This window comes from Paraburkholderia sp. SARCC-3016 (genome assembly GCF_031119615.1).
GTDB lineage: Bacteria > Pseudomonadota > Gammaproteobacteria > Burkholderiales > Burkholderiaceae > Paraburkholderia.
This window is the reverse complement of the sequence record NZ_JAVHZD010000041.1, coordinates 1-54855: the sequence shown is the minus strand read 5'-3', so window position 1 is coordinate 54855 and position 54855 is coordinate 1. Positions and strand designations below refer to the sequence as shown.

58 protein-coding genes are annotated in these 54855 nt (G+C 61.5%); 28 read left to right on the top strand and 30 right to left on the bottom strand.

Translation table 11 applies throughout. The annotated features are described in order from the left end of the window. The 4 genes from QYH69_RS31275 to QYH69_RS31260 form a co-directional block, all read left to right on the top strand. Positions 1–682 (top strand): porin (locus QYH69_RS31275; protein WP_308835544.1); only part of this gene is annotated, 682 nt, incomplete at its 5' end. 28 nt (positions 683–710) lie between these two features. After that, positions 711–851 (top strand): hypothetical protein, encoded by a 141-nt coding sequence (locus QYH69_RS31270; protein WP_308835543.1) that lies wholly within the window; start codon positions 711–713, stop codon positions 849–851. After that, the gene (locus QYH69_RS31265; protein ID WP_308835542.1) at positions 841–1545 is read left to right on the top strand and encodes a substrate-binding domain-containing protein; all 705 of its coding nucleotides are present in this window, start codon (positions 841–843) and stop codon (positions 1543–1545) included. Before QYH69_RS31270 ends, QYH69_RS31265 begins: the two co-directional genes overlap by 11 nt. Before the next feature lie 141 nt (positions 1546–1686). After that, positions 1687–2265, top strand: a complete 579-nt coding sequence (locus QYH69_RS31260; RefSeq protein ID WP_308835547.1) for a TetR/AcrR family transcriptional regulator — start codon at positions 1687–1689, stop codon at positions 2263–2265. 171 nt (positions 2266–2436) lie between these two features. Here the strand turns inward: QYH69_RS31260 and QYH69_RS31255 are convergent, their stop codons facing one another. After that, positions 2437–2916, bottom strand: a complete 480-nt coding sequence (locus QYH69_RS31255; protein ID WP_308835541.1) for a VOC family protein — start codon at positions 2914–2916, stop codon at positions 2437–2439. A 307-nt stretch (positions 2917–3223) separates the two neighbouring features. On the opposite strand from QYH69_RS31255, the gene QYH69_RS31250 reads away from it, so the two are divergent. The 4 genes from QYH69_RS31250 (at position 3224) to QYH69_RS31235 (ending at position 8224) form a co-directional block, all read left to right on the top strand. Then, complete coding sequence (locus tag QYH69_RS31250) at positions 3224–4771, top strand: Rieske 2Fe-2S domain-containing protein (RefSeq protein ID WP_308835540.1); 1548 nt, start codon at positions 3224–3226, stop codon at positions 4769–4771. A gap of 11 nt (positions 4772–4782) precedes the next feature. After that, a complete protein-coding gene (locus tag QYH69_RS31245; protein ID WP_308835539.1) occupies positions 4783–5793 on the top strand; it encodes a PDR/VanB family oxidoreductase in 1011 nt (336 codons plus the stop codon). Positions 5794–5911: 118 nt separating this feature from the next. Further along, positions 5912–6757 carry a class II aldolase/adducin family protein gene (locus QYH69_RS31240; RefSeq protein WP_308835538.1) on the top strand — a complete coding sequence of 282 codons (846 nt, stop codon included), beginning with the start codon at positions 5912–5914 and terminating at the stop codon, positions 6755–6757. A 162-nt stretch (positions 6758–6919) separates the two neighbouring features. After that, positions 6920–8224, top strand: a complete 1305-nt coding sequence (locus tag QYH69_RS31235; protein WP_308835537.1) for an MFS transporter — start codon at positions 6920–6922, stop codon at positions 8222–8224. A 78-nt stretch (positions 8225–8302) separates the two neighbouring features. On the opposite strand, the gene QYH69_RS31230 is transcribed toward QYH69_RS31235, so the two are convergent. Both QYH69_RS31230 and QYH69_RS31225 read right to left on the bottom strand, forming a co-directional pair. Continuing rightward, entirely contained in the window at positions 8303–8995 is a 693-nt protein-coding gene (locus tag QYH69_RS31230; protein ID WP_308835536.1) for a GntR family transcriptional regulator, read from the bottom strand. A 91-nt stretch (positions 8996–9086) separates the two neighbouring features. Beyond that, on the bottom strand, positions 9087–9632 hold the full coding sequence (locus tag QYH69_RS31225; protein ID WP_308835535.1) for a hypothetical protein: 546 nt from the start codon (positions 9630–9632) through the stop codon (positions 9087–9089). Between the two features lie 442 nt (positions 9633–10074). Between QYH69_RS31225 and QYH69_RS31220 the strand changes: the two genes are divergently transcribed. Continuing rightward, positions 10075–10995: an AEC family transporter gene (locus tag QYH69_RS31220; RefSeq protein WP_308835534.1), complete on the top strand. Its 921-nt coding sequence runs from the start codon at positions 10075–10077 to the stop codon at positions 10993–10995. Between the two features lie 103 nt (positions 10996–11098). Here the strand turns inward: QYH69_RS31220 and QYH69_RS31215 are convergent, their stop codons facing one another. The 3 genes from QYH69_RS31215 to QYH69_RS31205 form a co-directional block, all read right to left on the bottom strand. Next, on the bottom strand, positions 11099–11497 hold the full coding sequence (locus QYH69_RS31215; RefSeq protein WP_308835546.1) for a DNA-binding protein: 399 nt from the start codon (positions 11495–11497) through the stop codon (positions 11099–11101). A 154-nt stretch (positions 11498–11651) separates the two neighbouring features. Continuing rightward, on the bottom strand, positions 11652–11951 hold the full coding sequence (locus QYH69_RS31210; RefSeq protein WP_308835533.1) for a hypothetical protein: 300 nt from the start codon (positions 11949–11951) through the stop codon (positions 11652–11654). Between the two features lie 446 nt (positions 11952–12397). Continuing rightward, positions 12398–13282, bottom strand: coding sequence for a LysR family transcriptional regulator (locus tag QYH69_RS31205; protein WP_308835532.1), 885 nt, complete (start codon positions 13280–13282; stop codon positions 12398–12400). A gap of 129 nt (positions 13283–13411) precedes the next feature. On the opposite strand from QYH69_RS31205, the gene argC reads away from it, so the two are divergent. Next, positions 13412–14341, top strand: a complete 930-nt coding sequence (gene argC / locus QYH69_RS31200) for an N-acetyl-gamma-glutamyl-phosphate reductase (protein WP_308835531.1) — start codon at positions 13412–13414, stop codon at positions 14339–14341. Between the two features lie 79 nt (positions 14342–14420). Here the strand turns inward: argC and QYH69_RS31195 are convergent, their stop codons facing one another. Then, positions 14421–15218, bottom strand: a complete 798-nt coding sequence (locus tag QYH69_RS31195; RefSeq protein ID WP_308835530.1) for a hypothetical protein — start codon at positions 15216–15218, stop codon at positions 14421–14423. A gap of 601 nt (positions 15219–15819) precedes the next feature. Beyond that, positions 15820–16491, bottom strand: coding sequence for a TetR/AcrR family transcriptional regulator C-terminal domain-containing protein (locus tag QYH69_RS31190; protein WP_308835529.1), 672 nt, complete (start codon positions 16489–16491; stop codon positions 15820–15822). Positions 16492–16516: 25 nt separating this feature from the next. Here QYH69_RS31190 and QYH69_RS31185 point away from each other — a divergent pair, with 25 nt between their 5' ends. Together QYH69_RS31185 and QYH69_RS31180 are read left to right on the top strand one after the other, a co-directional pair. Then, on the top strand, positions 16517–17131 hold the full coding sequence (locus QYH69_RS31185; protein ID WP_308835528.1) for a peroxiredoxin-like family protein: 615 nt from the start codon (positions 16517–16519) through the stop codon (positions 17129–17131). A 140-nt stretch (positions 17132–17271) separates the two neighbouring features. After that, a complete protein-coding gene (locus tag QYH69_RS31180) occupies positions 17272–17466 on the top strand; it encodes a hypothetical protein (protein WP_308835527.1) in 195 nt (64 codons plus the stop codon). Here QYH69_RS31180 and QYH69_RS31175 read toward each other — a convergent pair. The 4 genes from QYH69_RS31175 to QYH69_RS31160 all read right to left on the bottom strand — a co-directional run bounded on the left by QYH69_RS31175 (position 17463) and on the right by QYH69_RS31160 (position 20151). Next, positions 17463–17726: a hypothetical protein gene (locus tag QYH69_RS31175; RefSeq protein ID WP_308835526.1), complete on the bottom strand. Its 264-nt coding sequence runs from the start codon at positions 17724–17726 to the stop codon at positions 17463–17465. The genes QYH69_RS31180 and QYH69_RS31175 overlap by 4 nt on opposite strands. Before the next feature lie 178 nt (positions 17727–17904). After that, complete coding sequence (locus QYH69_RS31170) at positions 17905–18312, bottom strand: VOC family protein (protein WP_308835525.1); 408 nt, start codon at positions 18310–18312, stop codon at positions 17905–17907. Positions 18313–18507: 195 nt separating this feature from the next. Beyond that, complete coding sequence (locus tag QYH69_RS31165) at positions 18508–19122, bottom strand: TetR/AcrR family transcriptional regulator (protein WP_308835524.1); 615 nt, start codon at positions 19120–19122, stop codon at positions 18508–18510. Between the two features lie 159 nt (positions 19123–19281). Beyond that, positions 19282–20151, bottom strand: coding sequence for a LysR substrate-binding domain-containing protein (locus QYH69_RS31160; RefSeq protein ID WP_308835523.1), 870 nt, complete (start codon positions 20149–20151; stop codon positions 19282–19284). Between the two features lie 106 nt (positions 20152–20257). Here QYH69_RS31160 and QYH69_RS31155 point away from each other — a divergent pair, with 106 nt between their 5' ends. The 3 genes from QYH69_RS31155 to QYH69_RS31145 all read left to right on the top strand — a co-directional run bounded on the left by QYH69_RS31155 (position 20258) and on the right by QYH69_RS31145 (position 23051). Continuing rightward, positions 20258–20587, top strand: a complete 330-nt coding sequence (locus QYH69_RS31155; RefSeq protein WP_308835522.1) for a cupin — start codon at positions 20258–20260, stop codon at positions 20585–20587. 137 nt (positions 20588–20724) lie between these two features. Further along, positions 20725–21405 (top strand): HXXEE domain-containing protein, encoded by a 681-nt coding sequence (locus tag QYH69_RS31150; RefSeq protein ID WP_308835521.1) that lies wholly within the window; start codon positions 20725–20727, stop codon positions 21403–21405. Positions 21406–21584: 179 nt separating this feature from the next. Beyond that, complete coding sequence (locus QYH69_RS31145) at positions 21585–23051, top strand: amidohydrolase family protein (RefSeq protein ID WP_308835520.1); 1467 nt, start codon at positions 21585–21587, stop codon at positions 23049–23051. Between the two features lie 63 nt (positions 23052–23114). On the opposite strand, the gene QYH69_RS31140 is transcribed toward QYH69_RS31145, so the two are convergent. After that, positions 23115–23525, bottom strand: a complete 411-nt coding sequence (locus QYH69_RS31140; protein ID WP_308835545.1) for a MarR family winged helix-turn-helix transcriptional regulator — start codon at positions 23523–23525, stop codon at positions 23115–23117. Positions 23526–24020: 495 nt separating this feature from the next. Here QYH69_RS31140 and QYH69_RS31135 point away from each other — a divergent pair, with 495 nt between their 5' ends. Continuing rightward, positions 24021–25379, top strand: a complete 1359-nt coding sequence (locus QYH69_RS31135; protein WP_308835519.1) for a chloride channel protein — start codon at positions 24021–24023, stop codon at positions 25377–25379. Between the two features lie 203 nt (positions 25380–25582). Here QYH69_RS31135 and QYH69_RS31130 read toward each other — a convergent pair whose 3' ends face one another. The 4 genes from QYH69_RS31130 to QYH69_RS31115 form a co-directional block, all read right to left on the bottom strand. Further along, positions 25583–25873, bottom strand: a complete 291-nt coding sequence (locus QYH69_RS31130) for a hypothetical protein (protein ID WP_308835518.1) — start codon at positions 25871–25873, stop codon at positions 25583–25585. A gap of 316 nt (positions 25874–26189) precedes the next feature. Beyond that, positions 26190–26333, bottom strand: coding sequence for a hypothetical protein (locus QYH69_RS31125; protein ID WP_308835517.1), 144 nt, complete (start codon positions 26331–26333; stop codon positions 26190–26192). 61 nt (positions 26334–26394) lie between these two features. Next, on the bottom strand, positions 26395–27273 hold the full coding sequence (locus tag QYH69_RS31120) for an aldo/keto reductase (RefSeq protein WP_308835516.1): 879 nt from the start codon (positions 27271–27273) through the stop codon (positions 26395–26397). 226 nt (positions 27274–27499) lie between these two features. Further along, on the bottom strand, positions 27500–28030 hold the full coding sequence (locus tag QYH69_RS31115) for a DUF417 family protein (protein WP_308835515.1): 531 nt from the start codon (positions 28028–28030) through the stop codon (positions 27500–27502). A 437-nt stretch (positions 28031–28467) separates the two neighbouring features. Between QYH69_RS31115 and QYH69_RS31110 the strand changes: the two genes are divergently transcribed. Then, entirely contained in the window at positions 28468–29151 is a 684-nt protein-coding gene (locus QYH69_RS31110) for a response regulator (protein WP_308835514.1), read from the top strand. A 40-nt stretch (positions 29152–29191) separates the two neighbouring features. Here the strand turns inward: QYH69_RS31110 and QYH69_RS31105 are convergent, their stop codons facing one another. The 5 genes from QYH69_RS31105 to QYH69_RS31085 all read right to left on the bottom strand — a co-directional run bounded on the left by QYH69_RS31105 (position 29192) and on the right by QYH69_RS31085 (position 35838). After that, positions 29192–30781, bottom strand: a complete 1590-nt coding sequence (locus QYH69_RS31105) for an ATP-binding protein (protein ID WP_308835513.1) — start codon at positions 30779–30781, stop codon at positions 29192–29194. A gap of 541 nt (positions 30782–31322) precedes the next feature. Beyond that, positions 31323–32483, bottom strand: a complete 1161-nt coding sequence (locus QYH69_RS31100; RefSeq protein ID WP_308835512.1) for a porin — start codon at positions 32481–32483, stop codon at positions 31323–31325. A gap of 682 nt (positions 32484–33165) precedes the next feature. Further along, the gene (locus QYH69_RS31095) at positions 33166–33855 is read right to left on the bottom strand and encodes a haloacid dehalogenase type II (protein ID WP_308835511.1); all 690 of its coding nucleotides are present in this window, start codon (positions 33853–33855) and stop codon (positions 33166–33168) included. 58 nt (positions 33856–33913) lie between these two features. Further along, on the bottom strand, positions 33914–35473 hold the full coding sequence (locus tag QYH69_RS31090; protein WP_308835510.1) for a cation acetate symporter: 1560 nt from the start codon (positions 35471–35473) through the stop codon (positions 33914–33916). Beyond that, positions 35470–35838 (bottom strand): DUF485 domain-containing protein, encoded by a 369-nt coding sequence (locus QYH69_RS31085; protein WP_308835509.1) that lies wholly within the window; start codon positions 35836–35838, stop codon positions 35470–35472. Before QYH69_RS31085 ends, QYH69_RS31090 begins: the two co-directional genes overlap by 4 nt. Positions 35839–36183: 345 nt before the next feature. Between QYH69_RS31085 and QYH69_RS31080 the strand changes: the two genes are divergently transcribed. Further along, a complete protein-coding gene (locus QYH69_RS31080) occupies positions 36184–37836 on the top strand; it encodes a sigma 54-interacting transcriptional regulator (protein ID WP_308835508.1) in 1653 nt (550 codons plus the stop codon). A gap of 124 nt (positions 37837–37960) precedes the next feature. Here QYH69_RS31080 and QYH69_RS31075 read toward each other — a convergent pair whose 3' ends face one another. Then, positions 37961–38821: an MBL fold metallo-hydrolase gene (locus QYH69_RS31075; protein ID WP_308835507.1), complete on the bottom strand. Its 861-nt coding sequence runs from the start codon at positions 38819–38821 to the stop codon at positions 37961–37963. Positions 38822–38904: 83 nt separating this feature from the next. Between QYH69_RS31075 and QYH69_RS31070 the strand changes: the two genes are divergently transcribed. Genes QYH69_RS31070 through QYH69_RS31060 form a run of 3 tightly spaced genes read left to right on the top strand, consistent with a single transcriptional unit; the run spans position 38905 to position 40113 of the window. Beyond that, a complete protein-coding gene (locus tag QYH69_RS31070; protein ID WP_308835506.1) occupies positions 38905–39225 on the top strand; it encodes a metalloregulator ArsR/SmtB family transcription factor in 321 nt (106 codons plus the stop codon). Between the two features lie 11 nt (positions 39226–39236). Continuing rightward, entirely contained in the window at positions 39237–39671 is a 435-nt protein-coding gene (locus tag QYH69_RS31065) for a YeeE/YedE family protein (RefSeq protein ID WP_075156196.1), read from the top strand. 1 nt (position 39672) lies between these two features. Next, a complete protein-coding gene (locus QYH69_RS31060; RefSeq protein WP_308835505.1) occupies positions 39673–40113 on the top strand; it encodes a YeeE/YedE family protein in 441 nt (146 codons plus the stop codon). A 43-nt stretch (positions 40114–40156) separates the two neighbouring features. Here the strand turns inward: QYH69_RS31060 and arsB are convergent, their stop codons facing one another. Next, positions 40157–41230, bottom strand: a complete 1074-nt coding sequence (gene arsB / locus QYH69_RS31055) for an ACR3 family arsenite efflux transporter (protein ID WP_308835504.1) — start codon at positions 41228–41230, stop codon at positions 40157–40159. 2 nt (positions 41231–41232) lie between these two features. After that, a complete protein-coding gene (locus QYH69_RS31050; protein WP_308835503.1) occupies positions 41233–41748 on the bottom strand; it encodes an arsenate reductase ArsC in 516 nt (171 codons plus the stop codon). A 55-nt stretch (positions 41749–41803) separates the two neighbouring features. Here QYH69_RS31050 and QYH69_RS31045 point away from each other — a divergent pair, with 55 nt between their 5' ends. After that, positions 41804–42268: a metalloregulator ArsR/SmtB family transcription factor gene (locus tag QYH69_RS31045; RefSeq protein WP_308835502.1), complete on the top strand. Its 465-nt coding sequence runs from the start codon at positions 41804–41806 to the stop codon at positions 42266–42268. Positions 42269–42296: 28 nt separating this feature from the next. On the opposite strand, the gene QYH69_RS31040 is transcribed toward QYH69_RS31045, so the two are convergent. The 3 genes from QYH69_RS31040 to arsH are packed head-to-tail and all read right to left on the bottom strand — an operon-like array spanning position 42297 to position 43890. Beyond that, on the bottom strand, positions 42297–42773 hold the full coding sequence (locus tag QYH69_RS31040; RefSeq protein ID WP_308835501.1) for an ArsI/CadI family heavy metal resistance metalloenzyme: 477 nt from the start codon (positions 42771–42773) through the stop codon (positions 42297–42299). A 1-nt stretch (position 42774) separates the two neighbouring features. Further along, positions 42775–43095, bottom strand: coding sequence for an ArsR/SmtB family transcription factor (locus tag QYH69_RS31035; RefSeq protein ID WP_374992535.1), 321 nt, complete (start codon positions 43093–43095; stop codon positions 42775–42777). 18 nt (positions 43096–43113) lie between these two features. After that, positions 43114–43890, bottom strand: coding sequence for an arsenical resistance protein ArsH (gene arsH, locus QYH69_RS31030; RefSeq protein ID WP_308835499.1), 777 nt, complete (start codon positions 43888–43890; stop codon positions 43114–43116). Between the two features lie 173 nt (positions 43891–44063). Here arsH and QYH69_RS31025 point away from each other — a divergent pair, with 173 nt between their 5' ends. Further along, positions 44064–45311 (top strand): MFS transporter, encoded by a 1248-nt coding sequence (locus QYH69_RS31025; RefSeq protein WP_308835498.1) that lies wholly within the window; start codon positions 44064–44066, stop codon positions 45309–45311. A gap of 283 nt (positions 45312–45594) precedes the next feature. On the opposite strand, the gene QYH69_RS31020 is transcribed toward QYH69_RS31025, so the two are convergent. Beyond that, positions 45595–47898: an NADP-dependent malic enzyme gene (locus QYH69_RS31020; protein ID WP_308835497.1), complete on the bottom strand. Its 2304-nt coding sequence runs from the start codon at positions 47896–47898 to the stop codon at positions 45595–45597. Positions 47899–48033: 135 nt separating this feature from the next. Between QYH69_RS31020 and QYH69_RS31015 the strand changes: the two genes are divergently transcribed. Then, positions 48034–49005 carry a LysR substrate-binding domain-containing protein gene (locus QYH69_RS31015; protein WP_308835496.1) on the top strand — a complete coding sequence of 324 codons (972 nt, stop codon included), beginning with the start codon at positions 48034–48036 and terminating at the stop codon, positions 49003–49005. Positions 49006–49038: 33 nt separating this feature from the next. Here QYH69_RS31015 and QYH69_RS31010 read toward each other — a convergent pair whose 3' ends face one another. Then, the gene (locus QYH69_RS31010) at positions 49039–49740 is read right to left on the bottom strand and encodes a FadR/GntR family transcriptional regulator (RefSeq protein WP_308835495.1); all 702 of its coding nucleotides are present in this window, start codon (positions 49738–49740) and stop codon (positions 49039–49041) included. A gap of 243 nt (positions 49741–49983) precedes the next feature. Here QYH69_RS31010 and QYH69_RS31005 point away from each other — a divergent pair, with 243 nt between their 5' ends. The 4 genes from QYH69_RS31005 to QYH69_RS30990 all read left to right on the top strand — a co-directional run bounded on the left by QYH69_RS31005 (position 49984) and on the right by QYH69_RS30990 (position 54698). Continuing rightward, a complete protein-coding gene (locus QYH69_RS31005; RefSeq protein WP_308835494.1) occupies positions 49984–51537 on the top strand; it encodes an ATP-binding cassette domain-containing protein in 1554 nt (517 codons plus the stop codon). Further along, positions 51530–52561: an ABC transporter permease gene (locus QYH69_RS31000; protein ID WP_075156186.1), complete on the top strand. Its 1032-nt coding sequence runs from the start codon at positions 51530–51532 to the stop codon at positions 52559–52561. Before QYH69_RS31005 ends, QYH69_RS31000 begins: the two co-directional genes overlap by 8 nt. A 69-nt stretch (positions 52562–52630) precedes the next feature. Continuing rightward, the gene (locus QYH69_RS30995; RefSeq protein WP_308835492.1) at positions 52631–53578 is read left to right on the top strand and encodes an ABC transporter substrate-binding protein; all 948 of its coding nucleotides are present in this window, start codon (positions 52631–52633) and stop codon (positions 53576–53578) included. Positions 53579–53681: 103 nt separating this feature from the next. Then, entirely contained in the window at positions 53682–54698 is a 1017-nt protein-coding gene (locus QYH69_RS30990) for an aldo/keto reductase (RefSeq protein ID WP_308835491.1), read from the top strand. Positions 54699–54855: the final 157 nt, after the last annotated feature.

Here is a 54855-nt window from a genome sequence, read left to right as displayed (position 1 = left end):
CCAAGCGGTCTTAGGAAGACAAAACATTCTACCAACTCCTTGGCTCACAGAACGACATGGCTACGATCCGACTTTGGTGTTCTCGCCGCTGATCGTGCAGTCGTATACGGCAACCTTCGGGAACACGGAAATCGGCGATACCGTCTGGCGCAACGCCGTGGAATACGTGTCGCCGAACTTCCACGGACTGACGGGAGCGGTCATCTATGGCGTGAGCGATACGGCCGGGCATCAAGGGCATGACAACCTGGGCCTGCACCTCACCTACATCCACGGACCGATGACGGCCGTCTTCTCCGCGCAGCGCGTGCGCTCGTCGGTCCTCGCGCCGGTGGTGGCGCCGCAGAATCTCTACCTTGCCGGGGCTGCCTACGACTTCGGCGTCGTCAAGCTGTATGGCGCCGCGCAGATGACGAGCAACAACGAGGCGGAAACGGGATCGCATACCTACGAGCTCGGCTTCAGGGTGCCCATCAACTCGGTGAACGACATCCGTGCCGAATGGGCGCGCACGAAGCACAGCGCCCCGCGCGACGCAGACAGCGTGCGCAACACGGGCACCATCGCTTACGACTACATCCTGTCCAAGCGGACTTACGTCTACGCCTTGTACTCCTACGACAAGCTCACGGCGAATCCATCGGGAAGCACATTCGGCGTGGGCATGCAGCACACCTTCTAGTTCACGTTATCAGCGAGGAAGCCCTCTCATGACCATCGACGTTCACGGCCCCTGCTCGACCGCGCTCGACGCGCCGGAAGCACGGCGCAACAAGCCGACGCACCCCATGCACCCGCTGCGCCCAATGCGCACACCGAACGTAACGGGAGGGGTGCGCCATGTCGGCTGAGCCTGTCTTGACCGGCATTTCGTCGATGGCGACGCGCGGCTTGCTCGCGGACCTGGCGGCGCTATATGAACGACAGACGCGGCAGCGAGTCGCGATCGAATCCGTGGGCGGCGTCGAAGCGGCAAAGCGTGTGGAGAGCGGAGAGGCGTTCGACGTCGTCGTGCTTGCATCGGATGCGATGGCCCGTCTCGCGGATGCAGGTCATATTGCGCGCGATAGCCTCGTCGATGTGGTGCGCTCGTCGATTGCCGTTGCTGTCAAAGACGGCACCGCGGCACCCGACATCAGCAGCGAGTCGGCTTTGCGCGAGGCGATCCTGCGTGCGAAAACGATAGGCTATTCGACCGGGCCGAGCGGCGCACATGTGCTGAAGCTGCTCGAACGCTGGGGCATCGCGCCTCGCGAGCCGCGTGTCGTCCAGGCGAAGCCCGGCGTGCCGGTCGGCTCGCTGATTGCGGATGGCAACGTCGAGATCGGCTTTCAGCAATTGAGCGAACTCATGCACGTAGAAGGCATCGCCATGCTCGGAACGCTGCCATCATCGATTGCCTCGGTGACGGTGTTCAGTGCGGCCATCACGACTACTTGCCCGAATCGCGATGTCGCCGCAGCGTTTCTCGCGTTCATCGCCTCGGACCAGGCGGCAAGCCTCGCGCGGCGTCACGGAATGGAATCGGTTTCGGCCAAACCCTGAGCGCAGCGCGCGCGGCACTCGGTTGCGGCCTTCCATCGTCGTGGCGGCACCGTACAAAGGGAGAGATTCTTCTGTCTATCGTTTGTTAGGTACGACGCCAAAAGCTATAATACGATTCGTCTACACCTTTTGGGCGAGTCCGTGAAGAATCGAGCAGACGTGAGTTCAAGCGACAGGATTTTGGCCGCCGCAAGGCAGATCGCGCAGGCGCACGGTTACGGCGGGTTGAATCTCCGTACTCTTGCGGAAGAGGTGGGTATCAAGGCCGCGAGCCTTTATCATCATTTTCCGAGCAAGGCCGAGCTTGCGGCGGCAGTTGCCAGACGTTACTGGGAGGACACGGCCGCGTCGCTGGAAGCGCTATCGGCCGAGGTGCACGACCCCGTCGAGCGCCTGCGCAGATACCCGGACGAGACGTTCCGCAAGTCGCTCGAAAACGGCAATCGCATGTGTCTCGCGAGCTTCATGACGGCCGAGTACGACGATCTGCCCGACGTGGTAAAGAAAGAAGTTCAAACCTTTGCCGACGTGAACATCGCATGGCTCGGAAAAACCTTGTCGGGAGCGGGCATCGTCGGTCCGAGAGAGGCGAAGAAGCGAGCCCGCTCCATCTTCTCGGCAGTCGTCGGCGCTCAATTGATGGCGCGCGGCCGTTCGGATGTCGCGCTCTTCGATGCGTTGATCGAAGGCTACCGGGCAACTGGGCTCTTGCCCAAGTGAAATCATTTATTTATTCGGGCAACTGAACGGCTACGGAGCCGACGGCAAGCACGGCGTCGAAACAGATCCGCACTACACTATCGAAGAAACGCAAGGTCGCCGATGCCTGCTCGACGACGTGAGCGACCTTGGCGTGCAGACGGCCTGAACGCAGTAACCCTCGGAATCCGCTCAACCACGTCGAGCCGCTTCGATCGCGGCGATGTCGATCTTTCCCATCTGCATCATCGCTTCGAACGCGCGCTTCGCGGCCGCTCGATCGGGGTCGGCAATCGCGGCCATCAATGCGAGTGGCGTGATCTGCCACGACAGTCCCCATTTGTCCTTGCACCAGCCGCATGCGCTTTCCTGCCCGCCGTTTCCGACAATCGCGCTCCATAAGCGATCCGTTTCGGCCTGGTCGTCGGTCGCAACCTGAAACGAGAACGCCTCGGTTTGCCTGAATGCCGAGCCTCCGTTCAGGCCGATACACGGAATGCCCATCACGGTGAACTCGACCATCAGGACATCGCCCTCTTTTCCCGCGGGAAAGTTGCCAGGCGCGCGATGAACGGCTCCTACCGCGGTATCCGGGAAGGTCGCGGCGTAGAACGTCGCGGCCTCCAGCGCGGCGCCGTCGTACCAGAGACAGATCGTGTTTTTGCTGGCCATTCCGGTTCTCCTGAAGTGGACGGATACGCGTACAAGTGTACACAGCGCAACGATCCATGACGCGAACAGCAAGCGCATTTCGATTTTTGTCGTCGACCTGTAAGTCCTTTCCGCACATCGCCACGCTCCCATCCCCGTTCGAAACACCCGAGACCGACCTCCGGAAACGGCGACCCAAGCGTTAACCCTAGCAAGACAACGATGCCATCAATCTCTATTCTTTGTATACAGAGTTCAGAACACGAAACTCGGAGTTCGACACTGGCATACAGCCTGTCGCGCATCCCCTCAATCATCGGAGAAGGACATGAGCGTCAAATCGGAAAAAATGGACGAGCAGAAGCACACGGGCGGAGGCTCCTCGACCGTTGCGAAAAAACTGATTCCTTACGGCGGGTATTACACGAACAAGGTGCCCGACCACGATCCCGAACTGACCGAAACCGGTCCAGGAACGCCGATGGGCGAGTTCATGCGCCGCTTCTGGCATCCGGTGTGCATGTCGATCGAACTCACCGATACGCCGCGGTTTCTGAAGATCCTCAATGAAGAACTCGTCGCATTCCGCGACAGGAGCGGCCGTGTGGGCGTGCTGCACGCCCACTGTGTGCACCGCGGCGCATCGCTTGAATACGGCGCCATCCAGGAGCACGGCATCATGTGCTGCTATCACGGCATGGTGTTCGACGTCGACGGCACATGTCTGCATGTTCCATTTCCCAAAGGCGAAGAAAAGGAAGCCGAAAAATTCGCCTGCTCGATCCGTCAAGGTGCCTATAAGGCGATCGAGCGAAACGGCCTCGTGTTCGCGTATATGGGACCGCCGGAGGAAGAGCCGCCGTTCCCCGAGTGGGAAAGCGATTTCACGGTGATGGAAGGCGACGAACTCGTTGCGTATAGCAATTTCCAGCACTGCAACTGGCTGCAGGTGCAGGACAACGCTGCCGATAATTACCACCCGACTGCCTTGCATGCCGGCAAGAACGTTGTAGACGGTCACTATCAGGGCACCACGTTCGACGAAGTGGGCGCGGCGTCGATGGAAGTGGCGCCGGACATGAATTTCGTGCCCGTGCAAGGCGGCCGCAGCCTTGCCTGCGCCGGCGCCCGGCGGGTCGACAAGGACAAGCTTTTCGTTCGTGTCCAGCATCAGGTCCTGCCGAACCTGAGCTTGCACGCATACACCTCCGAAGACGGCTCGAAAAAGAAGCTGTTCAGCCGTTTCCACATCATTCGCTGGACGGTGCCGGTCGACGACGAGAACAGCAAGATGATCGGCTGGCGCGTCATGGGCCCGGGCATCGATACGCGGGGCGTCGGCAACAAGGCGCTGGTGGGCTACGAGACCATCGACTTCCTCGAGGGTCAAGTGGCGATGCGTCGTCCGGAACGGTTCGGCAAATACAAGCTGGAAGATCTGCCGCCCATTCCGTCGAACCATCGCGAGCGCGCCAACTACAAGGACGCGCAATACGCGCCGGGCGACTACGAAGCGATCATCAGTCAGCGGCCGATCGCCGTTCATGCGCTCGAGCACCCGACACGGTTCGACGCAGGCCTCTATCAGTTCCGCAAGATGCTGCGCGACGCCGTGCGCGGCACCAATGCCGCCGCGTCCGCCCAAGGTTTTGCCGAATGGTTCCGTGAGCTGGGCGGTTCGCCCAACAGCTATTGCTCGGGCAATGTCTTCGAAGTCGCGGAAGGAGAAACGGTCGAGGAGGAAGTCGCCCGGCGCCGCAAGGTGCTCCGATCGGTCGTGGCGATCCTCACCGAGAGCGAACCGTTGAAGGGTAAGGAGCGCGCCGAGTTTGTGCGTGGCAGGTTCGATGAACTCGAACAGTCGATGAAGCGCTAGTGGAGATCGCGATGGAAACCTCGCTGGAAGCAGAAGAGGCCATTCAGGATACCGACGCCGGCACGCTCGAGGTTCGTGTGAAGCAGGTGCGGTACGAAGGCAACGGTATCAATTCGTACGAGTTCACGAGCCCGTCCGGCGAGAAGTTGCCGCCTTTCGAAGCGGGCTCGCACATCGATATCCACCTGAAGAACGGCGCGATCCGTCAATACTCGCTGTGCAATTCGCCTGCCGAGCGCAACCGCTACGTCATCGCAGTGCTCAAGGATGAAGCGGGCCGCGGCGGATCGCGCGCGATGCACGACGACGTGGCCGCAGGGGATATCGTTACCATCAGCCGGCCGCGCAATCACTTCGCGCTCGACGGCAACGCGAAGCGGGTCATCCTGATCGCCGGCGGCATTGGCGTGACGCCACTGAAGGCAATGGCTCACGAGCTCGACACGCATCACGTCGAGTTCGAGATGCACTACTGCGCGCGCAATCGCGAAGCGGCCGCATTCAGCGACGAATTTTCCGCCATGGAACGCGATGGCAGGTTGCACTACCACTTCGACGACGGCGACAAGCGCAAGCAGCTCGACATCATGAAGCTGCTGGCGCAGCCGGCGCCGGGCACACACGTCTATTACTGCGGCCCCTCGGGCTTCATGAAGGCCTGCGCCGATGCAGCCAGTCACTGGCCGAAGGGAACCGTGCATTTCGAGCATTTCAAAGCGCCTGACCAACCGAAGCGCACACCGGCGAGCGCGGAGTCCGCGGACGGCTGCGACGTGACCATCGCCAGCACCGGCCAGGTCGTCCATCTGAGCGCGGGCCAAAGCCTTGCCGACGCGCTCGACGCAGCGGGCGTCGACGTTCCGACCTCCTGCTGTGCGGGCCTGTGTGCGACCTGCAAGGTTCGCTATCTCGAAGGAGAAGTCGAACACAACGACTTCATCCTCAGCGACGAGGAGCGGCGCGACTACCTCACGGCCTGTGTATCGAGACCGGTAAGCAGCACGCTGGTCCTGGATCTGTAACCGCCGCCGACACAACCTGCTCCCTGCAAAGCGTCGTGACGCGCTGGATCAGCCGAGGCGCGCTGGCAGACCGTTCGAAAACCCGATGTTCCCATTCAATGCGCAGGAGGACTTGCATATGTCTACAGCACTCGCAGAACCCCAAACCGAATCGATCGTGAAGCCTGGCAAGGTTTCGATCTATCAACCCGACCAGGAAGGCCTGATCTTTCCGGAACTGCCGCAGTTCACCTCAGCAGAGGCGCACCGTCGGCATCTGAAGGAACGCCTTGTTGCGGCCTGCCGCGCGTTTGCCATCCACGGTTTCGACTATGGCTTCGCCGGTCACCTGACCGTCCGCGATCCGGACAACCCGGGCCTCTACTGGACGAACCCGATGTGCGTGCATTTCGATCAGGTCAAGGTGTCGAACCTCATTTGCGCGGACCACAAAGGTAACGTGGTCGAAGGCAGGCACGCGATCAATCGCGCGGGCTTCGTGCTGCACGCCGCCGTGCATGAGCAGCATCCCGATATCGTCGCGATGTGCCACGCCCATACGATCTACGGCACCGCGTTCGCGTCGCTCGGCAAACCGCTTGCGCCGATTTCGCAGGACGCCGCGGCGTTCTACGAAGACCACGTCGTGATCGGCGACGAGGCCGGCAAGGTCGCGGTCGAGGTCAAAGGCGGCAACAAGGTCGCGAACGCATTTGCCGGGGTAAAGGCGGCCATCCATCAGAACCACGGTCTGTTGACGGCTAGCCGCCACAGCATCGACGCCGCCGCATTCTGGTTCATCGCGCTGGAGCGCTGCTGCCAGCAGCAACTGATGATCGAGGCCACCGGCATCACGCCGACCGAAGTCACGCCGGAGCGCGCACGCTACAGCCGCGAACACGTCGGCAGCGAATACATCGGCTGGCTGCATTTCCAGACCATCTGGAACGACCTTGTCGCGACCCAGCCGGACATGTTCGACTGAGCACCGGGTCCGACTCGCCTGCCGCGGTGACTGAACGGGCGCCGCGGCAGGCCACCGGCAAGGTCATCAAGCAGTTCAATAAGCAGACCAACAAGGGCGGACATAAAACATCGCAACACCAACCAGCCAGCCACTCAACAGAAGGCCCCCAGGAGACAACCGATGAGTTCCCATAGTCCGGCCGTATATCTTGAGGAAAGCGAATCGTCCGCGTTTGCCAAGGCAGCGTGGCGGCTCATTCCCTTTCTATTTCTCTGCTATCTCTCCGCGTACCTCGATCGAATCAATGTCGCGTTCGCCAAGCTGCAGATGCTCGGCGATCTGGGCTTCAGCGAGGCGGTGTATGGATTCGGTGCAAGCGTCTTTTTCGTCGGGTATCTGCTTTTCGAAATTCCGAGCAATCTGATTCTTTTGCGCGTAGGCCCACGCCGGTGGATTGCCCGCATCATGGTGACATGGGGTGTGATCTCGGTCGGCATGATGTTCGTGAAAACACCGACGACGTTTTACGTGATGCGCTTCCTGCTAGGCCTTGCGGAAGCCGGCTTCTTTCCTGCCATCGTCCTCTACCTGACTTACTGGTTTCCCGCGTCGCGCCGCTCGAAGATGACCGCTCTCTTCATGACAGGCATTCCGATGTCCGGTGTGATCGGCGGGCCGCTGTCCGGCTGGCTGATGACCTCCCTTGCCGACGTTCACGGGCTCGCCGGCTGGCAGTGGCTCTTTCTGCTGGAGGGATTGCCGACTGTCGTGTTGGGCGTGATGGCCTACCTGTACCTCGACGACAAGGTGCAGAACGCGACGTGGCTGACCGACGCGCAGAAAGCGGTCATCGAGCGCAAGCTGGAAGACGAGAGACCGGCAGACATGCTGCACTCGGTCAAGGACGGCCTGCTGAATCCGAAGATACTTCTCGTCAGCGGAATCTACTTCTTCTACACGATGGGGCTGTACGGTGTGAGTTTCTGGCTGCCGACACTGATCAAGTCGAGCGGCGTCTCGGATACGCTTCACGTCGGTCTGCTGACGTCGATTCCGTATGCGGTCGGCGCAGTCGCGATGGTACTCGTCAGTCAGAGCTCGGATCGCACCGGCGAACGGCGCTGGCATCTGATCGTGCCCGGCCTCACGGGAGCAGCAGGGCTTGCACTGAGCGTGTGGTTTTCGCATTCGACCGTGCTCGCCATGATCGCGCTGACGATCGGGACGATGGGCGTGATGACGACCATTTCACAGTTCTGGGTGCTTCCGCCCGCGTTCCTTGGAGGCGCAGCGGCCGCTGCGGGCCTTGCCTTTGCGAATTCAGTCGGCAGCATTTCCGGCGTGGTCAGCCCATCGCTGATCGGGGTCGTCAAGCAAGCAACCGGTTCCGCGGGTGCGGGCGTGCTCGCCCTATCGGCGAGTCTGCTGATCGCGGGTCTGCTTGTTCTGTTGGTGCCGCCGACGCTGGTCAACCGCCGACGCTAGCGCGCACATAAACGCCGCTGCTGCGATCCGCCGCAGCAGCGGCGTTTTCCGCTAGCGCCGACAGCAAGACCCGAATCGCTACCGGGCTCGACGTTCGAGCGCGCTCGGGTCGGGCAATGCCTTGCTCATGTTCTCGACGAGATTCTTGCGCGCGAATTCCGTGTGCTGAAGGCTCAGTTTCGCCGCGAGTTCCTCATCGCCTTGCGCGATGGCATCGGCGATCGCCGCATGTTCGTCCCAGACGCTCTTGCGTTGACCGATCACCTGATGGACAGCGCCCATCACGCGTCGCAAATGCATCCAGTGAAGGCGCGCGGATTCCGCGATCAGCGGGTTGCCGGAGGCTGCATAGATAGCCGTATGGAACGCCATGTCGGCCTCGATCATGGCGCGAATGTCATTGCCCTTCGAAACTTTGCGGCCCGTCGCGACCAGCGATTTGTCGATCTTGATCTTCTTGCGGGCGGCAAGGCGCGCAGCAAGGCTGTCAAGCGCGCCGCGAAACTCGTACAGGTGACTGACACGCGCCGCGTCGAGCGGCGTGACCTGAAGGCCACGCCCCGGTGCGTCTTCGACCAGTCCGTCCTTCTTCAGTAGACGAAACGCTTGCAGAACGGGCGAGCGCGACACGGACAGCTGCTCAGCAATCTCTTCCTGGACAATCCGGGTTCCGGGCGCTATCGAGCCCTCGCTGATCGCATCAAGCAGGACCCGATAGACCTCGTCGACATAGTCGGTGCGCGACTGTATTTTAAGAAGGTTGGCTGCCATGACTGGGAGAAGCTGTGGATACTGAATACTATCAGCTTACCAGCATTACCTGACACGTCCGCGAGAACGGGGATGCGAAGCGGTGGATGGCTCAGGCCTTTTCCAGAAGGCTCGCGATCCAGACCGGAACATCGGCCTGCATTACGGAAAACAGCCGATTCGATTCGGAGATATCCATCGCAAAGGCACTCTGAAGCGCCTCGCGTCCGCGCTTTGCGTCCCTATCGTTGCCTGCCTGCACGAAGATGGCGGCAGACACCGCTCGATAACGTTTTGCCGCGGCTATTGCGAGCGCTGTGTCGTCCCTGAGCTGCCTGGCTGTGCTATTTCGCGCGTCGCGAACCGCAATCGACACGAGACCGCCCACACTGCTGGCAAGCACCCAACCCGAAGACGGAGCGCGTGCGCCGCTCGACCTGTGCGGGACACCAATAAGACCGACGATATCCTTGAACTGCGCGTGATGTTCAAGCACTTCGCGCGCGCCGGCAGGAATGCCACTGCCATTCATCCACGCGTCGAGCGCAGCAGGGGCGCGCTCGCGATCGCCAAATGAAAACCCTGTTTCGCCGAGCGTGAACCGCTCTGGATCATGCTCACTTGCCGGGTGCGCTATCAGAAAGTCCGGCTCTTTCATCTCGTCTCCATGTTGTATCGCGCGGCGGGCGTCGCGAACCCGGCACCGGAAAAAACGCGTGCGCACGCCGAATTCTGAACTCCGTATACAGAGAGAGTAAAAGGTGGCGTAAGCCGGGACTATCAGTAGAAACACCGACGCGCCTCGCGTGCCGATGCGCTGCGTCCCGTACAGCGACGGTGCGTTAGCGCGCCTTCAGAGCAGACGCTTTTCGAAACAGTGATACGCACAGGGCTGTGCTTTGAAGCATCGACCTCAGCGTATCCCGATTGCCGGAATCGTGAAATCGACTCGCGTAGAGATCGCTTTGTTTCTGGGCGAATGACGCGCATTAACGTTTGCCCGAGCCTCAACGACTTTGCCGAGGCTTTCGCGGATAATGGCGCTCATTCACGGGCAGGCATGAGCGGGCTTGCGCATTCGATCGTCACCGGGGGTCGTTATGCATCTCGCCGGCACCATACTTCCGATCTTCGCGATTATCCTGGCGGGATGGCTGGCTGGCGTCTGCGGATATGTATCGCGCGATCTCGCCGCGCCGCTGATGCGCTTCGCCTACTACGTCGCGATGCCGGCGTTGGTATTTCTGACGATCGCCGACGAAACGCTTCACTCGCTGCTCGACTGGCGCTTCGTTGCGGCGTTCGGCGGCGGCTCGATGCTTTGCTTCGCGGCCGTGATGCTGTTCGAGCGGATCGCGCGCGGCGCCAGCGTGCGGACCAGCGCGATACTTGCCGCCGCGGTTTCGATGACCAACACGGGTTTCGTCGCCCTGCCGATACTGAAGGCGTTGTTCGGCCAGCCTGGTGTGCTTGCGGCGGCGATCGCGACGATATTTGTCGGCGCCATCCTGTTTCCTGTGCTCGTCGTGCTCCTCGAAACCGATCGCAGCGACGCGGCGGGCAACCTGCGCGGAGCGGCACTGATCCGGCAGATCGCCACCAACCCCGTCATCCTTGCGACGGTTTGCGCGGTGATCTGGTCGATGATTGGCGCAACCTTGCCGGGACCCGTCGCGTCGTTGCTCGCGATTCTGGGCGAAGCGTTGACGCCCTGCGCGCTTTTCTCGGTCGGACTCGATCTCACGCTACGCGAACTGCGCGAACGGCTGGGACTCTATGCGTTGCTAACCGCGCTCAAGCTCGCGATCGTGCCGCTCGTCGTGTATGTGCTGTGCCGCGCCGCGCAACTCGACCACATGGCCACCGTTGCCGCCGTCGTATGCGCGGCTGTACCGACCGCGAAAAGCGCTTATGTGCTGGCGGTCGAATACGACGTCGAAAAGGCTGTTGTAAGCGGCGTCATCTCGATGACCACTTTGTTCTCGGTCGTCACGCTGCTCGCCTGGCTTCACATTCTCTAGCGACCGCTTCCCTGCCTCGTGCAAGCGGCGGCGATGTTGCCAGTACGCGCCTACCGTCATACGAGCCGCGTTTCTTGCGGCCCGATCGCCACCCTATCCGTATTCACGATCCGCTCTGGATCACGAGCTCCATAAAGCCGGTCGACGGGTCGAGTTTCCTTGCAAAGCGATAATCGGGAAGCAGCGCGAGCAAGAGTTCGGCTGTCGTGCGAACCGTGCATCCGTTTGCCACATGACCGCCGAACACCTGACCTCGTGCATCGGCCACCGACATATGCAGATGCGCGCCGTCGGGAGATACCGATCCGGCTAACGACACGATCTCGAGGTCGCCCGTTAACGCAGTTGGCGCCTCGGCACCGGCAAATCGCAATTGAGCGACCGCGAGACTCCCGATGCCCTGGACGACATAAGCCGCGAAGACCGCTTGCTGACGCAGCGCGTCTTCGACGGCGGCACGCACATCGTTGCCGGGAAAGAGACGCAAAGGATGGAGCTGCATACTCATTTCACATCCCGATGGAGCTCGAACAAATGTGGTCCGCATCGCAATGATCCATATCGTACCGGTTCGATGAAACAGGCGACAAATAAAGCAAAGGACCGCTGCCCATACGGACAGCGGTCCTTCACAGGCCCTCGAAACGCGATTGTCGTTATTTGACCGGCGACGCGGTGCTTGGCGTCGCCAGCGTATTGTTGACCCCGTAAGCGGTGCTGTTGACCGCCGAACTCGTATTCGCGCTCTTCGGCGCGCCCGCGTTCGACGACCCGGCGCTCGTGCCGCTGTCCGAATTGCCGGCGCCGGGCGTACCGTAGCCATTCGTCGCATTGGCCGCAGCGGCGACAGGCGACACGACGCTCGGGGTTGCCAGCGTGTTGTTCTGGGCATTAGCGCCGCCCGACAGCGCGAGAGCGGCACCGGCCGCGATGAATGTGCTGATTGCCTTGTTCAAGGTTCGTCTCCGTGATTGGGCTGGAATATTGACGCAGCCGATCGCCATTCGCTTGTCCGCGGATCGGGCAATCACTAGCCGCACTCGCCGCTCACGATTCCGGCGTCGGCACCAACTATACGAAAACGTCGCGTGACAGAAGTCGACGCAAGCGAACTCATGCAATAAGCACGCGTAATTGAATTGCGCGAGAGGTCGCTATAACCGTTGGCTGCAGCAAGTTGACTGATCGATTCCGGGGCATGCAAAACACCTGATGGATCGATTTTCTTAAGTACTTGCTGCAGTATAGGTCAAGCGGCAAAGACGTGCTGGCGGTGACGCACAGGTATCGAAGCTCAACTACCCATATGGTGGGAAAAGCGGCGACAAATTCGGTGAACGGAGAGTGTCGCCGGAAGCATGTGCTATTGCCTCGACCAAACCGAACGGGCAGTCGGATAGGCCTAAGTCAATCGCAAGCCCCACACCACATCCAGCACGTGCTGCGTCGCCCGCTCGACATATCCCGCGCGATGGGCAATGCCAAGCCGCCGCCACAAGGCAGGGCGCAGCGGACGCATGACGATGCGCGGGTCCGGTAACGGCGTAGTGGCTTCATGCGGCAACAGCGCTGCGCCGTATCCGGCCGCCACCAGGCTCTTGATCGCATCGTTGTAATTGAGCTGGATGCGCGGCACAGGATGGTGCCCCGCGGACGCAAACCACTCGGCGGTCAAACGCGAAAGACGCGTCGTCGCGTCATTGAGAATAAGAGGTTGGGCGGCAAGCCATTCAGGCGTGGCGCGGGCCGGACACCGCCAATGCGCCGGCACGAAAGCCATCACGGGGTCGCGGCGCCAGGGCTTGATCACAAGTCCGGCAACGGGCGGCTGAGGCAGTGCGACGAGCCCGACATCGAGCGTTCCGCCCACGAGCCGGGACAGCGTTTCCTGTGAAGTAAGGACCGCAACCTGAATGTCGATCGCGGGATGATCCTGGCGCAGTGCCTCCAGCGCTTGCGGCAACAGGTGCGCGATTGCGCCAGTCGACGCACCGAGCCGCACGCGCCCTTCGAGCCCTTGCACCTGGCGTTGAATATCGTCCAACGCCTGCTCCGCATCGGCGAGCAACCGGCGCGCGCGCTCGATCAGCAGCTCGCCTATCGCCGACGGCCTGACATCCCCGCGCTTGCGCGACAGCAGCGGCGCCCCAATGCGGTCTTCCAGTTCAGCGATGTGAAGGCTGACCGTCGGCGCCGCCAGATTCAATGCCCGCGCCGCACCGGCAAACGAGCCACGGTCGGCAATCGCAACCAGCGTGCGCAGGCGGTCAAGGCTGATCTCTCGCATAAGCGTCCAAATTCAGAAAATTTGAATGTCGAAGTCAGGAAATTCAACTTTCCCTATTCTAGCGGCGCGCGGAATATGGAGGTCCACTTTTGCTTGCTAGCGACTCACCGTCACCGGATATCTGCGCGTATGAGTTCCCCTATTGTTTTCATCGACGGCGACCAGGGCACGACCGGGTTGCAGATTCACGAACGGCTACGCAACAGGACCGACCTCAGGCTCGTCACGCTTCCCGCTGCCGAGCGCAAAGACGCGCGGCGGCGCGCGCAGGCGATCAACGCCTGCGACATCGCGATCCTTTGTTTGCCCGATGCCGCCGCGCGCGAAGCAGTCAACGCCATTGTTAACCCTGACGTCAGAGTGATCGACGCAAGTTCCGCTCACCGCACTGCGCCGGACTGGATATACGGCTTTCCGGAAATGACACCGGGACAGGCCGAGCGCATTGCGAACGCGCATCGCGTCACCAATCCCGGTTGCTATCCGACCGGCGCGGTTGGCTTGTTGCGGCCGCTGATGCAAGCTGGCCTCATACCGGACGACTACCCGATCAGTATTCATGCGGTGTCCGGCTATTCCGGCCGCGGGCGTGCCGGCGTGGAGGAACACGAGAGCCCGGGCGCCGTCAACGCGCCCGCATACCAGGTGTATGGTCTGGAACTCGCGCACAAACACACCCCGGAGATTCAGCGGCACATCGGGCTCGCGCAACGCCCCATTTTCGTCCCTGCGTATGGGGCGTTTCGGCAGGGCATTGTGCTGACGGTGCCGCTCGCGTTGCGCCTGCTGGCGCGCGAGGTGGATGGCACCACGTTACACGCGTGCCTCGCGCGTCACTATGCCGATGCGGCGCATGTGCATGTGTTGCCGCTAAACGAATCGCGCGACCTGAAGTATCTGGATCCGCAAGTGCTAAACGGTACGAACGACATGCGCCTGAGCGTATTTCCTGATATGAAACACGAGCAGGTCCTGCTGGCCGCGGTCTTTGACAATCTTGGCAAAGGCGCATCCGGCGCCGCGGTTCAGAATCTTGACCTGATGCTTTCGCGGCAGTAGTGGCAGATGGCCTGAGCTAACACTCGCGCGCGTCGCTATGCCGACAGTCGTTGCCGATCGGTCGAGGCCGTCGCATGTTTCATGCGGGCGGTTCTGATCCCTTCTCCACGGCAAAACGCGGTTGTGCCGCAGCGAGCGGCTCATCGGTCGTGGCGACGAGCCACAGACGCGCGTGCTCGACGATCTGGCGGTTATGGTCCTTCAACGGGCCCAGCGCGGTGGCCGCCTTCCAGACCACCGGACCGATTCGGCTGCTTCTGCCCGACGATGCGCCGACGAGCAGGCAGTACGGCCCGAGCGGAAGCGATACAAACGGAAGCGCCGGACTGGCGCGCACACGCCAGTCGATGAAGGGCGCTTCACTGATAAGCAGCGGCGCGGACAAGCCGTAAAGCACACTGAAATCGTAGAGCGCCAGTTGTTCCCGCATGCCGACGTAGCTGCGCCGAATGTCCTCGACAACCGCTGCCTGGATCTCGTCGTCGAACATGGGCTCCTGCGAATAGCGGGCAAATGCCTCTCGAGCCTCCCGTTGATATGCGCTGAACAGGCCGAGTTCCAGACAGTCCTGCACGGCGCGCTGAACCTCGGCTACCGAACCGGCGTCCTCCGGCTTGCCCATCTGTGCCGCGCGCAGAAACCGGGCGAGCCCTGCTTCCTGGATCGCCGGTGCGCGGGCAGACACGTCGGCGTCGTTGCGTTCCTTATCGAGGGGCACGTAGATGTATTCTTCGGCCGCGAAACGCGATTTCTTCCCTTCATCAAACTTGATTTCGCCATCGACGCAGTCGAGATATCGCGTGCCGATTCGACCATGCTCCCAGATCCAGTTTTTAAGGAGCGGACGAAGCGGGTGCAGTTTGTCTTGATCGGTCATGAGGACCTCCTGGTGCATCAGTATAGTTCCGGGCCGTCGATTGGTCTGAGGCGTTCACAACGCCACGATGAGGCACGATGGCCGATGGCGGAAGAAACTGATCGATCTGGCGAGGCAGAGGACCGTGGACTATGTTTATAAAGAACGGAATATAGCCGAGCCCCTTCTGCTCGCGCAAATTTAGCGCCTTGTCGATTGAGAAGCTCAAACTTGCCGGTTTGTAACCGAACGAGGCCGAAATGCAGCGAATCACGTCCAGGTATGCGCTTGGTTTGATGGCCCTGATGTCGCTCGGGATCTTTCCGCAGTGTGTTCCGGCACAGTCGGAGTGCGCTGCGGCGAACCAGAACGACGATCAGATATGCAGTGTCAGTTGTCCGATCGGACAGACCGCTTCCTGCAAGGCGGGAATAGGTTCCAGTGCTCCAAAATGCGTGTGTTCCGGCACCGGTGCGTCACCCGGTCCTGCTGATAACGGGTATGGCGACGCCACTGCGTCGCGAAGCGATGGGCGTTGAGGGAAAAGCGGATCGCGTTTTCGCGGGGTAATAGTGTCCAGCGGCAGCGACGCCTCGATCGCCGATGTGAGCTAAAGACAGGCTCACTTCTCCTCAAGCACACTCGCCAGGCCACGCAACAGGATTTCGGTTCCTCTTCGAAACTCTTCGTCAGGCGTGACCCGTCGCGCAACGCGTGCCGTTGCCGACAGCAGCGGGTATTCACCGTGCGATGCATCGGCCATTGCGTCGGTGCCCCGTCCGTCGAGCGGAGCCACGTATTGCGCCTGCAGCGCGCCACTGAGGTAGCTGACCAGGGTACGCAACGCGATAACGCGCTGTCTGCCCGTGAATCCACCTTCGGTCAGCCTATGCAGGAACGCTTCCGCGCATCGCTTCACCGCCTGGGAATCATGGCGGTGAAGCAGGAGCAACGGCACGACCGACGGATGCGCTCCCACCGCATCACGAATTCTTTCCATGAGCCGGGCGATCTGCCGATCCCACGATAGACGTTGCCCCGTTTCCGTCTCGACACTCGCCAGCACCTCGTCGACCACGAGCCTTTCCATGGCCTCGCGATCCTCGACGTAGCGATACAGCGACATGGCGCCCACGCCTAGTTCCGCCGCGACGGTACGCATCGAAAGTGCCGGCAGACCGTCACGGTCGACGACGCGAAGGGCCGCTTCAGCGAGGTCGGAGTGCGTCAGAGAACGTGAACGTGGCATGGATTGAATGGTGAAATTGCGTGTCGTTGCGACGTAAGCGTACACTGTACTCTTACAGGGGAAAAAAGTCATGAACACGTTACGTACACGTCCAGGGTTCGAACCCGGCCAGCTCGTCGAAAGCCGGCAGCTTTCCGCGCTCGACGGCATGGTGGCATTGCCCGACCCGACCCGGTTGATTCATCTGCAATTCCGGCGTTTTGCCGGTTGCCCCGTCTGCGATCTTCACTTGCACTCGATCGCGAAACGTCATGACGAGATTGTGTCCGCCGGCATTCGGGAGGTGGCTGTGTTCCACACGGCCGCCAACGGCTTGCGGCCATTTACAGCAGAATTGCCGTTCGCAATCGTCGCCGATCCGGACAAAGCGTTATACGCGGCGTTCGGCGTCGAGTCGTCGCCGCGTGCACTGTTGGACCCTCGGGCATGGCTTCCGATACTGCGCGGCGTGACGCGCAGTATGGGCAGGCTTGCGCGCGGCAGGCAGCCTGTGACGTCTTTTCATCCGGAAGGCGGCAAGCTCGGCCTACCCGCCGATTTCCTCATCGGTACGGATGGGCGAATTCTCGCCTGCAAGTATGGAAAGCATATTTACGATCAGTGGTCCGTCGACGATCTGCTGTCCCATGCCCGCCATTGCCGAATCGACGGTCCGGGACCTATCAGGCCCGCTCGGCTTCCATAGTCTCGCTCTGCCCTCGGTCACCGGCTAATTTTCTGCTCATCCTCGCGGCTGACAATCAGGTCATGTCATGCGAGCAGTGTGTTGCGATGTAACCCGTCCAGTGCGGCTCGCGTGCCTTCCAACTCGCTTTGGAGACAATCATGGCCGGCATCGCAAAACTTCTCGCAATCCTGTCCCCTGTATTCCGCTTTGTTGCACCTTCGGCAGGAACTGCGCCAGACGACACGGCGCAAGTTCGTCACGAGACAAATGTCGATGATGCGAACCGCTTGCGCGCGTTCGAGATAGAGCGGATCCGCTGCAATCCCGCCAGTCTGCTTCCACCGCGTTTCTAGACTGCGGCTCGCCGCGAGTCGGGTCGGGTCGGGTCGGGTCGGGTCGGGTCGGGTCGGGTCGGGTCGCGCCGCGGTACGCGCGACGGCTGCCCTATGAAACTCGCTGCGGGCTGTACGCGCGCCGGCAGTCCCCACTGCTGCGGCTCGAACTGATCGAGCGACCCGAGCACGGCATGCGCATGCGCAAGGCGCGCGGCGCTCATCGCCGGATCCGGCACGGCAATGACATGCATCGGCACGATCGGCCTGATGCCGCTCAAGGCCGCGCAATATTTCGCCGAACACGGGCTTCTCAAGGTGCTGCCGTTGAAGATCGATAAGGGTGGGGAAACAGCGCGCTTCGGCGAAAGCGTGGCGACCGAAACGCGCCTGCGTCACGGCAATCCCGGCTCGCGGCAATGTCCGACGCGTCCACCGCCCCCAACCGGGTGTTTTCCTTCAACTACGGAAAGCGTCGCGATACTCGGGCGCGGCATCCGCTCGCGTATTCAGCTCGAACATCACGCCACCGGGCGCCCGGCAGAAAAAGCGCGAACCGCGGCCATTGTTGAACACTTCGGTCTCCATCTCGACGCCGTCCGCCTTGAAGCGTTCGTACAGCTCGCAAACAGCGCCGAGGTCAGGCAGTTCGAACCCCGCATGGAACGCCCTCGGCCACGCCGGAACATCGTGACTGCTAGCGTCGATCACCACATCGAAACCGGGACGCTTGAGTATGTAGGACCCCTCCAAGGTGCCCGAAACGGTGAAGCCCAGGTATTGCTCGAAGAACTGCGCGGTAGCGGCCGCGTCGGCCGACGGAAAGCTCAGATGGTTGAGCTTCATGTTTTGGGTCAGATCGTTCATCGTCGTCTCTCTTTCAATGACTGCGGGCACTGCCGCCCGACGACGTCAGAATAAAAGCAAAAGCTCACATTCAACAACTCGCATTACGATCGCTTCACCGTGTGCCGTAAAGCCCGCGTGTTGCGTGCGTTCCGGACCGCCAGGCACGGCCGGGCCCGCCGCGATTGCTCGCATTCCGTCCGCTCGCGGTGAACGTCAGCCGGCCCTCCCGACCCTCGACAAATAGCCGAAAGCAGCCGCGCGCGCGCGCTGTTCGAGGCTCGCGAGGTCGCGCTCTCCGCGCGCGCCGGCCGAGTCCGTCAAAGCCTGAATCATCGCGAGCAGATCCGCTGCCGCCACCTCAGGATGCTCGAGTCGCGGCGCCGCACGTTTGACGATGGCGACAACCAACGCTTCGAACTCCCCTTTTTCGATTTCGCCGCGCAATGCAGGGCTGCTCTCCTGCACGTCGAGCAGCTTCGCCAGCATCGGCCGCCGTAGCTGCTGACGCACCGACGCGCCGATCAGATACTCGAGCGCGGCCTTGCCGCTGCGTTGAGCGAGCGCGTCTGCCGCATCGTCGTAGAACCGCTTTGTTTCGCGCCGGATCAGCGCGACCGTCAGCGCGTCCTTGCCGGGAAAGTATTGGTACAACGACCCTATGCTGACGCCCGCGCGCCGGGCGATCGCGTTCGTGTTGAAGCCACCGAGCCCGCTCGTTTCGAGAACCTGTGCAGCGGCTTCGATGATCGATTCCACGGTTTCCTCCGCGCGCGCCTGGCTAGGCTGCTTGCGCGGGCGCGTGTGAGCAGGTCGGGAAGAGTGCGCCATGTGTAGTCTTTCGTTTCGGGTAGCCGTGCCGGCGAACGTGCGCCTCGTTCTCGCGAAGCGTGGCGTTTCAGCATACAGGCAGACTGTCCGGCTTGCATGTCGGAGCCGGACGGCCAGCTTCATCGTCTGGAATACGAGCGCCGGGGAATCCTCAATGCCCTACACGCGACTCTCGTCTTTCAGCCACTCCCGAAGGCCCTCGAGCGCGTTATCGGACCGCCCGCTCATCGTGCAGAAAGCGAAGACGGCGCCGCTCGGTTCGAAGCCAAGCGGCGCTATCAATCTGCCTTGCGACAGTTCGCGCTCGACGAGCAACGCGGGGGCAATCGCGACGCCAAGACCGGCGACCGCCGCTTCGAGAAGCAAAGACAGGTGGTCGAAGCGACGGCCATTCGCGAACATGGCCGGTTCAAGCGCGTTGCGGGACGCCCAATCCTCCCACGCGCGAGGACGCGACGTAGTGTGCAGGAGCGGCTGGCCTTGCAGTTCGGTCGGCGTTGCAATGCGATGAGGCCAGTCCGGTGCACAGACCGGGCCAATGGTCTCTTCGAAAAGGCACTCGGCGTCGACATCCGCCGGCCAACTGCGGTCGCTGACAATGAGGCAATCGACGACATGCCGCTGCAGATCGTCCATCGTCGTACTCGTCTGCAAGCGGACCCGGACGTCGGGATGGGCCGTCTCGAAACGGTCGAGCCGCGGGATAAGCCAGTTCGACAGAAAACTGCCAGGCGCACCCAGCACGATTTCGGCGATCGGGGCTTGCCCGGCAATCTCTGCGCAACGTGTCTCCAGCAGCGCGAAGATATGATCGGTAGCGAGCTTCAAATTCTGCCCTTCCGCGGTCAATCGCACGCCGCCCGCATGGCGCACGAACATCGCTTTGCCGAACCACTGTTCAAGCTGACGAACCTGATGGCTCACCGCACTGTGGGTTACGTGCAGTTCCTGCGCGGCCGAGGAAAAACTGAGGTGGCGGGCAGCGGCATCGAAGGCGCGCAGCGTATTGAGCGGGGGAAGTCGGCGCATAGGGTAAAGATGTCGATTTAGCTCACATGGGGGTGCACGAATTTATCGCTACCCGCCGGTCGTTCCCGTCGTTAGAGTGACGTCCAAGTCACGACAGGACTCTTGCATGAACGATACAGACATTCCGCTGGCCAATGCCAAGGTTCTCTATAAAACGCTGCTAAGCGAGCAGCGCTATAGCGTCTCCCAAACGACGGTTCGCGCGGGAGGCGAAACGCAGTGGCACCACCATACGCATGTCAGAGATCGCTTTGTCGTCGTTCAAGGCATCTTGACGGTCGAAACGAAAACGGGCGCGTTCATCGACAGCACGCAAGTGCGTGATCACTACACGGTCGAACCCGGCGTGATACACCACGTCAAGAACGAAACGGCAGACGATGTGGTGTACATCATGATTCAATCGGGAGGCGCACGCGACATCGTGCTCGCGTGAGGTCAAGCTTCGCAGGCGGGGCGTCATAGCGGTATCGGTTGTTCGACCGATACCGCTATGCGCGATTAATCAGCATTCGACGACGCTGAGCCAATCGTGCATGCTTGTACGGGCCGGGTTACTCAGGGAGGCTAACCATGCAGTGGAGCGGGTTCGACCTTGCATTTCCGTGGATTGGCGGTTTAGCCGCCCTTGTGCTTCTGGTTTTGCTGTTCGGCACCGATGTGCTGCGCAGCGGCTCGGTCGCGTCCCGTTGGCGAGATCCGGTCTGGATGTCATGGATGGCGACTGTCGCGTATCTGCTGCATAACGTTGAAGAGTACGGCGTCGACCTGCTGGGCCATTCGCACGCGTTCCCCAATGCACTCTGCGCGAGCCTCGCGCTCGCACCATTTCCAGCCTGCCCCATTCCTCCGGCTTTCTTCCTGGCCGTGAACATCCCTTTGTTCTGGATCGTTGGACCCTTAGCCGCCCTGCTTAGCCCACGGCATCGCCTCGTCGGATTCGCGTTGTACAGCGTGATCGCAATAAACGGCGTCATGCACGTCGCAACCGTCTTCAGGACAGGCCAGCTTTATAACCCGGGATTGTTGACTGCATTGCTTCTATTCCTTCCGCTGACGGCATGGGTGGGCTATGCATTCTTCGGAAAGGCCCGGCTGAGCTACAAGGCGATGGCATTGCTTCCGGCGTGCGGCGTGCTGTTACATGTTTTCCTTGCCGGCACAACGATCATGTTCATCAAAGGATTCATCAGCGCCACGGTGCTTATCTGGAGTCAGATCATCAATGCGGGTCTGCTGCTAGCCGTGATGTAGCTCGCGGAGCGGTGGCGCGGCGGTGCGCTATCGCGTCCAGTGGGCGCGACCAGCGCGTAAGCGCTGCGCCTCGCGTAGCGGCATTCCTGAACCAGGCGATCTGTAATCCATCTAATCCGGAAAAACACTTCCCTTCGACGCATCAGCTTCTCTTTCGCTCACGCGACAAGGAGACGGGCATGGTGTTTCTGCACGACCCGGACGGCAAGCGGCTTCCCGTCAAGCTCGACACGACCACCAACGGCGAATTCATGCCGATTCCGCTCGATCCGGTTCATCATGAGGCGCGTCGCCTTGCACTCGACGCCGCGGGCGAGCATGCAAAACAACTCGCGCTCGACCGACGCAGCTTTCTCGTCACCGCCTGCGGCGCAGCGACCACGCTGCTCGGCATGAACGATGCCTACGCGAGAAACGGCCTGACCGGTGGGTTCTTCGACGTTCCTGCCGAAGCCGCTCGCGACCTGCAGCTTGCGCGCTCGACGCTCGACGGGTCGGAGTTCATCTTCGACGTGCAGGGACATTTCGTCAATCCGACCGGCGCATGGACCAAACGGTTGCCGCCCGGCGCCACGCCGATGCGGTTTCCGAAAACCGACCATTGCATGCGCGCACAGGGCGCGGGGCGGCTCGGCTATCTGCAGTGCATCGGGTCCGACGAGTTCATCAAGGACGTATTTCTCGACTCCGACACCGACCTGATCGTGCTGTCGTTCGTGCCGTCGACGCGCGAAGACGAACCCCTGACGATCGAGGAAGCGCAAGCGACGGCCCGCATCGTCGAGCGGCTCGACGGCACGCACCGCATCTATATTCACGGCCGGGTCAATCCGAACCAGCCGGGCGACCTCGAGGGCATGGACGAACTCGCCGAACGCTACAAAATTTCAGCGTGGAAAACCTATACGCAATGGGGGCCCACCGGCGTCGGCTTCTATATGGACGACGATCCCGGTATCGCGATGATCGAGAAAGCGCGCAAGCTAGGTGTGAAGAATATCGCGATCCACAAGGGCATTCCGTTCGGCGAGCGATCGTATGAACACTCGACATGCATCGACATCGGGCGCGTGGCCAGGCGCTATCCGGACATCAACTTCCTCATCTATCACTCCGGATTCGTACCCGGTGCCGGCGAGGGACCATACAACCCGCGTCGCCCCGATGGCGTCGACGCGCTCGTCACCAGCCTGCGCGAAAACGATGTGAAGCCGGGATCGAATGTCTATGCGGAACTCGGATCGACGTGGCGTTTTGCGATGCGTGACCCCGACACCGCCGCGCATACGCTCGGCAAGCTGTTGAAAGCCTGCGGCGAGAACAATGTGCTTTGGGGCACCGATTCGATCTGGTATGGCTCGCCGCAGGATCAGATCCAGGCTTTCCGCGCGTTTCAGATTTCAGCGCCATTGCGCGACAAGTACGGTTATCCGGAAATCACGCCGGCAATGCGCGCGAACATTTTCGGCCTCAACGCGCTCAGGATCTATCCCGTTCCGGACGACGTGCTACGCAAGCATGTGAAAAACGACCGCATTGCGACCGAGCGGAACGAATATCTAACCGAGCGGCCGGATCCGAGCTTCGTGACGCACGGTCCGACGACGCGTCGCGAGTTCCTGAATCTGAAAGCGTGGGGAGCGTGAGACAAAGATCTGGCCCGGTGGGCGCTGCAAAGTCGAATGAGCAGTTGCCCATCCCGCTACCGTCTAGCGGAACAGCCAGCCGGACGCCTTGATCTCGGCTTTATGAAGTGCGGCAAGCCGGTTCAGGAGACGCTCGCCCTTCCCCGTCAGATGCACTTCGACCTGGCGACGGTCTGCCTGGCCCGGTTTTCTAACGACGAGCCCCGCCGTTTCACACCTCGATACCAGCGCAGCCGTGCCGTTTGGCGCCGCCTGAAGTCGTTCGGCCAGCTCTCCGACGCTGGCCCAGCGCCGCCCAGGGATGCCCCTGACATGAAGCATCAACTGATACTGAAGCGGCGTAACGCCTGCGATATGCGTGACGTTCTCTGAAAACCGCAGAAAGCGCCGGAGCCGATAACGGAATTCCGACATCGCCTCGAGATCCTCCTTGCTTGGAGGTTCGAATGCCGACGAATCCGTGCGCCTTACCATGTCTCCCCCAGCATAGAAGCGAATCCGTTCATGTATGTCATGTTGATTGCTGAAACCGGTACGCATTGATCGACGATGCATCCGGCTCCTTCCAGCTTGAGATGCACCAACTCCGGACCCGTCACATAACCCGTTGCCCGCCAGGCTACCGGACTCGCAGATTGTACCTGCACGGCTGCGCCGATATTGCGCGACCATCGTCTGCCGCAATCCGCTGCTGGCGTGCGCAATCCTGCATGGAAACGCCATCGCGCACGCGCACACCGAAATTCGCTAGCCAGGAAAAACGGCACAGGCCCGAACTGCCCCGCGTCGCGTGCGGCGGAAACGTGGATTAGAATGTCACATCGTGCCATATTCGTTGCCGCCGCATGATCGTCGACCACGGGCCCAGCGACGCGCCGACCGGCCGCTGCACGTATCAATGCCGCGTTTTCAACCTGCGCTGCCGTTATCCTCGTTCGGCGTCGCGCACTTACTTCGCCAGGACGCGCCATGTCGACGCAACATAGAAAAATGAACTCGCAGACATGGCTCGGCGCCCGCCTGCCGCTGCTTGGCGACAGGCGCGCACGCGCTCACGTGCGTCGGCTCTGGTTGCATTACGGCGTCTTCTGGCTCGGTGCGATCGCAGTCGGCCTGGTCGCCGTCGCTTACGCGAAACTGATCGATCTCGGCTATCAGATCTTCCTGCATTACGCGGCACAGCGCCCGTGGCTGCCGTTGCTGGTCACACCGGCAGTAGGCGCCGCGTCGGTGTGGATCACCCGCCGTCTGTTCGACGGTTCCGAAGGAAGCGGCATTCCACAAGTGATCGCCGTACTGCATGGGCCGCCCGAACTGGCCGATCGATTGTTGACGCTGCGCGTGCTGGTGGGCAAGATCCTCGTTTCGTTTCTGGCGATTCTCGGCGGATTCACCATTGGCCGCGAAGGGCCGACGATCCACGTCGGCGCGTCGCTCATGTATTCGCTGCGCAGGCTTTATCCCAGGCGCTTTCGTGCGATCCGGCCTGGCGTACTCGAGCGCCGGCTCGCGCTTGCCGGCGCGGCTGCCGGCCTCTCCGCGGCGTTCAATGCGCCGCTCGCCGGCATCGTCTTCGCCATCGAAGAGCTGACACGCAGCTTCGAGTCGCGCACGAGCGGCGTGCTCATCACGGCCATCATCTATGCAGGCGTCGTTTCGCTAGCACTGCAGGGCAATTACGTCTATTTCGGCACCATCGATATCGGGTCGCAACTGCCGCACCTGCTAGCTCCGGCCGTCATTCTGATTGGCGTCGTGAGCGGACTATCCGGCGGATTCTTCTGCTGGCTGCTGTTGAATACGCGCCGCTGGATGCCGGCTGCGCTCGTCGATTTGCGCACGCGCCGGCCGGTCGTGTTCGGCGCGCTTTGCGGCTTCGTCATCGCGGTTGTAGGGGTTCTCGCCCACGGCCACACTTTCGGAAGCGGGTATGCGGAAGCTCAGGGCATGCTCGACGGAAAGGGAAACGTCAGCGCCGTTTACCCCGCGCTCAAAATGATCTCCATGGTCGGATCGTATCTGCCCGGTGCGCCGGGTGGCCTGTTCGCGCCGTCGCTCGCGATCGGCGCAGGTCTCGGCAATACGCTGCATATGCTGCTTTCGCCGATGCAGCTCACCATGCTTATCGCGCTCGGCATGGTCGGTTATCTGGCCGCGGTCACGCAAAGCCCGATCACGGCGTTCGTCATCGTCATCGAAATGATCGATGGGCACGCGCTGGTGATTTCGCTGATGGCCACGGCGTTAATTGCAAGCCGCGTCTCGCGCATTTTTGCGCCGCCGGTATACGAAGCCTTATCGACCCGGTATCACGCACCGCGCAACTGAACCGCCGATACGTCTACTCGCGACCGCCGATCCTCTCACCGCAAATCGCGAGTTCGAAACAAGCGATCCTTGAATTTTAGGCATCTCTGAAATGACTCTCGCGCGATACGCACGGCACGCGTGGTAAAAAAAGAGCAGCCGGGCCCTAAGGTCCCGGCTGCTTCGAGCCTGAGCGGATGGCCGGGGTTGACCCGACCCGAAGCTCAGTGATGACGAAAAAGCGAAGAATCAAAACCCCGTTCCGTGTCGACTCGCGACGCTGCACGCGAGCCGGCTTCGCTGCTACCGCTACGCACGCCACCGTACGCGGTCGAGTTGTCATTCCACTGCTTCGCTTCGGCAGAGAGCGTTTGCTCGCTTTGACCACGCTGCGAAGCGGGTGCGCCAGTCGACGGATGATAAAACGGCGCCGGACCATAGCCGCTTGCAAAAGCGGGCGCTGCCAGGGCTGCGGATGCGGCGACAAGAACCGTTGCAATGATCTTCGTGTTCATAAGTACTCCAACTCGTATAGGTTAAGGATTACACCGTTACTCGCTTGCTCTTTCGTTCAAGCATTCTCGCGGCGACAGGGAAAGTGTAGGTCTCAACCTTCGAATCTTTGTACTGGCTACCCGGAAATTACTATCGCATCGATTGAAACAGCGGCGCAGCCCAGCAAACAAACGGCTCTGCGGTATTAACGACATGCCACGACTTCATATAGCGGTTTTTTGAGCCGATCGGGCATTCACGCAATTTGGGCAAGCCCCGACGTGGTACTTCCCGGCGCACCGCGTTGCATCCGTCTCGCCGGACCATTTGCCTCGGTCACCCTCCGTCGCCTTCTTTCATCGCGACTCCGAGCAGTGCAATTACCTTCCTGATCGCTTCGGCCAGTCGCTGTTCTTCGACCTGTTTCGGGCTGTACAGGAAAAGCGTACGAATCCATTCGACGATTTCGTTGGATCGCATAACCAACCTGATTCGCACAGATTCGTCGATTTGACGGATCTCCGCACCTGCTACCTGCTTTCTAGCCGACATTACGCTGCGCAGCGAGATCCTGTTCTACGGCGGCCCATTGTTCGTCCGTCAATACAAGCTCGACGGCCTTCATATTTTCTTCGAGGTGCTGGATCGACGACGTGCCCGGAATAGGCAGGATCGCGGGACTGAAGTGCAGAAGCCAGGCGAGGCAAAGCTGCGCAACGGTTGCGTCGTGACGCGCCGCGGCCCGTGCAAGCGCGGCATCCGGCATCGGCATCAACGCTCCGCCGAGCGGAAAATAAGGCAGGAAGGCCATATCATGCGCCGCGCAATACTCCACGATCGGCTGCTGCTCACGATATGCGATGTTGAACAGATGTTGCACGCTCACGACGTCTACGACTTTGCGTGCCCGGTCGATATGCTGCAAGGTCACGTTGCTCAGGCCGATATCCTTGATCTTGCCCTGCTCCTGCAATCTTGCCGCTGCGCCCAATGTTTCTTCGATCGGTATGGACGGATCGACGTCGTGAAGCTGCCAGAGGTCTAACGCTTCAACTTTGAGATTGCGCAGGCTGAGCTCCACCTGCTGGAATATGTATTCAGGGCGCCCGATAGCGCGCAACGGCGGCGGCGTGTTAGGTCCGCCATGGGCATAGCCGGCCTTCGTTGCGACGACGATGTCCTCCCTGTAGGGGGACAGCGCCTCCGCAATAAGCTGTTCGCTTATCTGCGGGCCGTATATGTCGGCGGTATCGATAAAGTTGACGCCAAGCTCGACGGCGCGCCGTAGCACTTTGCGCATCGCGGACCGGTCGGCCGGCTCGCCGAATGCTAGCGGTCCTGTCGTGCGCATTGCACCATAGCCCAGCCGCGCGACCGTCGATCGTCCAATTCGAATGGTCCGTGATGGAGTGATTTGCATTTTGGTCTGTCCTGTCAAGAATTCTCGGATTTGGCGACGAAGGACAAAAACCTATCACAGACGCTTAATGCATGTTGAACGTGAATTCAGGTCAATTCAGAAGATACTCAAATGGCTTAATGTCTCCCATTCACGGGTCGGCGATGCACAGTAAGACCTTGCAAGTGCAACGCGCGCCCGCCCCTAAGCCCAGGAATCGCGAGTCGGGAGCGCGTTTCGAACGCGGTTACGCGGCCAGGTTGTGTAGGGAGGCGTTCCGTTGATCGGCAGAGCCGCGCGCCTCGATCACCCGGGCCACGTCCTGCCTGAGCAGGTAGATGGAAACGACGAGCAAAACAAGGTCTTTCAAAAGGAAGGCCGACACGATGGTCATCGCTGGAAACCCTCCCGCAGCGGGTTCCCATGCGCCCGGAGCAAACGGGAAAATCGAAAACGTGGCGATGAAGCTGAACGTGGAACCCAGGGCGCCCAGCACGCCCAGTTTCTTGTTCCAGTACCCAAGGAACAGTAACGAGCCGAAGGTCCATTCCGCGGTTCCGAGCAGAATGCTCGTGCCGCTGACGCCCAGCACCGGAATCATCCAGAAGATAAGCGGGCCGTGCGTGATCAGTGGAACCAGCCCCGTGATTTCGGCGTTGAACCATTTGTCATAGCCGAACCAAGCGAAGATGACCACCATCGCGGCGCGCAGCAGGTGGTAGTCGAGGTCGTGCTTCAAAAGACCCGAACGGCCCAGTATGTTGACAAGGTAATTCATGCTTCCCTCTTTTTCGCGATAAATATGCAAAGAATAAATTCACGCGAAGACAGGATCTCGAATGTTTGCACGCTTTATTGGAAGCACCCGCCATCGGTCGAATTCAACAGATCAGCGGCAACTCGAAATCGCTTGCACCACACTGGACAGTGGCGATTTCGATCAGGCAACCTTACGAGCCGTATCGGCATGATCGAAACGCAACCTGTGCGCGCGCAACCGTCGTTTGCCTCGAACTGGCGGGTAGCAGTATGCTTTCCGAATGTATTTAACTGCGGCTAGCTGCGGCGCGCATGCGCGACCTGCACGCCGCAGCGCAGCATGCGGCGCTGCAAAGGCAACTTTTTAAACGGCGGTAGCCTGCTTTTGAAACGCCACCCGGCTTCTACCGACTAGCCGCTGTATCACACCGCACAAGGGTGGTGAGGAGTTCGCCGATGAATAACCGGGTTGACGAACGATCGACCGATCGGGCCGATAACGCAATTGTCTACGTTGTGGACGACGACGAGCCGGTACGCGAGTCGTTGCGCGATCTGTTGCGCTCCGCCGGCTTTAGCGTCGAGACTTTTGCGAACGCGGAAGACTTTCTTGCATTCGACCGGCCCGACGCCGTTGCTTGCGTTGTCCTCGACGTGCGGCTCAAAGGACAAAGCGGCTTGTACGCACAGGAGCGTCTAAACGAAAATCACATAAGCTTGCCCGTCATTTTCATCACCGCGCACGGCGACATCGAAATGTCGGTCAAAGCCCTGAAGCGAGGCGCAGCCGATTTCTTTACCAAGCCGTTCCGGGATCAGGACCTGCTCGACGCTGTCATGGCAGCGCTGGACACCGATCGCAAGCGTCGTGAAGAAGTCCGCTCGCGCGACGATCTGATGCGCTGCTACGGCTTATTGACGCAGCGCGAGCGCAACGTAACCGACCTTATCGTCAGGGGCTACCGCAACAAGGACATCGCCACGCAAATGAACCTGAGTGAAGCCACCGTCAAAACCCATCGCAATCAGGCGATGAAGAAAATGGGATCGACCTCGCTTGCCGAATTCGTCCTCAAGGTGCAAGCCATTGACGTCGATTCGAAGGACACCGCGCCGCGCGCGCTGAAACTGCTGCGTTAGCGGCTGATCCGAAAGTGAGCGGTTCTGTCCCGGCCTCATGTCACCAGGCGGGCGGCCGGTCGGCTCCGGAGTTCTCCATGAGCGGCATCGTGAACTCGAAGATCGCGCCGCGCGGTTCATTAACGCGCGCGACGATCTCACCTCGATGTGCATGAACAATCTTGCGGCATATCGCGAGGCCCAGCCCCATGCCCTCGGCTTTCGTGCTGTAGAGCGGATCGAACAGCCGTTCTGGATTGTCGACGGTGAATCCCGGCCCCGTATCGGCAAACGACATGCCGAAATGACCGGCGTCAGGCTTGAAGCAGGCGATATGCAGCTGGCGGGCGTGCTCGCCGTTGCGCAACATGGCATCCAGTGCATTGTTCGCGAGATTGACCACGACCTGTTGGATCTGAACGCGATCGGCACAAACGGCGATCGCGGTTTTGTCGAAGGAGGTGGCAACGGAAACGCGTTCGCGCGAGGCACGCCCCTCTATGAGGGTAAGCGCCTCACGCACGGCCTCGATGATATCGATTTCGGCCAATTGCGTAACGGAGCTGCGCGCGAGCGCTCTCAAACCGCCAATTACGGATGCCGCACGCGCAGTCTCGTCCGACATCCGGTTCAACGACTCGCGCACTTCTCCTTCGCCGCCTGGCACGTCGAGCCAACGCAGGGCGCTCGCCGCGCCAAGGCGGATTGCCGTGATGGGCTGGCTGACCTCGTGAATGATCGATGCCGCCAGTTCGCCCAGTGAGGCGAGACGCACCGCCGTGGCCAGCTCCTGTTGGGCCGCGCTAAGACGTGCCTCATAGCGCCGTCGCTCGGTGACGTCTGTCAGTACGCCATAGTATGTGGGGTCCCCCACATGGTCGACGTCGAGCGCCCCTTCGCACGCAATATATTTGATCTCGCCGTCAAGCTCGATGCGATACTCGAACTTGAGCGGCGCGCCCCTTGACACGCAGTCCGCCAGCGTATCGATAATGCGCTGCCTGTCTTCAGGAACGATCTTCGAGGTCCATTCCCTGAAGTCGATCTCAGCGAGCATTGGGTCAAAGCCAAAGAGCTTGTAACACTCGAGCGACCCAAACGATTCCCCCGTCCGCGTGTTGTACCGGAAGTCACCCATCCGGCCGACCTGCTGATGCTTGATCATCGCATTGTGCGTTTCGCGAAGTGTCTCTTGTGCGGTGATGCGCAGGCCTCTCTCCGCGTCGAGCCGTTGGCCAAGCCTCTGATAGGCAATGGCCTGGGCGGCGCTCGCCGCGAGGACCTCGAGGGCTTCCCGCGTATTCTGGTCACCGGCCTGCATCGGCCCAAGCTCGACGCAAATCATGCCGATGCGCCGGCCCGACGCTTCGAGGGCGGCGCTCACGATGCTCGGATGGGGACCGCCTGGATGCCCTCGGCTGGCAACCGGAAGACCAAAGCTGATTTCTGTTTCTTCGAGCACGCTGGGATCGATTGAAGCGAGCGGCTTCGGCATCGACAGATGTTTCCAGTGTGCACCGGCAGGCAGCGCAATGCCGGACGCCGCGGATGCCTCGATCTCTTGCCGCGAAAGCGCGTCGAGCCTCACCGACCCATGGAGCGCCCCAGTGCGATCGCGTGCCTCGGCAAGGAGCCGGCGCGCGACAGCCATCGGCGTCTGCCCGCGCGCTATCGCGCGACAGGCTGCACTGAGCGAGCGGCAAGGTCGAGTCAGACGTTTCGGGCCGGAAAACATACGTGAGGTAGTCATATGAACGCATCAGGTCGATCGAACGCGAACTTTACAGGGGACGCGACCATGCAGGTGCTTCGCCCCAAATTTCATGCCTGATGTGAACAAAAGTACAAGCCGAAGTTGACCGGCGAAGCCTGTCTAGTCTCGCTTCAATCAGGGGGAGAAAGCAAGATCTGTGCGTTTGGCAACGCGGCAACATTCGCGCTTTTTGCTTCGATTCCCGGTTGCGCTGCAGCAACGCACTGGATATCCGGAACTCCGGCCGCGCGCGCCCTGCTCGCGTTTATTCTCTGCAGCGAAGGCGGTCTGCGATTCTTCCAGTCGAGCGCGGGAGTTAAAACCCGTCAATTGTGTGTCGATTCTCAATCGACGGGTTTCTATTGCATCGGTTCAACACAACGTGACGTCCGCACGATGCCGCGCCTGCGTCACGGACGAAGCGGCCCAAGCGTGCACATCAGAAGCGGTGACGCAGACCGACGCGGCCAACCGTCTGATAACGGTTCGAAGACGGCGACAGTCCGGCCAGGTTCGCCGTCGCGCCATGGCCGGTGGAGTCGTGTCCATTGGCCACCTGATAGTCGACCGCCGCATACACGTCGGTGCGCACCGACAGTGCGTATTCAACACCGCCCCCAAACTGGCTGTAGTTCGCACCACCGACCGTTCCGTTCGCGGCGCTGCCGTGCAGATAGTTGTATGCGACGCCGGCGGCCAAAGCCGGCGTGATGTGATACTGAACGCTCGCCTCGACGTCGTTGAACACCGCGGTGCCATGATTCAGCGAGGCGATATTGGCGAAGCGTACATTCGACCAGTTTGCGCCGATCGTCGCCGGCCCGATCGAATACGTGCCGGCCGCCGCGACTACGTGGTACGAACTCGCGCTCGCATAGCCGCTGAACACGGGTGAGCCGGTAAGCCCGTTCGACGTTGGCGTGTCGCTCGGGTTGCTGCCGAATAGCGACGAGGCCGGGTTACGCGCATCGAGGTACGCGGCGCCAAGATTGAGCGGACCGTGCTTGTAGCCGACGCCGACCGAGTAGATCTGATTGGTGCCGACCGAACCCGGCACGCCGCCAAAGCTGTAGACGCCGCCAAAGGTCAGCCCTGCGTAGTCGGCGCTCTTGAACTTGACCGCGTTGTTCGTGCGCCGGCTATTGTTGAAGTTGTCGAGATCGGCCGGATGCGCCGAGTGGGCCGTGCCGACGCTCGTGTCGGCAAACGCATACGTGCCGACGTAGTCGACAACGCTGTCGTACTGCCGGCCGAGCGTGACCGTACCGAACTTGCTGCTGATGCCGACGAACGCTTGCCGGCCAAACTCGGCGCCGCCCTGGCTGAGCCGGCCGTTATTCAGTTCGAAACCATTCTCGAGCTGGAAGATCGCCTTCAGGCCGCCACCGAGATCTTCGGCCCCGCGCAAGCCCCAGCGTGAACTGTTCAGACCGCTCGCGGAATCGAGCCGGTACTGCCGCGCCCCACCACCGGAGGTAGCGACATTGCTGATGGCCTCGAAACCTTCGTCGATCAGGCCATAAAGCGTCACGCTGCTTTGCGCATGTGCGATCGATGCAAACGTCGATGTCGTAGCGATCGCGACCAATGTCTTTTTCATCGGAGTGTCTCCGTTTCAACTTGTTGATATGTCTGCCACTTGATTAGATATCCATATTTCGTGGCGCGGAGGAAATTCCAGCGACTCGCCAAGGTCGCGAGGCAGGACATTTCTATGCGTGTAAACCGGCGAGCGAGACAAGTATTCCCTGCTCGTCAAAACAAATTCGCCGTGCGGCTCCAGGATTTTTTTCCTGGCTCGCGTGGAATAACCGGAGACGTCGGCCGGTTTACGCACCGTTAGCCGCACATCGATGTGTCGGACGGCTACGCATGGAGCAACAAAAGAGAGGAGAGAGGTTGATATCCAACCCGTTACCGATATGGATAACCAATAATGACCGAACCGAGCCAACAACAAATGGTCGCAGCCGCGCCCGAATTCAATGGGCTTTATCCGGCCATCGGACGCATTCCAGAACGCAGCGTGTTCGCTGGAAAAGATGGGTCGCGCTCGCCATTGCATCGGCGGCGTTCGCCGGCTGTACGACCCTGCCTGCGTCTAACGCGGCGCAACATCCCGACCGCTCGTGCGTGGGCCCGGTGAGCTACTGCAACATTTACTTCGGCTCGTAAGCGCCATTGAGCCTCGCGCATCGATCTATCGCGGCGGCGCGACACGCCGGCGCCGGCGCATGAACATGCAGGCAGCGGCGCGCGCCGTAGCGCGCGCTGCGCGGCGCTTACGAAGCCACCGCTACCGCCTGGATCCGTTCGGGCAAATCGTCGAGACTCGCCACCGTGTAGTGCGGCGTTTGTCCGAGACGGTCGAATGTGCTTCCAAGGCGATTCACCCAGCACACCTGATACCCGAAGTGACGGGCGCCACTCGCGTCCCATGAGTTTGACGAAACAAACAGGATCTCATCGCGCGCGAAGCCGAGCGTCTTCTCGGCAAGCTCGTAGACGGACGTGTGCGGCTTGAACAGCTTCACGGTTTCGACGCTGATCAGATAATCGAATTGATGCTCGAGCCGCGAGTGCTCGACAACCGAATGGATCGAGAAGACCGATCCATTCGACAGGATCGCAAGCGGCAAGCCGCGTGCGCGCAACGCCGTGAGCGCGGCATCGGCCTCGGGATAGGGACGCAGGCGCAGATATTCGTTGCACAGTTCGGCGTGCGCTTCGGACGAGAGATTCAGTTTCAGATGCGCAGCGACGTAATCGAGCGCGTGCTCGGTTGCCTCCTCGAACGGAATGTACTGGCCCATCAACGTGCGCAACCAGGTGTACTCGAGCTGCTTCTGTCGCCAGAGCAGGCTTATTTCGAGGCCGCGCCCGGGAAACCGCTCGCCGCACCGTCCCGCTACCGAATGCACATCGTAGAGCGTGCCATAAAGATCGAAGACGACTGCTTTCACCGCTTTCATATGCGTGTCCTTCCTTTCGTGAGTTGAACAACGGACGTAAAAATAGGCAGCCTGGCGTTCAGGCGTGATCGCGCAATGCCGGCGGCTGCACGCGCTCGCGAACCAGACCGGTTTGAGCCCTGACAAAAAATGCATCGAAGTCGTCATCGTGTGCCGGAGACCGGCGCGAGAGCATCGTGCATAGCCACGCGCCGAAGAACCCGATCGGCATGCTGGCCACGGCCGGATTCACGATCGGGAAAAGCGCGTGCGAGCCCATGAACGCCGGGCCGACGAAGGCAAGCGTCACCGACGAGATAAGCCCAGCCGCCATGCCGCCGATCACGCCGGCGGAGTTGAAGCGGCGCCAGAAAATCGACAGCACAATGATGGGGAAGTTGGCCGATGCCGCCACCGAGATCGCAAGGATCACGAGCACGCCGACGTTGATGCCTTGCGCGAGCAATCCGAGCGCGACTGCGATGACGCCGACCGCCAGCGTCGCGATGCGCGCGACGCGTACCTGCTCGGCTTCGCTGACCGCGCCGCGCCGGATCACATTCACGTACAGGTCGTGAGCGATCGCGCCCGATGAAGCGAGCGTGAGCCCCGCGACCACGGCGAGAATGGCCGCAAACGCAATCGCGCAGACGCACGCGAGAAAGATCTGTCCCGCAAGCGACCCGGGGCCGCCGCCGAGATACTGGGCAAGCAACGGCAGCGCGAGGTTGCCGCCCTTGTCGGCGGCACGGATCACGTCCTGCCCGACGAAAATGGCCGACGCGAAGCCGATCAATGTCGTCACCATGAAGAAGCTGCCGGCGAGAAACATGAGCCACAGCACCGAGTTTCGCGCGGTCTTCGCATCGGGCACCGTGTAGAAGCGCGTCATGATGTGCGGCAGACCCGCTACGCCGAAGATAAACGACATGAACAGCGACAGCGTATCGAGCGGATGCTTGAAGTAGCCGCCCGGGGCGAGCATCTTCGCACCGTAGGTCTTTTCGACTGCGGAAAAAAGCGCGAGCGGATCGAAGTGCACGGCGGCAAGCAGCAGCAGCACGAGCACCACAGCGGCCGCGAGCAGCAGCACCGCCTTGACGATCTGCACCCACGTGGTCGCGATCATGCCGCCGAACAGCACGTAGACGATCATGCCGATGCCGACGAGCGTCACCGCAACGTCGTACGGCACACCGAGCATCAGCTTGATCAGGGCGCCCGCGCCCGACATCTGCGGGACCATATATGCGATATTGACCACGATCGTGCCGATGATCGCCGCAAGCCGCGCGCTCGGGCGCTTCATGCGCTCGGCAATGACGTCGCCGAACGTGAAGCGGCCAGTATTGCGCACCGGTTCGGCCACGACCATCAGCACCACGAGAAACGCGGCGAGCGCGGCAACCGCATACAGCGATCCGTCCATGCCATACAACGATACGAGGCCGGAAAAGCCGAGAAACGCAGCCGCGCTCATCCAGTCGCCCGCAAGCGCGAAGCCATTCGCGCGCGCACTGAGGCTGCCGCCCGCCGCGTAGAACTCGGAGGTAGTACGCGTCTTGCGCGCGGCCCAATACGTAATCAGCAGCGTGACTGCGAGAATTGCGAGAAAGATGGCGAGCGTCAGGAGCCTCATGATCTGTCTCCGCGGATGTCGTTGGCGACGTCCGCCGCTCGCGTATCGAAGGCACGGTTCGCGATGCTCACATAGGCCACCGATACGACCCAACACATCAGATAAATCGCGAGAACGAGCAGATAACCGAGCGTGAACGACCCGCTTACCCTCGTCGACAGCAACACGGGTGCAAAGCCGGACAGCAGCGCGACACCAAATGTGAACGCGAGGCTCGCGCCGAGCAAAGGCACGACCGTCCGACGCTTGACGGACATCAGCTGGCGGAATGAATTCGAGTGCAGTACCGTACGCGCTTCAGGTGCATCGACCACCCTCGTCGGCGCCGTGCTGTCGAGCAGCATCGGCCGTGATAGTTCGGTCATCTCTGTCTCCATGTTTTTTCGTGGACGAGCCGGCCTCGCAGAACGCCATCTACCTTGCGCGCCGACATCGCGCCCATCAAGGCAAGGTCCGGGCCAGCGCTCCGCACGCGATCGCCGGCACGCGGCGCGCAGCGAGAGCGGGCCGGCGTCGCGACGATGCGGCTGCGATGCGCAGGCCTGCATGATGGGACGCTATCGCACGCGAAACGGCGCCTGCGGCGCGCCTTGCGAACCGCATCCGGATCGCGTTGAACCGTTTCTGGATCAGCGTCGGCCGCCCGCGAATCTCGCCGCGTGTTCAACCATCGGCGGTGTATGCTCGTTGGCAGCGAGGAGGCAGTGGACATGACGGACGACGTATTGAGGACCGTGCTCGAAGCCCATCCGGTCGGTTTGGTGTGGTGCACAAACGGCGAAACGCGATGGATGAACGCAGTCGCCCGGCAAATCTGGGAGGCCGATGCGCACCGCACGTTGCGCAGGTCTGTCGAAGATGCCGCGCACGAGCCTAACGTGGCGCGAGATGCGGAAACGCTGAGCGTCGCCGGCCAAAGCTACGCGCTCGGAATCTGGCGCACCGGTGCGGACCTCGTCGCGATGCTCGTGCCGCTTGGCAACGAGACAGGCGTGTTTCCGGGCATCGACCGGCTGCAGCAGTCCGCGCTCGATTTCGAAGAAATTTTCCGCCATTCGTTCGACGGTATCTTCGTCGCCGACGGCGCCGGGTATACGCTGATGGTCAATGAAGGCTGCGAACGCAATTACGACCTCACGGCCGCGGAGATGATCGGCCGCCACGTGTCGGAATTCGAGAAAGCCGGCTGGATCCGGCCCGTGGTCGCCGCGCAGGTCGCCCGCACGGGTCAGCGCATCTCGACGACGCAGCACACGCGTACCGGCAAGACGATACTGGTGACGGGCATTCCGCTCGTCGACGCCGCGGGCAAGGTGCGCAAGGTCATCATCAATTCGCGGGACACGACCGAACTATTGCAGCTGCAGGATGCGCTCGCGCAAACGCGCGAGAAACTGCGCCGGGCCGACGAGGAAAACGAGGCACTGCGGCTGCAGAACCTGCAGGTGCCCGACGCCGTGCTGAGCAGCGAGCCCATGAAGCGCGTCGCCGAGCTCGCGGCGCGGGTGGCGAATGTCGATGCGACCGTGCTGATCACCGGACAATCGGGTGTCGGCAAGGATGTGATAACGAATCTGATACACCGGCGCAGCCAGCGCGCGGCCGGACCTTTCATCAAGATCAATTGCGGCGCGCTGCCACACGATCTGCTCGAGTCGGAGCTATTCGGCTACGAGGCCGGTGCGTTTACGGGCGCGCAGCGCGGCGGAAAGAGCGGCCTGATCGAACTCGCCGATCGCGGCACGCTTTTTCTCGATGAAATCGGCGACATGCCGCTCAACCTGCAAGTCAAGCTGCTGCAGGTGCTGCAAGACCGCACGATCGTCAGATTGGGGGGTACGCGAACGATCCCGGTCGACGTCCGCGTGATCGCGGCGACCAATCGCGACCTCAAGCAGATGGTCGAAGCGCGCACGTTCCGCGACGACCTGTTCTACCGGCTCAACGTCGTGCCCATTACGGTTCCGCCGCTTGTCGAGCGCAAGGACGATATCGCACCGCTCGTGCTGCATTTCATGGCTGAATTCAATCAACGCTACGGCTGCCGGCGCACCGTATCGGAGCAGGCGATGGCGTTGCTGTTGTCGCACGACTGGCCAGGCAATGTGCGCGAGTTGCGCAACGTGATCGAGCGTCTGGTCGTAACGTGCGAAAGCGATGTGATCGACACCGACTTTCTCGACGGCGTGTTACCGGCCGAAGTGCTGGAAGCCAAACCCAACTCGTTCCGGCAGCGTGTCGAACGTTTCGAGCGACGCCTTATCGAAGACGCGATGCGCAAGGCCGGCAATACGCGCGAGGCGGCACGTTTGCTTGGCCTCGGACAGTCGAGCGTCGTGCGCAAGCTGCGACGCGGCTCCTAGGCGCGCTCCTGGGCGCGTTCATCGGTGCGTTCATCGGCAGCGGCGTTCGAGCTCGCATCGCAACCACGCAAGCGCGTCGACGTGGAACGTAAGGATACCGGAGCAAATTCAGCGCTGCCGCTCGTCATATCGCATTGAGCGGAATTTTCAGATATTGCACGCCGTTGGGTTCCGCGGGCGGAAGCTCGCCGGCGCGCACGTTGACCTGGACCGACGGAAGGATCAGCGTCGGCATGGCGAGCGTCGCATCGCGGGCCTGCCTCATGGCCACGAACTGGGCTTCGCCGACTCCGTCGTGGACGTGAACGTTGCCTTCGCGCTGGGCCCGCACCGTCGTCTCCCATGCCGGCCCGCGGCCGTCCGGCGGATAGTCGTGGCACATAAAAAGCCGTGTATCGGGCCGCATATCGAGCAGCTTGCGAATCGAGCGATACAGTTCGTGCGCATCGCCTCCGGGAAAGTCGCAACGCGCCGTGCCGACGTCCGGCATGAAAAGCGTATCGCCAACAAAAACGGCATCCCCAATCTGATAAGCCATATCGGCCGGCGTGTGCCCCGGCACATGCAGCGCCTTTCCGGTCAGCCCGCCGATAGCGAATGTCTCGCCATCCTTGAACAGGTGGTCGAACTGCGAGCCATCGGGATGGAACTCCGGCTCGAGGTTGAACAGCTTTCCGAACACACCCTGCACGCGGCGAATGTTTTCGCCGATCGCGATGCGCCCGCCCAGCTCGCGCTTCAGGTACGCGGCCGCAGAGAGATGATCGGCATGCGCGTGCGTCTCCAGAATCCAGTCGACGCGCAGCGCATGCTCACGCACGAACGCGATGATCTTGTCCGCACTCGCCTTCGACGTGCGGCCGGACTTCGGGTCGTAGTCCAGCACCGAATCGATGATTGCGCATTCGGGACGCCCATCCTGATAGACAACGTAGGTCACCGTGCCGGTGACGCGATCGAAGAACGGGCGAATGGTCGGGTTCATGCTGCCTCCTTTGATCAATAAAATTCTATTCACAGATATTATATTTTGCAATATACTATAAAGAAATACATTGTAAGCGACCTATGAAACCCACCGGCCCGACTATCGACCTCGACATGATGCAGACAGCCGCGGCGAATGCGTGCGCGCTGCTGAAGGTGCTGGCAAACCCGGACCGCCTGCTGCTGATGTGCCAGCTTTCTCAGGCGGAACTGTCGGTCGGCCAGCTCGAGGAACTGCTCGGCATCCATCAGCCCACGCTTTCGCAACAGCTTGGCGTGCTGCGGGAAAACGGCCTGGTGGCGACGCGTCGCGAGGGGAAGAACATTTTTTATTCGGTGGCAAGTCCGCAGGCGCTTGCCGTCATGGCCGTGCTTTACGAGCAGTTCTGCGCTACGCGTTAAGGGGATCCGTCGTGCTGATCGACTTCGCTCATTTCACTCCCGGCCTCTCGCTGGCAGGCGGGCTTGTGATCGGACTTGCGGCCGCCGTGCTGGTGCTGTTCAACGGCCGCATTGCCGGCATCAGCGGCATCGTCGGCGGGCTCCTGAGCTGGCCGCGCAACGACGTGGTCTGGCGGCTTGCCTTCCTCGCGGGTCTGGTCGGCTCCGCGATCGCAGCGGGGCTGCTGGGCAAGCCGGCGCATCTGGATATCCAGTCCACCTGGGGGGACATCGTCGTTGCCGGTTTCCTCGTGGGCGTCGGTACCCGCTATGCCAGCGGCTGCACGAGCGGCCACGGCGTGTGTGGCCTCTCGCGCGGCTCGATCCGTTCACTCGTTGCCACCGCAACCTTCATGGCCGCAGGATTCCTCACTGTTTTCGTGCAACGGCACCTGATCGGAGGCTGACATGGCGATACTCGCACCCCTTACGGCACTCTTCGCAGGCTTGCTGTTCGGCCTGGGTCTCATGGTGTCGGGCATGGCGAACCCGGCCAAGGTGCTGGGCTTCCTCGACGTCGCCGGTCAGTGGGATCCCTCGCTGGCGCTGGTCATGATTGGCGCCATCACCATCGGCTCGCTCGCGTTTTCCGTGGCGAAGCGCCGTGACCGCTCGTATCTCGGATTGCCCGTCCAGCTTCCGGCCAGCACGGCCATTACGCCGAAACTGGTGCTCGGTAGCGCAGCATTTGGCGTCGGCTGGGGACTGGCCGGGTTCTGTCCGGGTCCTGCGCTGGTTGCGCTCGGCGCGGGTTATCCGAAGGCTTTCGGCTTCGTCGCAGCGATGGTCGCGGGCATGGTCGCGTTCGAAGTCGTCGAACGGGCAATGTCGACCCTGCAACGCGCGTGATCACGGTCTGCGGCACCGAATGTACGATTAGGGCGCCCGGAAGTCACGACGCACGTTGATACCAGTGCCGGGACGCGTTGACCACCTTCACGACCGCAAGCATGACGGGCACCTCGATGAGGACGCCAACGACGGTTGCGAGTGCCGCGCCGGATTTGAGCCCGAACAGGCTGATTGCCGTTGCCACTGCCAGCTCGAAGAAGTTGGACGCACCAATCAGGCACGATGGCGCCGCGACGTCGTGCGCAACGCCTAGGCGGCGGTTTGCCAGGTACGCGAGCGACGCATTGATCACGACCTGAATCAGGATAGGCACGGCGAGCAGCACAATGACCACCGGCTGCGCGATGATTTGCTCGCCCTGAAAGGCGAACAGCAGGATCAGCGTGAGCAGCAGCGCGGAAATGGAGAACGGGCCAATCCGCGCCAGCGCGCGCTGGAAATACGCCTCGCCTTTGTTGAGAAGGATTTTGCGCAGCACTTGCGCAATGACGACGGGAACAACGATATATAGCACGACAGACGTCAGCAGCGTGTCCCACGGCACGGTTATATTGGAGATACCGAGCAGCAGGCCCACGACAGGGGCGAACGCGAAGACCATGATCAGGTCGTTCAGTGCGACCTGCGAAAGCGTGAAATACGGGTCCCCTTTCGTCAACTGACTCCAGACGAAAACCATCGCCGTGCATGGCGCCGCCGCGAGCAGAATCAGTCCGGCGACGTAGCTGTCGAGCTGGTCCGCAGGCAGCATCGACGCGAACGCATGCCGCACGAAGACCCACGCGAGAAATGCCATGGTGAACGGCTTGACCGCCCAGTTGACGACAAGCGTCACGCCAATGCCCTTCATCTGGCTGCGCACCTTGCCAAGCGAGGCAAAATCGATACGCAGCAGCATCGGAATAATCATCACCCAGATCAGAATGCCGACCGGGATATTGACGTGTGCGATTTCAAGGCTGGACACCACGTGAACCGTGCCGGGGAGAAGCTTGCCCAGCACAATGCCAGCGACAATGCATAACGCGACCCACACCGAAAGATACCGCTCGAAGAAGCCGATACCGCCAGCCATTTTTTGCGTGGCCTTTGCCGCGGTTTGACTGCCTGCCATCCTCACTCTCCTTTTGCCCGCAACGTCGTGCCGATGCTTTGCATTTCCTGCTGGATGGCAATGCGGTCGAGCTTGCCGAACGGCAGATTCGTGAAGAGCTCGATGCGCTTCTTCATCTGGACGAATGCCTGCAGGAACGCTCGGCGTTTGTCGTCGTCGGAGCCCTCTGCCTTCGAGGGGTCGGCCACACCCCAGTGCGCCTTCGCCGGATGACCTGGCCAGATCGGACAGACCTCGCCCGCGGCATCGTCGCAGACGGTAAAGATGAAATCCATTTGCGGCGCACCGTCCTGCGCGAATACATCCCAGCTTTTGCTGCCGAGTCCCTCTGTCGGAATGCCCTGCGTGCGAAGGAGATCCAGTGCAAACGGATTGGGAGCGGTCCCAGGATGACTACCCGCGCTGTACCCGACGAAGCGATCGCCCGCGAGCTGGTTGATCGCCGCTTCCGCGAGAATCGAGCGCGCGGAGTTGTGCGTACAAAGGAACAGGACGTTGTACTTGCGGTGTTCGGTCACGAGGTTCTCCCGGCTCAAAGCCTGCCATAGTAGTTAAATCGATATCTCCAATATAATGGAAATGTTCGCGGCTAACAACCTGACGATGAGCGAGCGATTCCTGATGCGGCTACAACGCGCTCACGAAGCAAAGCGCTCCGCTGTAATCTCGATGGGATTAGAATCATCGGTCAATCCCGACCGCTCAGGCACCATGAAGGAAAAAGACGCAATCAAAGCGCTGGCAGCGCTGGCCCAGCCGACGAGGCTCGGAATTTTCCGGCTCCTGGTATCTGCCGGGCCCGATGGCCTCAGCGTTGGCGTCATCCAGGAGCATCTGGACCTCGCGAGTGCCACGCTGTCGTTCCACCTCAAGGAACTCACACACGCGGGACTCGTATCGTCGCGCCAGGAAGGGCGATTCATTTACTACGCGCCGGAGATAGACCAGATGAACGGGCTCGTGGACTTTCTCACCGAAAACTGCTGCCAGGGTGTGGACGCAGCCAACTGCAAGCCGCGCAAGAAGATCAAGTGCTAGGCACGGCGCGCCGCTGCGCGACTGAAGCCTACCCGCAGCATCCTTTCTTTGCCTCGTTATCGGCGGCTACCTGAGCAGTTGGGGCGCAACATGCGCCACCCGATTCGGACATCGACGCCTGCCGGCTATCGGCACCGAACACCGGGATACCGCCAAGCGTGTGGTAGGTCTCCCACGCAACGCCGGCCGGGTCCTGTGTCCAGTACTTATTCGAGCTTGCATAGCAGCACTGGGCGCCTGGCTGATCCTCTACCGCGACACTCGCAGCGACAACCTGTGCGCGCAGCTCGGCCAGTTCCTCGTCGCTGTCCACCTGGAAACCCAGATGGTTCACGCCAGTCTCCCCGCCGCGCGCGGAAATGGCGAAATTGATGCGCGGCTCGTCAAGCATCCACTTCGCGTAGTCATCTTTCAGTACGCGAGGCTCGACGCCGAACAGACTGCTATAGAACCGCACGCTCTCGTCGAGCTTCGGGACGACAACGTGCACGTGAAAGCGCTTCATTTCAGACCTCCGTCTGGTCAGGCTCGCAGCCGCATTGTTCAGCCGCGCAGCAGTTCTCCATCAGAAAATCCATCAACGTCTGCATATGCTCGTAGCAGGCACAGTAAAAAATGAAACGGCCCTGGCTCTTCCCTTCAATGAGCCCTGCGTGCGAGAGCTCTTTCAGATGGAAGGACAGGGTCGGCCCCGGCAACCCAAGTTTCCCGGCCATCGCACCGGGGCTCATGCCGGTTCGACCGGCCGTCACCAACAGGCGAAAAATCGCGAGTCGAGTGTCGTGCGCCAAGGCAGCCAGGGCTTCCACTGCGCGCTTCGAGTCCAACGTTGCCATGGCTATCCTCTACTGGTTGCCCGCCAGCGCCGGCGCACCGGGATGCTGCGCGATAGCCCTGCTAGCCAGGTCGGTTGCCGGGTCCAATTGACGCTCGTGCTTGACGCGCTCGCTGTATCGATCGACGAGATAATCCGCGTGGCCCCGCAGCAGCAGCGTGAACTTCACCAGTTCTTCCATCACGTCGACGACGCGATCGTAGTACGGCGACGGCTTCATCCGGCCGCTCTCGTCGAACTCCTCGAACGCCTTGGCGACCGAACTTTGATTGGGGATGGTGAACATGCGCATCCAGCGCCCCAGCTGCCGCAACTGATTGACCGAATTGAACGACTGCGAGCCTCCGCTCACCTGCATGACGGCGAGCGTGCGCCCCTGCGTCGGGCGGATGCCGCCGCTCACGAGCGGCAGATGGTCGATCTGGGTTTTGATGAGGCCGGTGATCGTGCCGTGACGTTCGGGGCTGCACCATACATGGCCTTCGGACCACAACGACAGTTCGAGCAACTCCTTCACCTTGGGGTGACGCTTTGCGTCGACTTCGTCGGCATGCGGCAACCCTCGCGGGTCGAAAATCCGGGTCTGCGCACCGAACCGCTCGAGCAGACGTGCGGCTTCCTCGACGAGCAGACGCGAATACGAACGCTCGCGCAGGGACCCGTAGAGCAGCAGAATCCGCACAGGCGGTTGCCCGTCCATGCCCAGACGGGCAGCAATGCCCGTGTCGAGAAACTCTGCCTTGGCGGCCGGAAGGGCATGGTCGCCAGTGACGGTGTGCATTGTCATTGTGATGTCTCCCAATCTGATATTTCCCGCTTCATGGAGATAGGCGATCGCCCTAACCGCTTACGAACGACCGCTCTCCCAACTTCCTGACTTGCATTCTACGATAATTCCGGTATTCTGGAAATGTAGAATTATCCGAGCCTGCGTGCCTTGCCACCAAGAAAGCCAAATCGATGAGCACCGTGTCGTACCGGAACAAAAACGCAACCGAAAAGAGCACGCCACCCGCAAGGCAGAGCGCGCTTGCAACGTGGGCTCTGGCGCTCGCACAACTGATGTCCTGGGGCTCGATCTACTATTCGTTCTCTCTTCTCGTGGTGCCGATGGAGCAGTCGATGGGATGGAGCAGGACGGCCACGAACGCGGCGCTCTCGGTCGGGCTGCTGATCTCCGGATTTGCCGCGTATCCCATCGGCCGCTGGATAGACCATGGGCTCGGGCGCAGGGTCATGTCCATGGGCTCGGTCATCGCGGCCGCCATGCTGCTGCTGTGGGCCCACGCTCAGTGGCTGCCCTTGCTATTTGTCGCCTGGATCGGTCTCGGCATCGCGATGGCCGCCACGCTGTACGATCCGGTATTCGCGGTCATTACGCACCAGTTCCCCGACAGCTTCAGGACCAGGATTACGCTCATCACGCTCGTCGGCGGATTTGCGAGCACCGCGTTCATCCCGCTGACGCAGTTCCTCGTCGGGACCGTTGGATGGCGCGAATCCCTCGAGGTGCTCGCGGCCGTCAATCTCGCTATCTGCCTTCCGATCCATGTCGTGGCAATTCGCTCGTCGCGTTCCGACGACGGTGTGAAGCTGCCAAAGGCATCCGTCAAGGATGTGCACGACGCAGCCACGCGCCGCGCGCTGCGCACGCCGACCTTCTGGGCGCTCGCCGTGTGTTTCACCGCGTACTACGCGACGTTTGCCGCACTGACGTTCCACCTCGTGCCCTTGATGGTCGAGCGGCACGTCGCAAATGCTGTTCTGGTTACGACCATGGCCCTGATCGGACCGGCACAGGTGGTTGCACGAGCCCTCTGGTTCGCTTTCGGCCGGCATCTTCACGCCAGTATCGTAGGCGTCATCGTCGTCGTACTCTTTCCCATATCGGCGGCCATTCTCATCGGCGCGGGAAACTCCGCCTGGCTCCTATGGGTATTCGCCCTGTGCTACGGCGCCGGCAATGGCATGATGACCATCTTGCGCGGCACGGTGGTTCAGGACATGTTGTGGACAGAGGGCTACGGCGCGGTGAGCGGTATGTTGTCGTTCCCTTCGAATATCGCCAAGGGCGTGGCGCCGATTGCAGCAGCCGGCATATGGAGCGTGGCACACAACTATGTCACGGTCGAGTGGGCGGTGCTGCTGGTCTCCGTAGTTACGGCGCTGGCGTTCTTCGCGGCCGTACGGCTCAGTCGGCGCAAGTAGGTCGCGAGGCGACAGCTCCTCATGACAGACAACCACCTCGTAACGTCCTGACTAACGTTCCGGTTCTCGCAGTTACTTCGCGATGCGGCGCAACGTGGCGATCTCGCCGAACGTGCCGTCCCCGAGCGGTTCGGTAAGTGGCACGCCGTGATATTGCCGATAGGCGCCGGTGGCGCCTATCACGGGGAATTTGCAGTTGCGGTCCGCCAGTCCCGCCTGCCCTCATCGGCTTCCAGTGGCGGCGGCAGAGCCTGCCTGCCGCCGCCACGGAAAAAATCGATCTTTAGGGTAGCGATGCATTGCGATTTGCTTCGATCACCGTCAACGCCGCCATATTGATGATCCGTCGCACCGTCGAGCTCGATGTCAGGATGTTCACCGGCGCATTGACGCCGAGCAGGAACGGCCCCACTGCGACGTTACTGCCCGCACCGGTCTTCAGCAGGTTGTAGGCGATATTGCCCGAGTCCACGTTCGGACAGACGAGCAGGTTGGCGTCGCCTTTGAGCGGCGAAGTCGGCAGCACGCGAGCACGCAGCGATTCATCGAGCGCGCAGTCGCCATGCATTTCGCCGTCGACTTCGAGCTCCGGCGCCTGCTCCCTGACGAGCTTCAGCGCATGGCGCATTTTCGCGCCCGATGCCGCGCTACCCGAGCCGAAGTTCGAGCGCGAAAGCAAGGCGGCCTTCGGCGTCAGGTTCAGCCATTTCATTTGCCTCGCTGCGCTGATCGTAAATTCGGCGATCTGCTCGGCGCTCGGATCATCGTTGATGTGAGTATCGACGAGCGCCACCGTACGCTCGTCGAGCAGCAGAATATTCATCGCGGCGTAGGTGTTCGCGCCGCTCTTCTTGCCGATCACCTGATCGACGAATCGCAGATGGTCGTGATAAGCGCCGACCGTGCCGCAGATCATGCCGTCGGCATCGCCGAGCCTCACCATCATCGCGCCGATCAAGGTCAAACGGCGGCGCATCTCGACACGCGCCATCTCCTTCGAAATGCCGTCGCGGCACATCAATTCCCAATAGGTCGTCCAGTACTGCGGGAAGCGTTCGTCGTATTCGGGGTTGGTCACTTCCACGTCCTGCCCGAGCTTCAGGCGCAAGCCGAATCGCTCGATGCGGGCGAGCAGCACTTCCGGGCGTCCGACCAGAATCGGTCGCGCGAGCTTTTCGTCGACGAGCACCTGTACGGCGCGCAGCACGCGCTCGTCTTCGCCCTCGGTGAAAACGATGCGTGCCTTGCCGCCGTCGCGCACGAGTCGCTTCGCAGTAGAAAACAGCGGCTTCATGAAGGCGCCGGAGTGATAGACGAACTGCTGCAACTGCTCGACATAAGCGGCGAGGTCAGGCAACGGACGCGTCGCCACGCCGCCGTCTATTGCCGCTTTCGCCACCGCCGGTGCGATGCGGGCGATCAGACGCGGATCGAAAGGCTTGGGTATCAGGTACTGCGGTCCGAATTTCACGTCATAGACACCGTACGCGGCCGCGACCACTTCGCTTTGCTCCTCTTCCGCAAGACCGGCGATCGCATGCACGGCGGCAATTTCCATTTCACGCGTAATCGTCGTCGCGCCGACATCCAGCGCGCCGCGGAAAATATACGGAAAGCACAGCACGTTGTTGACCTGATTCGGATAGTCCGAGCGCCCCGTAGCGATGACGACGTCGTCGCGCGTCGCATGCGCGAGTTCCGGAAAAATTTCCGGCGTCGGATTGGCGAGCGCCAGAATCAGCGGACGCGGCGCCATCGTCTTCAGCATCCCGGCGCTGAGAATGCCGCCTACCGACAACCCGAGGAACACATCCGCGCCTTCGATCACTTCGGCCAGCGTGCGTGCGCCGGTTTCCTGCGCGAAGCGTGCCTTGTCCGGATCCATCAACGCGGTCCGGCCGCGGTAAACCACGCCTTCGATGTCGGTCGCCCAGATGTTTTGCACCGGCAGGCCCAGGTCGACGAGCAAGTCGAGACACGCCAAGGCCGCCGCACCCGCTCCCGAGGTCACCACCTTGACCTCGCTGATCGCTTTGCCCACCACTTTCAGGCCATTGATAAAGGCCGCGGCCACCGTGATCGCCGTGCCGTGCTGATCGTCGTGGAAGACCGGAATCTTCATGCGCTCGCGCAATTTACGCTCGACGATAAAGCATTCCGGCGCCTTGATATCTTCGAGATTGATGCCGCCGAAAGTGGGTTCGAGACCCGCGATGATTTCAACGAGCTTGTCCGGGTCGGTTTCGTTGATCTCGATGTCGAATACGTCGATGCCGGCGAACTTCTTGAACAGCACGGCTTTGCCTTCCATCACGGGCTTCGAGGCCAGCGGGCCGATGTTGCCGAGGCCAAGCACGGACGTGCCGTTGGTGATGACGCCGACGAGGTTGCCGCGCCCGGTGAACCGATGCGCCTGCATCGGGTCCGTTGCAATCGCCTCGCACACGCTGGCCACGCCCGGCGTGTAAGCGAGCGACAAATCACGCTGCGTAACGAGGGGCTTGCTGGCGACCACGGAGATCTTCCCCGGCGTAGGGTACGCGTGGTAATCGAATGCGGCTTGCTGGTCGGTATCTGTCTGCCTCATGTCCTGTGCCTTGTGTAATAGGCGCCGGGCCCGTCCCGGCGCGATCCGTCGAGACGATTCTAGACAACCGACATAAGCGGACTATTTTGTTTTAGTATCACCCCATCACTTTTTGGTAATGGTCGCTGAACGTCAATGACGCTCGAGTCGAACGACATGGTCAGACGGCTGAGCGCACGTCTGAAGATGCGGCACCTCGTGCTGTTGCTGCAGATCGAGCAGCACGGCTCGCTAACACGCGTCGCGCAACATATGGCCAGCAGTCAGCCGGCCGTCACGAATGCGTTGGCGGAACTCGAAAGCATGTTCGGCATGCCGCTCTTCGAGCGCTCGTCGCGCGGCATGTTGCCCACCGCGCTCGGTGCCGTGGTGCTGGAGCGAGCGCGAGCGATGATCCACGATCTCGACCATCTTGCTCGCGACATGACGGCAGTTGCCATCGGGCACGCCGCGCATCTGCACATCGGCGTGATTCCGTTCATCTCCGGCCAGCTGCTGGCGGCAGCATTGAAGCAGGTGCATTCCAGCATGGCGCGGCGCGTAACGGTGACCATCCACGAGGGAACCAGCGATCAACTGTTGCCGCAATTGCGGGACCATGTCGTCGACGTGGTGATCGGGCGGGCGTCGTCGTCGGTGGACCTGAGCAGGACGAGCTTTGAAGTGCTGTTCCGGCAGCGGCCACGGCTGATCGCGAACCGGCGCCTCGCGGCAAAACTGGCACGCACGAATCTGGACTGGCGCAAACTGCTGACGCTGGACTGGATTCTCGGCGCACCGCACACGCCGATGAGAGAACAGGTGGCCGATCTGTTTCTGGCTGCGGGAACCGCACCGCCGGTGCCGGTGGTCGAGAGTTATTCGTCCAAGCTCATCGGTGAAATGATCGCTTCCAGTGAAGAAGCGGTGTCCATCGTGCCCGCCGATATCGCCGAAGAACTCGTGCGAATTGCCGGCGTCGCAATCGTGCCTTACTCGTTCGAATGGACGCTTCCGCCCATTGCTTTATTCACGCGCTCGGAAGGCTCGCACTCGGCCGCACAGAAGCTGTTCGTCGAATCGTTGCGGCAGATCTGCGCGGACACCTACGCTAAAACAGGCGACTAAGTCGACGCCGACGGCGGCCGGCTTAAACATGTCTCAATCGGTATCGCGCTTGAGCACGCCGCCGACCCAACGCTCTTCCGATGCCATCAGATGCGCGCGCATCGCGGTCTGCGCCGCGATCGGGTCGCCCGCCTGCAGCGCCCGCAAGATATCCTGATGCTCCCTGACCGCATCGGTCCACGTCTTCACGCTCTCCGTATGACCGCGCATCGCCGCCGCAATCGGATCGTGGCGGCTATCGAACAGTTCGCCGACAAAGCGCGCGAGCACCGAATTGCCGGCTGCCTCCGCGATCAGCATATGGAACTGCCGGTCGGCGTCCACCGGTGTCTTGCCGGCCGCGGCGAGCCGACGCATCCGATCGACGCTTCGTTTCAACCGGTCGATCATGGCGGCCGTCATATGCGCAGCGGCAAGCGCCGCGACACTGCCCTCGATGGCCGCGCGCGCCTGCATCAGTTCCGATGGACTCTCGCCCAATGCGCCCACCGCGTTTTCGTCGTCGGCGCCGGTATCGCGCACGTAGACACCCGAACCCATGCGGATTTCGACGCGACCGCCAATCTCGAGCGCAATCAATGCTTCGCGCAACGAAGGACGGGAGACGCCGAGCCTGAGCGCGAGTTCGCGCTCGGCCGGCAAACGCTCGCCGACCGGAAATTCGCCCTCGCGGATCAGGGTGAGAATCTCGGCAGCGACGGATTGGTAAAGCCGCTTGGGCTCTTGTGATTTCATAAATTGAACAGCATCGGGTACACAGAAGGCGCCTGAAACTTGAAGCAGCGTCGTGGCGAAGTCTAGCAGCGGCCGACGCGGACCCGCAAATCACCTCGTTTACCCGGGACTGTCAGCATTGGTAAGGTCAATTCGTAAATGTTCAACTGGATTGACCACGCGGCGATATTGCGCTCTAATGTCTCGCAACTGGACTGACCAGCGCCAATTGGCGCCAACTGGTCAGCCGTCACAGGAGACACAATGAGCACGCCGCGCAGCCTGCCCGACTTCGTCGGCAAGCCGAACAGCCGCACCTGGGAGGGAGAAATTCTGCGGCTTGAAGGCATTCGCAAGCAGTTTCCGGGCGTCATTGCGCTCGACGGCATCAACCTCGACCTGCAGTGCGGCGAAGTCCATGCAATCTGCGGCGAAAACGGCGCGGGCAAATCGACGCTGATGAAGATCATCAGCGGCCAGTACCGTCCCGACGAAGGGACCATCGTCTATCGCGGCGAGCCGGTGAATTTCCGGTCGACATCGGACGCCCAGGCGGCCGGCATTGCGATCATTCACCAGGAACTGAACCTCGTTCCCGATCTTTCCATTGCGGAAAACCTCTATCTCGCGCGTGAACCGAAGCGCGGCCCCTTCGTCGACAGGCGCAAGCTCAACGCCGACGCCAAAGCGTGCCTCGCGCGCATCGGGCTCACCCTCGCACCGACCACCAAAGTCGGCGCGCTATCCATCGCCCAGCAGCAGATGGTGGAAATCGCGAAGGCCCTGTCGCTCGACGCACAGGTGCTGATCATGGACGAGCCGACTTCGTCGCTGACCGAGTCCGAAACCGTCCACCTCTTTCGCATCATCAAGGAACTGCGCGCCGAAGGCGTGGCGATCCTCTACATTTCGCACCGCCTCGACGAGATGGCGGAGATCGTCGACCGCGTAACGGTATTGCGCGACGGCCGCTATATCTCGACCGATCAGTTCGCGGCGCTGACCGTAAACGACGTCGTCGCGCGCATGGTCGGCCGGTCGCTCGACGATGCCTATCCGCAGCGGCAGTCGGTGCCGACCGGCGAAGTGCTGCTCAGCGTCAAGGACCTGCACCGCGAAGCCGTGTTCGGGCCGCTCTCGTTCGAACTGCGCAAGGGCGAGATTCTTGGCTTCGCCGGCCTGATGGGCGCGGGCCGCACCGAGGTCGCGCGCGCGATTTTCGGCGCCGATCCGCTCGACGGCGGAACGGTTTCGCTGCGCGGCGAGCCCGTCACGATACGTTCGCCGCGCGAGGCGATTCGCCACGGCATTGCCTATCTTTCGGAAGATCGCAAGAAAGAAGGCCTCGCGCTCAGCATGCCGGTCGCCGCGAACGTCACGCTTGCCAATGTTCGCGGCATCTCGTCGCGTACGGGCTTCCTGCGATTCAACGAGGAAGCGCGCATTGCCGCCCGCTACGTCCAGGAACTCGCGATTCGCACGCCTTCGGTCCATCAGATCGCGCGCAACCTTTCCGGCGGTAACCAGCAAAAGGTCGTGATAGGCAAGTGGCTCTATCGCGGATCGAACATTCTGTTCTTCGACGAACCGACGCGCGGTATCGACGTCGGCGCGAAATTCGCCATTTACGGCCTGATGGACCGGCTCGCGGCCGATGGCGTCGGCGTCGTGCTGATCAGCTCGGAACTGCCCGAATTGCTCGGCATGACAGACCGGATCGCGGTATTTCACGAAGGCCGCATCGCGAAGGTGCTCGACACCAAACACACCAGCCAGGAGGAGATCATGCACTACGCTTCGGGGCGCACCCATGCTTGAAATGACATCGGATCGCACTCAGGCCGCCAATCGGTCCGCACAACAGCGGCGGCGCGAACTCATCCAGAAATTCGCGGCATTGGGCAGCCTTGTCGTGCTCGTCATCGCCTTTTCGGTGGCGAGCTCCGCGTTCTTCTCGGTCGACAATCTGATGACGGTCGGCCTGCAGGTGACGTCGATCGCCTATCTAGGTGTAGCCGCGACCTGCGTCATCATCACGGGCGGCATCGATCTGTCGGTCGGCTCGGTACTGGCGCTCGCCGGCGTGTGCGCCGCGCTGCTCGCCAAGACCGGCGTGCCGATTCCAGTCGCGATGCTGGGCGGCATTCTGGTCGGCGCGCTATGCGGTTTCATCAACGGTATCTGCGTGACGCGCATGGGCCTGCCGCCGTTTATCGCGACGCTCGGCATGATGCTCGTCGCGCGCGGCATGGCGCTGCAGATCACGGGCGCACGCCCCGTGTCCGACCTTGGCGACGCGTTCGGCGCGCTCGGCAACGGCGCCTTGTTCCGCATCTCGCACATCGGCGCAGACGGTTTTCCGGACACGACGTTTCCGGGCATACCGTACCCGGTCGTCATCATGGTCGCGCTGTTCGTCGTCGTTTCCGTGCTGCTTTCGAGGACCTCGCTGGGCCGTCACATCTACGCGGTCGGTTCGAACGCGGAAGCGGCGCGGCTGTCCGGCGTCAACGTACAGGGCGTCAAGCTGTTCACGTATGTGCTGTCCGGCGCGCTCGCCGGCGTAACCGGATGCGTGCTGATGTCGCGGCTCGTAACGGGGCAGCCGAACGAAGGCGTGATGTACGAGCTCGACGCGATCGCGAGTTCGGTGATCGGCGGAACCTCGTTGATGGGCGGCGTCGGCACGATTTCGGGCACGGCCATCGGCGCATTCGTGATCGGCGTGCTGCGCAACGGGCTCAACATGAACGGCGTTTCGAGCTTTATCCAGCAGATCATCATCGGTGTCGTGATTCTCGGCACCGTCTGGATCGATCAGCTTCGCAACCGCAAGCGGTAAGCGGTAAGCGATCAGCGCAGGCATTCAAAGCAGTCAAAAGAAGTTTAACCACCAAAACAGGAGCGAGACATGAAGAAATTCCCGATGCTGGCACTTTCCGCACTGCTGTGCGCGGCGTTCAGTACAGGCGCGTACGCGGCCGGCGGCGAGATCGCCGTGATCGTCAAGACGGTCAATTCGAACTACTGGCAAAACGTGCAGAAAGGCGCGAACGCGGCGCTTGCGAAGGAGAAGGGCTACACGATGACGTTTCAGGGCCCCGCTGCCGAATCGGATATCACCGACGAGGTCAATATGGTCGTGAACGCGGTGAACCGCCATGTCGCCGGCATCGTGCTCGCGCCGTCCGATCCTGATGCGCTCGTGCCCGCGATCAAGCAGGCGTGGAACGCGCATATCCCGGTCGTGCTCATCGATTCCGCTATTTCCGCTTCGGGCAAGCCGTATTACCAGTCGTTCCTGTCGACCGACAACGAGAAGGCCGGCGAGCTCTGCGCGCAGGCGCTGATCGATCGCGTCGGACAGACGGGCAAGATCGCGATCATGTCGTACGTGCCGGGCGCCGGCTCCGAAGTGAGCCGCGTCGGCGGCTTCCGCAAGTACATTGCCAGCCATTCGAAACTGCAGATCGTCGGACCGTACTACTCGCAATCGCAGATGGCGATGGCCTTGAATCAGACGACCGACGTGCTGTCCGCCAATCCCGACCTCAAGGGCATTTTCGGCGCGAACGAACCGACCGCCGTCGGCGTGGGCCGCGCGCTCAAACAGTCGGGCAAGGCCGGCAAGCTCGTCGCAATCGGTTTCGACGGCAACGAAGATCTGCAAGGCTTCGTGCGCGACGGCACGGTGCAGGCGATTGCCGTGCAGGGCTCGTGGCAGATGGGACACAAGGGCATCGAGACCGTTATCGGCGTGATCGAGCACAAGCCTGTGCCGAAGCAGATCGATACGGGCGTCGTGATGGTCGACAAGCAGAACCTCGATTCGCAGCAGGCAAAGAACGTCCTCTACTGACAGAAACGCGACGAACCGTGGCCGTCCCGCAGCGTCGCACGCGCGCCGCGCGCGGGCGCGGTCGACGGCTCGACGCAACGAACTTAGGGCTCCCTACTCTTTCATGAAGGCAAGCGCAACCCGCACCCTGCCGCGCAGCGGCCTGTCGATGACCGCGCTCGGCCTCGGCTGTTCCCAGTTCGGCGGACTCTACCGCCCGATGGCAGCCGCCGAAGCCGCCGCGCTTGCCGATGCGGCCTGGTCCGCCGGACTGCGTTACTTCGACACGGCGCCGTACTATGGCTACACGCTTTCCGAGCGGCGCGTCGGGCAGGCGCTCGGCGCACGCGAGCGCAGCGCCTACACGCTGAGCACGAAGGTCGGCCGGCTCATGCGCCCCGACGCAAGCGTCAAACCCGGCGACGACAACTGGGCCGAGCCGCTCCCGTTCCGTCCGGTGTACGACTACAGCTACGACGGCATCATGCGTTCGTACGAAGACAGCCGGCAACGTCTCGGGCTCGCGCGAATCGACGTGCTCTACGTGCACGACATCGGCCGCATGACGCACGGCGAACAGCACGCGCACTACTGGACGCAACTGACCGACGGCGGCGGCTTTCGCGCGCTGCTCGCGCTGCGTTCGAGCGGCGAGATCGGCGGCATCGGCTTGGGCGTCAACGAGTGGGAAGTCGCCGCCGATGCATTGAACGAAGTCGAACTCGACGCGATTCTGCTTGCGGGCCGCTACACGCTGCTGGAGCAGACCGCGCTGGAACCGTTGCTCGACGTCTGCGTGCGCCGCGAAACCGCGATCGTGGTCGGCGGCGTATTCAACTCAGGCGTGCTGGCTGGCAACGGCAAATTCAACTACGCCGATGCGCCTGCCGAAGTCGTCGACAGGGTGAGCCAGCTGTCGGCCTTGTGCGCGCGCTTCGAGGTGCCGCTGCCGGCCGCCGCGCTGCAGTTTCCGTTCGCGCATCCGGCGGTCGTGTCGTGCGTCGTCGGTGCGCGCAGTGTGTCGCAGCTTCAGCAGAACATTGCGTGGCTCGAGCAGACGATACCCGCGGACTTCTGGGCCGCGCTGCGTGCCGCACACCTGATCGACGCACAGGTGCCGCTGCCGGACGGGCGGGCATGACGCGTCTGACTGTCTTTTGCGTTGGCGCGGCGCATGCCATGCCAGCGTCGCTCATGAGGATATCCCTATGCTTAGCGTAATTTGAAGTCGGATCGTAGCCATGTCGTTCTGTGAGCCAAGGAGTTGGTAGAATGTTTTGTCTTCCTAAGACCGCTTG

Coding starts and splice junctions, on each gene's coding strand:
- QYH69_RS31270 (WP_308835543.1), top strand. CDS start 711: ATGACCATCGACGTTCACGGCCCCTGCTCGACCGCGCTCGACGCGCCG.
- QYH69_RS31265 (WP_308835542.1), top strand. CDS start 841: ATGTCGGCTGAGCCTGTCTTGACCGGCATTTCGTCGATGGCGACGCGC.
- QYH69_RS31255 (WP_308835541.1), bottom strand. CDS start 2,916: ATGGCCAGCAAAAACACGATCTGTCTCTGGTACGACGGCGCCGCGCTG.
- QYH69_RS31250 (WP_308835540.1), top strand. CDS start 3,224: ATGAGCGTCAAATCGGAAAAAATGGACGAGCAGAAGCACACGGGCGGA.
- QYH69_RS31245 (WP_308835539.1), top strand. CDS start 4,783: ATGGAAACCTCGCTGGAAGCAGAAGAGGCCATTCAGGATACCGACGCC.
- QYH69_RS31240 (WP_308835538.1), top strand. CDS start 5,912: ATGTCTACAGCACTCGCAGAACCCCAAACCGAATCGATCGTGAAGCCT.
- QYH69_RS31235 (WP_308835537.1), top strand. CDS start 6,920: ATGAGTTCCCATAGTCCGGCCGTATATCTTGAGGAAAGCGAATCGTCC.
- QYH69_RS31230 (WP_308835536.1), bottom strand. CDS start 8,995: ATGGCAGCCAACCTTCTTAAAATACAGTCGCGCACCGACTATGTCGAC.
- QYH69_RS31225 (WP_308835535.1), bottom strand. CDS start 9,632: ATGAAAGAGCCGGACTTTCTGATAGCGCACCCGGCAAGTGAGCATGAT.
- QYH69_RS31220 (WP_308835534.1), top strand. CDS start 10,075: ATGCATCTCGCCGGCACCATACTTCCGATCTTCGCGATTATCCTGGCG.
- QYH69_RS31215 (WP_308835546.1), bottom strand. CDS start 11,497: ATGCAGCTCCATCCTTTGCGTCTCTTTCCCGGCAACGATGTGCGTGCC.
- QYH69_RS31205 (WP_308835532.1), bottom strand. CDS start 13,282: ATGCGAGAGATCAGCCTTGACCGCCTGCGCACGCTGGTTGCGATTGCC.
- argC (WP_308835531.1), top strand. CDS start 13,412: ATGAGTTCCCCTATTGTTTTCATCGACGGCGACCAGGGCACGACCGGG.
- QYH69_RS31195 (WP_308835530.1), bottom strand. CDS start 15,218: ATGACCGATCAAGACAAACTGCACCCGCTTCGTCCGCTCCTTAAAAAC.
- QYH69_RS31185 (WP_308835528.1), top strand. CDS start 16,517: ATGAACACGTTACGTACACGTCCAGGGTTCGAACCCGGCCAGCTCGTC.
- QYH69_RS31180 (WP_308835527.1), top strand. CDS start 17,272: ATGGCCGGCATCGCAAAACTTCTCGCAATCCTGTCCCCTGTATTCCGC.
- QYH69_RS31170 (WP_308835525.1), bottom strand. CDS start 18,312: ATGAACGATCTGACCCAAAACATGAAGCTCAACCATCTGAGCTTTCCG.
- QYH69_RS31165 (WP_308835524.1), bottom strand. CDS start 19,122: ATGGCGCACTCTTCCCGACCTGCTCACACGCGCCCGCGCAAGCAGCCT.
- QYH69_RS31160 (WP_308835523.1), bottom strand. CDS start 20,151: ATGCGCCGACTTCCCCCGCTCAATACGCTGCGCGCCTTCGATGCCGCT.
- QYH69_RS31155 (WP_308835522.1), top strand. CDS start 20,258: ATGAACGATACAGACATTCCGCTGGCCAATGCCAAGGTTCTCTATAAA.
- QYH69_RS31150 (WP_308835521.1), top strand. CDS start 20,725: ATGCAGTGGAGCGGGTTCGACCTTGCATTTCCGTGGATTGGCGGTTTA.
- QYH69_RS31145 (WP_308835520.1), top strand. CDS start 21,585: ATGGTGTTTCTGCACGACCCGGACGGCAAGCGGCTTCCCGTCAAGCTC.
- QYH69_RS31140 (WP_308835545.1), bottom strand. CDS start 23,525: ATGGTAAGGCGCACGGATTCGTCGGCATTCGAACCTCCAAGCAAGGAG.
- QYH69_RS31135 (WP_308835519.1), top strand. CDS start 24,021: ATGTCGACGCAACATAGAAAAATGAACTCGCAGACATGGCTCGGCGCC.
- QYH69_RS31130 (WP_308835518.1), bottom strand. CDS start 25,873: ATGAACACGAAGATCATTGCAACGGTTCTTGTCGCCGCATCCGCAGCC.
- QYH69_RS31125 (WP_308835517.1), bottom strand. CDS start 26,333: ATGCGATCCAACGAAATCGTCGAATGGATTCGTACGCTTTTCCTGTAC.
- QYH69_RS31120 (WP_308835516.1), bottom strand. CDS start 27,273: ATGCAAATCACTCCATCACGGACCATTCGAATTGGACGATCGACGGTC.
- QYH69_RS31115 (WP_308835515.1), bottom strand. CDS start 28,030: ATGAATTACCTTGTCAACATACTGGGCCGTTCGGGTCTTTTGAAGCAC.
- QYH69_RS31110 (WP_308835514.1), top strand. CDS start 28,468: ATGAATAACCGGGTTGACGAACGATCGACCGATCGGGCCGATAACGCA.
- QYH69_RS31105 (WP_308835513.1), bottom strand. CDS start 30,781: ATGGCTGTCGCGCGCCGGCTCCTTGCCGAGGCACGCGATCGCACTGGG.
- QYH69_RS31100 (WP_308835512.1), bottom strand. CDS start 32,483: ATGAAAAAGACATTGGTCGCGATCGCTACGACATCGACGTTTGCATCG.
- QYH69_RS31095 (WP_308835511.1), bottom strand. CDS start 33,855: ATGAAAGCGGTGAAAGCAGTCGTCTTCGATCTTTATGGCACGCTCTAC.
- QYH69_RS31090 (WP_308835510.1), bottom strand. CDS start 35,473: ATGAGGCTCCTGACGCTCGCCATCTTTCTCGCAATTCTCGCAGTCACG.
- QYH69_RS31085 (WP_308835509.1), bottom strand. CDS start 35,838: ATGACCGAACTATCACGGCCGATGCTGCTCGACAGCACGGCGCCGACG.
- QYH69_RS31080 (WP_308835508.1), top strand. CDS start 36,184: ATGACGGACGACGTATTGAGGACCGTGCTCGAAGCCCATCCGGTCGGT.
- QYH69_RS31075 (WP_308835507.1), bottom strand. CDS start 38,821: ATGAACCCGACCATTCGCCCGTTCTTCGATCGCGTCACCGGCACGGTG.
- QYH69_RS31070 (WP_308835506.1), top strand. CDS start 38,905: ATGAAACCCACCGGCCCGACTATCGACCTCGACATGATGCAGACAGCC.
- QYH69_RS31060 (WP_308835505.1), top strand. CDS start 39,673: ATGGCGATACTCGCACCCCTTACGGCACTCTTCGCAGGCTTGCTGTTC.
- arsB (WP_308835504.1), bottom strand. CDS start 41,230: ATGGCAGGCAGTCAAACCGCGGCAAAGGCCACGCAAAAAATGGCTGGC.
- QYH69_RS31045 (WP_308835502.1), top strand. CDS start 41,804: ATGGAAATGTTCGCGGCTAACAACCTGACGATGAGCGAGCGATTCCTG.
- QYH69_RS31040 (WP_308835501.1), bottom strand. CDS start 42,773: ATGAAGCGCTTTCACGTGCACGTTGTCGTCCCGAAGCTCGACGAGAGC.
- arsH (WP_308835499.1), bottom strand. CDS start 43,890: ATGACAATGCACACCGTCACTGGCGACCATGCCCTTCCGGCCGCCAAG.
- QYH69_RS31025 (WP_308835498.1), top strand. CDS start 44,064: ATGAGCACCGTGTCGTACCGGAACAAAAACGCAACCGAAAAGAGCACG.
- QYH69_RS31020 (WP_308835497.1), bottom strand. CDS start 47,898: ATGAGGCAGACAGATACCGACCAGCAAGCCGCATTCGATTACCACGCG.
- QYH69_RS31015 (WP_308835496.1), top strand. CDS start 48,034: ATGACGCTCGAGTCGAACGACATGGTCAGACGGCTGAGCGCACGTCTG.
- QYH69_RS31010 (WP_308835495.1), bottom strand. CDS start 49,740: ATGAAATCACAAGAGCCCAAGCGGCTTTACCAATCCGTCGCTGCCGAG.
- QYH69_RS31005 (WP_308835494.1), top strand. CDS start 49,984: ATGAGCACGCCGCGCAGCCTGCCCGACTTCGTCGGCAAGCCGAACAGC.
- QYH69_RS31000 (WP_075156186.1), top strand. CDS start 51,530: ATGCTTGAAATGACATCGGATCGCACTCAGGCCGCCAATCGGTCCGCA.
- QYH69_RS30995 (WP_308835492.1), top strand. CDS start 52,631: ATGAAGAAATTCCCGATGCTGGCACTTTCCGCACTGCTGTGCGCGGCG.
- QYH69_RS30990 (WP_308835491.1), top strand. CDS start 53,682: ATGAAGGCAAGCGCAACCCGCACCCTGCCGCGCAGCGGCCTGTCGATG.